Source organism: Pseudoalteromonas sp. BSi20439 (assembly GCF_000241165.1).
GTDB lineage: Bacteria > Pseudomonadota > Gammaproteobacteria > Enterobacterales > Alteromonadaceae > Pseudoalteromonas.
In genome coordinates this window covers 57,672-99,980 of record NZ_BADW01000043.1, presented here as the reverse complement: position 1 = coordinate 99,980, position 42,309 = coordinate 57,672, and the positions used below count along the sequence as shown (strand labels likewise).

36 protein-coding genes, 3 pseudogenes and 1 other annotated feature (1 of these 40 cut by a window edge) are annotated in these 42,309 nt (G+C 40.5%); of the genes and pseudogenes, 11 read left to right on the top strand and 28 right to left on the bottom strand.

All coding sequences use genetic code 11. The features are described 5' to 3' along the window. Nucleotides 1-33 precede the first annotated feature (33 nt). Entirely contained in the window at nt 34-1,224 is a 1,191-nt protein-coding gene (locus P20439_RS03835; protein ID WP_008464755.1) for an amino acid aminotransferase, read from the bottom strand. A 78-nt stretch (nt 1,225-1,302) separates the two neighbouring features. Next, nucleotides 1,303-1,962, bottom strand: a complete 660-nt coding sequence (locus P20439_RS03830) for a GAF domain-containing protein (RefSeq protein WP_008464753.1) — start codon at nt 1,960-1,962, stop codon at nt 1,303-1,305. A gap of 247 nt (nt 1,963-2,209) precedes the next feature. Here P20439_RS03830 and P20439_RS03825 point away from each other — a divergent pair, with 247 nt between their 5' ends. Then, a complete protein-coding gene (locus P20439_RS03825; protein ID WP_008464752.1) occupies nt 2,210-2,539 on the top strand; it encodes a translation initiation factor in 330 nt (109 codons plus the stop codon). Between the two features lie 15 nt (nt 2,540-2,554). On the opposite strand, the gene P20439_RS03820 is transcribed toward P20439_RS03825, so the two are convergent. Beyond that, nucleotides 2,555-5,557, bottom strand: coding sequence for an EAL domain-containing protein (locus P20439_RS03820; RefSeq protein ID WP_036932845.1), 3,003 nt, complete (start codon nt 5,555-5,557; stop codon nt 2,555-2,557). 189 nt (nt 5,558-5,746) lie between these two features. Beyond that, nucleotides 5,747-5,869: a sequence feature (Phe leader region), on the top strand. A gap of 44 nt (nt 5,870-5,913) precedes the next feature. Between P20439_RS03820 and P20439_RS03815 the strand changes: the two genes are divergently transcribed. Then, nucleotides 5,914-7,071, top strand: coding sequence for a chorismate mutase (locus tag P20439_RS03815; RefSeq protein ID WP_008464747.1), 1,158 nt, complete (start codon nt 5,914-5,916; stop codon nt 7,069-7,071). Nucleotides 7,072-7,113: 42 nt separating this feature from the next. Here the strand turns inward: P20439_RS03815 and tyrA are convergent. The 7 genes and pseudogenes from tyrA to ffh form a co-directional block, all read right to left on the bottom strand. Beyond that, a pseudogene (gene tyrA, locus P20439_RS03810) lies at nt 7,114-8,248 on the bottom strand (bifunctional chorismate mutase/prephenate dehydrogenase). A 323-nt stretch (nt 8,249-8,571) separates the two neighbouring features. Beyond that, nucleotides 8,572-9,441: an MYG1 family protein gene (locus tag P20439_RS03805; RefSeq protein WP_008464743.1), complete on the bottom strand. Its 870-nt coding sequence runs from the start codon at nt 9,439-9,441 to the stop codon at nt 8,572-8,574. Between the two features lie 191 nt (nt 9,442-9,632). Beyond that, complete coding sequence (gene rplS / locus P20439_RS03800; RefSeq protein ID WP_008114473.1) at nt 9,633-9,992, bottom strand: 50S ribosomal protein L19; 360 nt, start codon at nt 9,990-9,992, stop codon at nt 9,633-9,635. A 33-nt stretch (nt 9,993-10,025) separates the two neighbouring features. Further along, complete coding sequence (gene trmD, locus P20439_RS03795; RefSeq protein ID WP_008464741.1) at nt 10,026-10,793, bottom strand: tRNA (guanosine(37)-N1)-methyltransferase TrmD; 768 nt, start codon at nt 10,791-10,793, stop codon at nt 10,026-10,028. Beyond that, nucleotides 10,793-11,329, bottom strand: a complete 537-nt coding sequence (gene rimM, locus P20439_RS03790; RefSeq protein WP_008114470.1) for a ribosome maturation factor RimM — start codon at nt 11,327-11,329, stop codon at nt 10,793-10,795. The genes trmD and rimM overlap by 1 nt, the downstream gene beginning before the upstream one ends. Nucleotides 11,330-11,346: 17 nt before the next feature. Next, on the bottom strand, nt 11,347-11,595 hold the full coding sequence (gene rpsP, locus P20439_RS03785) for a 30S ribosomal protein S16 (RefSeq protein WP_008114468.1): 249 nt from the start codon (nt 11,593-11,595) through the stop codon (nt 11,347-11,349). Between the two features lie 261 nt (nt 11,596-11,856). Next, nucleotides 11,857-13,236 carry a signal recognition particle protein gene (ffh, locus tag P20439_RS03780; RefSeq protein WP_008464738.1) on the bottom strand — a complete coding sequence of 460 codons (1,380 nt, stop codon included), beginning with the start codon at nt 13,234-13,236 and terminating at the stop codon, nt 11,857-11,859. Between the two features lie 223 nt (nt 13,237-13,459). Here ffh and P20439_RS03775 point away from each other — a divergent pair, with 223 nt between their 5' ends. Both P20439_RS03775 and P20439_RS03770 read left to right on the top strand, forming a co-directional pair. After that, entirely contained in the window at nt 13,460-14,266 is an 807-nt protein-coding gene (locus tag P20439_RS03775) for an inner membrane protein YpjD (RefSeq protein WP_008464736.1), read from the top strand. Nucleotides 14,267-14,327: 61 nt separating this feature from the next. Beyond that, complete coding sequence (locus P20439_RS03770; RefSeq protein ID WP_138956964.1) at nt 14,328-15,596, top strand: HlyC/CorC family transporter; 1,269 nt, start codon at nt 14,328-14,330, stop codon at nt 15,594-15,596. A gap of 55 nt (nt 15,597-15,651) precedes the next feature. Here the strand turns inward: P20439_RS03770 and P20439_RS03765 are convergent, their stop codons facing one another. Then, entirely contained in the window at nt 15,652-16,335 is a 684-nt protein-coding gene (locus P20439_RS03765) for a hypothetical protein (protein WP_008464733.1), read from the bottom strand. 360 nt (nt 16,336-16,695) lie between these two features. Further along, complete coding sequence (gshA, locus tag P20439_RS03760; protein WP_008464731.1) at nt 16,696-18,273, bottom strand: glutamate--cysteine ligase; 1,578 nt, start codon at nt 18,271-18,273, stop codon at nt 16,696-16,698. Between the two features lie 426 nt (nt 18,274-18,699). On the opposite strand from gshA, the gene P20439_RS03755 reads away from it, so the two are divergent. Further along, nucleotides 18,700-20,247, top strand: coding sequence for a PAS domain-containing methyl-accepting chemotaxis protein (locus tag P20439_RS03755; protein WP_008464730.1), 1,548 nt, complete (start codon nt 18,700-18,702; stop codon nt 20,245-20,247). A 57-nt stretch (nt 20,248-20,304) separates the two neighbouring features. On the opposite strand, the gene clpB is transcribed toward P20439_RS03755, so the two are convergent. The 3 genes from clpB to rluD form a co-directional block, all read right to left on the bottom strand. Then, nucleotides 20,305-22,881 carry an ATP-dependent chaperone ClpB gene (clpB, locus tag P20439_RS03750; protein ID WP_008114452.1) on the bottom strand — a complete coding sequence of 859 codons (2,577 nt, stop codon included), beginning with the start codon at nt 22,879-22,881 and terminating at the stop codon, nt 20,305-20,307. 96 nt (nt 22,882-22,977) lie between these two features. After that, the gene (gene pgeF / locus P20439_RS03745) at nt 22,978-23,709 is read right to left on the bottom strand and encodes a peptidoglycan editing factor PgeF (RefSeq protein WP_008114450.1); all 732 of its coding nucleotides are present in this window, start codon (nt 23,707-23,709) and stop codon (nt 22,978-22,980) included. A gap of 2 nt (nt 23,710-23,711) precedes the next feature. Then, nucleotides 23,712-24,689 carry a 23S rRNA pseudouridine(1911/1915/1917) synthase RluD gene (gene rluD / locus P20439_RS03740; protein WP_008114448.1) on the bottom strand — a complete coding sequence of 326 codons (978 nt, stop codon included), beginning with the start codon at nt 24,687-24,689 and terminating at the stop codon, nt 23,712-23,714. Nucleotides 24,690-24,830: 141 nt separating this feature from the next. Between rluD and P20439_RS03735 the strand changes: the two genes are divergently transcribed. Then, a complete protein-coding gene (locus tag P20439_RS03735; protein ID WP_008114446.1) occupies nt 24,831-25,595 on the top strand; it encodes an outer membrane protein assembly factor BamD in 765 nt (254 codons plus the stop codon). Nucleotides 25,596-25,654: 59 nt separating this feature from the next. On the opposite strand, the pseudogene P20439_RS03730 reads toward P20439_RS03735, so the two are convergent. Further along, nucleotides 25,655-25,994, bottom strand: a pseudogene (locus tag P20439_RS03730) (P-II family nitrogen regulator). 156 nt (nt 25,995-26,150) lie between these two features. On the opposite strand from P20439_RS03730, the pseudogene P20439_RS03725 reads away from it, so the two are divergent. Together P20439_RS03725 and P20439_RS03720 are read left to right on the top strand one after the other, a co-directional pair. Continuing rightward, a pseudogene (locus tag P20439_RS03725) lies at nt 26,151-26,694 on the top strand (GspH/FimT family pseudopilin). 69 nt (nt 26,695-26,763) lie between these two features. Further along, nucleotides 26,764-27,297: a GspH/FimT family protein gene (locus P20439_RS03720; protein ID WP_008114442.1), complete on the top strand. Its 534-nt coding sequence runs from the start codon at nt 26,764-26,766 to the stop codon at nt 27,295-27,297. A gap of 9 nt (nt 27,298-27,306) precedes the next feature. On the opposite strand, the gene P20439_RS03715 is transcribed toward P20439_RS03720, so the two are convergent. The 11 genes from P20439_RS03715 to murJ all read right to left on the bottom strand — a co-directional run bounded on the left by P20439_RS03715 (nt 27,307) and on the right by murJ (nt 40,596). Beyond that, complete coding sequence (locus tag P20439_RS03715) at nt 27,307-27,726, bottom strand: type IV pilin protein (RefSeq protein ID WP_008114440.1); 420 nt, start codon at nt 27,724-27,726, stop codon at nt 27,307-27,309. 9 nt (nt 27,727-27,735) lie between these two features. Beyond that, complete coding sequence (locus P20439_RS03710) at nt 27,736-30,843, bottom strand: PilC/PilY family type IV pilus protein (RefSeq protein WP_008114438.1); 3,108 nt, start codon at nt 30,841-30,843, stop codon at nt 27,736-27,738. 1 nt (nt 30,844) lies between these two features. Continuing rightward, entirely contained in the window at nt 30,845-31,330 is a 486-nt protein-coding gene (locus P20439_RS03705) for a hypothetical protein (RefSeq protein ID WP_008114436.1), read from the bottom strand. Continuing rightward, a complete protein-coding gene (locus P20439_RS03700; protein ID WP_008114434.1) occupies nt 31,318-32,313 on the bottom strand; it encodes a PilW family protein in 996 nt (331 codons plus the stop codon). The genes P20439_RS03705 and P20439_RS03700 overlap by 13 nt, the downstream gene beginning before the upstream one ends. Nucleotide 32,314: 1 nt before the next feature. Further along, the gene (pilV, locus tag P20439_RS03695; protein ID WP_008114431.1) at nt 32,315-32,875 is read right to left on the bottom strand and encodes a type IV pilus modification protein PilV; all 561 of its coding nucleotides are present in this window, start codon (nt 32,873-32,875) and stop codon (nt 32,315-32,317) included. 444 nt (nt 32,876-33,319) lie between these two features. After that, nucleotides 33,320-34,249: a 4-hydroxy-3-methylbut-2-enyl diphosphate reductase gene (gene ispH, locus P20439_RS03690; RefSeq protein WP_008114427.1), complete on the bottom strand. Its 930-nt coding sequence runs from the start codon at nt 34,247-34,249 to the stop codon at nt 33,320-33,322. Then, a complete protein-coding gene (gene fkpB / locus P20439_RS03685; RefSeq protein ID WP_008114425.1) occupies nt 34,249-34,689 on the bottom strand; it encodes an FKBP-type peptidyl-prolyl cis-trans isomerase in 441 nt (146 codons plus the stop codon). The genes ispH and fkpB overlap by 1 nt, the downstream gene beginning before the upstream one ends. Next, on the bottom strand, nt 34,686-35,186 hold the full coding sequence (lspA, locus tag P20439_RS03680) for a signal peptidase II (protein WP_008114424.1): 501 nt from the start codon (nt 35,184-35,186) through the stop codon (nt 34,686-34,688). The genes fkpB and lspA overlap by 4 nt, the downstream gene beginning before the upstream one ends. A 12-nt stretch (nt 35,187-35,198) precedes the next feature. Continuing rightward, on the bottom strand, nt 35,199-38,027 hold the full coding sequence (ileS, locus tag P20439_RS03675; RefSeq protein WP_036932842.1) for an isoleucine--tRNA ligase: 2,829 nt from the start codon (nt 38,025-38,027) through the stop codon (nt 35,199-35,201). A gap of 29 nt (nt 38,028-38,056) precedes the next feature. Beyond that, on the bottom strand, nt 38,057-38,983 hold the full coding sequence (gene ribF / locus P20439_RS03670; protein ID WP_008114422.1) for a bifunctional riboflavin kinase/FAD synthetase: 927 nt from the start codon (nt 38,981-38,983) through the stop codon (nt 38,057-38,059). 74 nt (nt 38,984-39,057) lie between these two features. Continuing rightward, on the bottom strand, nt 39,058-40,596 hold the full coding sequence (gene murJ, locus P20439_RS03665; protein WP_036932848.1) for a murein biosynthesis integral membrane protein MurJ: 1,539 nt from the start codon (nt 40,594-40,596) through the stop codon (nt 39,058-39,060). A 295-nt stretch (nt 40,597-40,891) separates the two neighbouring features. On the opposite strand from murJ, the gene rpsT reads away from it, so the two are divergent. After that, nucleotides 40,892-41,152, top strand: a complete 261-nt coding sequence (gene rpsT / locus P20439_RS03660) for a 30S ribosomal protein S20 (protein ID WP_008114420.1) — start codon at nt 40,892-40,894, stop codon at nt 41,150-41,152. A gap of 66 nt (nt 41,153-41,218) precedes the next feature. Here rpsT and P20439_RS03655 read toward each other — a convergent pair whose 3' ends face one another. Next, nucleotides 41,219-41,602 (bottom strand): response regulator, encoded by a 384-nt coding sequence (locus tag P20439_RS03655; protein ID WP_008114419.1) that lies wholly within the window; start codon nt 41,600-41,602, stop codon nt 41,219-41,221. Nucleotides 41,603-41,703: 101 nt separating this feature from the next. Between P20439_RS03655 and P20439_RS03650 the strand changes: the two genes are divergently transcribed. Together P20439_RS03650 and P20439_RS03645 are read left to right on the top strand one after the other, a co-directional pair. Further along, a complete protein-coding gene (locus tag P20439_RS03650) occupies nt 41,704-42,129 on the top strand; it encodes a hypothetical protein (RefSeq protein WP_008464713.1) in 426 nt (141 codons plus the stop codon). Nucleotides 42,130-42,235: 106 nt separating this feature from the next. Then, on the top strand, nt 42,236-42,309 hold the 5' end (the start) of the coding sequence (locus P20439_RS03645) for a hypothetical protein (protein ID WP_008114416.1). 172 nt of this gene lie beyond the right edge of the window; 74 of the gene's 246 nt are visible here — the first part of the coding sequence; the start codon lies at nt 42,236-42,238; its stop codon lies off the right edge, out of view.

Sequence of the window (42,309 nt, the reverse complement as noted above, 5' to 3'; positions counted from 1 at the left end):
TTTTATTGTTAATAAGCTAAAATTTATTATTGGTTACTTACATACATCAGCAACAGCGTTAGCAAAGTAATCGATGTTTGCTTGACTAATACCCGCTACATTTACACGGCTAGAGCCCACAATATAAATACCATAGTCTTTTTGTAGACGCTCGATTTGCTCTTTATTAATACCTAAGAAAGAGAACATACCGTGTTGGCGGTCTATAAATGAGAAGTCTTGAGCAATATCTTTGGCTGCAAGGCTGTCTTTAATTAAACTACGTAAACCATTAATACGGTTACGCATTTCATCAAGTTCACTGTGCCATAACTGCGTTAATTCTGTGCTGCTTAAAATGGTGTTTACAATGTCTGCACCGTGCGCTGGCGGCATAGAATAAATGCTACGTACCACACTTAATAACACCGAGTTTGAAATATCAGCGGTTGCACTGTCTTTTGCAATAATTGAACACGCACCAATACGCTCACGGTATAAGCCAAAGTTTTTAGAACATGATGAACAAATGATCAACTCTTCAACCGCATTAGCTAAAATACGTAAACCATTGGCATCTTCTTCTAAAGAAGAACCAAAACCTTGGTATGCAATATCAATTAATGGCGTAAAGCCCACATCTTTTGCAAGCTCAGCAATGGTATTCCATTGTGTTTCGTTTAAATCCATACCACTTGGGTTGTGACAACATGCATGTAATAACACAACATCGCCCTTAGGCACCTGTGTTAGTGTTTCAACCATTTCATCAAACAATAAATCTTTGTTTTCGTAGTCGTAGTATGGGTATTCTTTAACAGTTAAGCCTGCGGCTTCAAATAAGCTAATGTGGTTAGCCCACGTTGGGTTAGTAACCCATACAGTAGCGCCTGGGTTACAACGTACAATAAATTCTGCTGCAACACGAAGTGCGCCTGTACCACCAGGTGCTTGTGCTGTGCGTACGCGATTAGCTAATAATGCTGGGTGCTCACCAAGAAGAAGATTTTCCATTTGTTGACAGTAATCTAAATTACCAGCAAGACCAATGTAAGATTTGCTCATTTCATTTTCTAAACGAAACGCTTCTGCTTTTTTTACTGACTTTAATACCGGGGTATTCCCCTGCTCGTCTTTATATACACCAACCCCTAAGTCAATCTTATTTGGGTTAGTATCTTGCTTATAGGCCGCCATAAGGCCAAGAATAGGGTCTGTAGGTAATGGTTTTAATACTGAGAACATTGACTATCTCTTCGTTATTTAGGGGTTAGCTGTTGCGCTAAGCTTAACATAAAAACTCACTCGATTGACCAGTGTTATTTACACTAAAAAGTGAGGAATTTTAATACAGCATGCAATTAATAACGCGAGTGTCGCATTATCAAAAAAATCCGTGCTAAAGGCTTCGCCATCGACAATGCCAATGCACTGCTTTTGCGCATTAAATAGTGGTAAACAGGCCTCTGCTTTTACTTTCGGATCGCAGGTGTAATACTCACCACCCGCGGCTAAATATTGCTCAACATTATTAATGACACGTCCTTTACCACTGAGTGCCACTTGCACATTATTACTGCCGGTTGCAAATTCAGCAGTGAGCGGAAATAAAGGGCGACTCGGTGCACCAAAATAAGCGAGCTTTAATAACTGCTCGCCTTCAGGGGTGGCCGTATTTTGATAGATGCCATACCAATCTAACTGGGTGTTTCCGATTACATAGTCAACAATCAACTGAAGTTGTGCTAACTTTGCCGTTGTTTGCGTATTTTGGCTAACGTAATCGTTTAAATTAAACGGCTCATCTTGCAAGTAGCCGAATAAACTACATGCGCCACCTTCACCGAGTTCTGGAATTTGATACTGCCAACGCACGGCCGGTGCAGCATTGCTATTTAAGTACTGCTCAAGCTTTTCTAGCTCAGCATTAATTAACTGTTGCTCTACATTAAGCTGAGCTTGCTCTAAATAAGAATTTATCATTTGGCCATCCATACATCTATAATGCCGAAATGGTAGCATGGATTTTTTTATAGCGCTAGCCAATTTAAAGCGCTTTTTAAAATCCTTAAGCACTTTTATTCATAAGCATTATTGCGGTACTTAAACAGAAGATGTTTATCTTTGCGGGATTAAAAGGTGTTCAGCTTAGGCGCAAAAATTACGCCTTTGCGTCACAAATTTGTTATTATTTAGCCCAATATTAGATTCAATCTTAGATAGGTTAATTATGAGTGATAATCACTTAGTGTATTCAACAGCAACAGGGCGAATTGACCAGCCAAAGCCAGAAAAAGAACTGGATGTAAAACTATTTAAAGACGGGTCTATTCGCATAGAGCGTCAAACCAAAGGTCGAAAAGGTAAAGGCGTAATGCTAGTTGTAGGATTAGATCCCCAACAGCACGATTTAAAAAAGTTAGCAAAAACAATAAAAAGTAAGATGGGCCAAGGTGGCGCAGTAAAAGAAGGAGTTATTGAAGTACAAGGTGATGATCGCGATAAGTTAAAGGCGATTTTAGAAGGATTAAAGTTTAAGGTAAAAATTGCGGGTGGTTAACCCGCAATTTTTGTTCTATTCAGGGACTTTTAACGCAGCTAATTGATCAAACAACACAGGGATATCGGCTTCGGCTACGGGCTTACTAAAGTAATAGCCTTGCACAATAAAACAATTATTGTTTTGTAAAAATTCAACTTGCTCTATTGTTTCAACCCCTTCAGCAACCACATCAAGCTTGAGCTTTTGTGCCATCGCAATAATCGCAGCGGTGATCTCCATATCATTATCATCTTCAGGGATATCTTTAACAAACGAGCGGTCAATTTTAAGAATATCAACAGGAAAACGTTTAAGGTAACTCAACGAAGAATAGCCTGTACCAAAATCGTCAATTGAAATTGAAATACCCAGCTTTTTCAATTGATGTAACTGATCAATAGCCGCCTCAACATTACCCATTAGCATGCTCTCAGTCAGTTCAACGTGCAGGCTTTTAGCATTAATTTGCGTCTCTATGATTATTTTTTTCAGCATAGGTACTAAGCTTGCGTCTTTAAACTGCCTTGCTGACAGGTTTATCGACATGTTGCTCGCTCTACCTTGTTGCTCTAGTCGTTTAGTGAACTCACAGGCTTGTTGTAATACCCACTTACCAAGTTCCACAATTAAACCCGTTGCCTCAGCAATAGGAATAAATTTGGTAGGTGGAATGAATCCCTGCGTAGGATGGAACCAGCGAAGCAATGCTTCATATCCCACTACACTATTATCGCGACAATCAACTTGTGGCTGATAATGTAGTGTGAGTTGTTTTTCTTTAATTGCATGGCGCAACTCATTTTCAAGGAATAATCGCTCATTGGCGGCTGCATTTAGATCTTGGCTATAAAAGTGGAACGTATTGCGCCCTTTCGCTTTTGCTTCATACATGGCTAAATCGGCATGTTTTAATAACTGATCTTCTTCTAAGCTATCAAATGGCGCCAAAGTAATACCAATACTGGCACTAACAATGACTTCGTTACTACCTAATTTTATTGGCTGATTTAACGTTTTTTGAATGGTGTCAGCGACTTCCGATGCTTCTTTTTGATGCTCAATACCACTGAGTAATACCGCAAACTCATCACCGCCTAAACGGGCTATAGTATCTTCTGCTCGTAAGCGCTGCTTTAAGCGTGTTGCCACTTCAACCAATAGTTGATCGCCTGCATCATGACCTAAAGTATCGTTAATACGCTTAAATTCATCCAGATCAAAATAAAATAAAGCAAACGAGTAACGCCCTCTTTCAGCAAGCGCCATCGACTTTCTAAGCTGCATTCTAAAGAATGTACGATTAGCAAGCCCGGTTAATGTGTCGAAGTAAGCGAGCTGTTCCATTTTGCGTTGGCTTTCTTTTACAAATGAAATATCTTGCGCTGAAGCAACGTAACTGGTGATTTTTCCACCATCTTCACGAATAGGTGACACACTCAGCGATACCCATATGGGTGGCTTGTTTTGCGCTTCAATAAGGGTATCTCCTCGCCAGTAATTACGGTTGCGCAAATCAATGTCAATATCCTCTACCAGCATGGTCATTTCATTAGCAATAATAGTCAGAAGTGGCTGGCGCAGGAAATCACTTTCTGCAAAGTCGGTCATTTCCAGCATTTTTGGATTAACATATTCAATCACAAAGTTTTCATCAGTGATCACCACCCCCGTGCCCGAGAAGGCAACCGCTTTAGACAAGCGATTTGCAGCCTTTTCTGCAATTTCTTTTTCTATTATGCGCTGGTTTAAGCCATCGATGAGTTTGCGGATTTCAATGGTCATATCTTTGAATGAACCATTAAGCGTGCCAATTTCATCTTTATTTTCTTTTGGAAAATCAATTTCTAACTGACCTTTACCAAAGTTAGTAACCGCATAAACCAGTGAATGTAGGCGTCTTAAAACTAGTTGATAAAGTGCTTGGTGTAATAACAAAGCAACTAAAATGGCATAAAGAATAAACAAGCCAAAAAACTTCAGTTTTAAGTCTTTCAGTGCCGATAGTGTAGAAGAGCGCTTTTTATATACGCCCACGTACCAATTTACACCTTCAACTTTATGGATATTTATAATGTAGTCTTCATCATTTAATGAAAACGAGTCGGCATATTCCGGCAATTGTATTTGCCCTGCGTTATCAATAACTCGCTTTAGCTCAGGAGAAATAAAATCGCCAGGTAGCAGCTTTTTACCCGCCTCTCCGTATTGGGTATAACTATCGGCTCCTAAATTAGGGTGCGCTAATAGCTGCCCTTGCTTATCAAACACCACTAAGTGTTTTTCTTTTCCGCCAACGGGCAATTGCGATATGAGAGAGTCGAGAGAAATATCACTACCCGTGACTCCTAAAAACTCATCATTTTTATAAATAGGTACAATTAAACTAACGACCCACTTATTCCAAACGCCATCGTAATACACTCGTGACCACAGCGGCTCGCGTTGTGGGTTTGTTAACGATTTTGCGTAATTAAAACTTTTGCTTTGATTAAAGGTGTAATCTCCGGGAACATTAAGTGCCCAATTTGGTGGCGCAACACGGATAAAATTATCTTTGGTGATCAGGTAAAAATTATAAAAATCTTGAATTAACGTGGGAGAAATCACTTTCCAAAGCGATTCAGAATCTGCAATTAACTGTTTATAAAAAGGAGAATAAGCATTTTCGGGAATGAACGCAGCAGATAAGCCATCGGCAGATGCGCTGCGCACTGAACCATCATTAGTGACTTGCATAGTCGGGGCATTGTTATTCTTAAATGATAATTGCCCCTCAAATAACTGCTCGCTAACAACAATATTAGCTTGCTCAGCTATTTTAACTTTGGTCGCTATCAAATTATTAAACTGGTTTATTAATAATTCATTTGATTGCTTTAATACCTCATGCTCTTCAAATACAAGCTGTTTCTCTTCTGATTTGAGCATTAATGCAGCCGCACAAATACCTGCAACTAAACAAATGCCAGAGATCAACAGTGATAACTTGACACTGAGTGAGTTTATTCCAAATCGAGATGGAGGGCGTCGATACACAAAAGGCCAACCTTATTTATAATTATTATTTTTGTGAGTAGTAGAAATATACCAGATCTCAAATCAGAATTATAAATTATTTGTAAAGTTTTTAAAAAACAATATGTTTTGTATATATATCAGGTAAAAAACCTATTTAATATAAGTGCTTGTTGACATTAGAGGTTACTCTTCATACATTAATGGCATGAATATAAAATACTCACTTACTTTCTTATCTTTTTTTAGCTTCTTTATATAGAAGAGGCTTCCCTGTTTGTGAGATAAAATCAATCGAATAGTAAAGCCTCCCAACTGGGAGGCTTTTTTGTTTACGCTGTTAAATACAGTGACATTTTTGGAATGAGGAAAACCAAATGAGCAATGATGTTTTAGACACGCTTAGGCACGATATAAATGAAATCGATTCTGACCTACTTGTGTTATTAGCGAAGCGACGCCGTATTAGCCATGGTGTTGTTGAATATAAGATAGCGAATAATAAACCAATTCGTGATGAAGCACGTGAATTAGCATTACTCGAAAAATTAATCGGTTATGGTAAATCTCTTGGTTTAGATGCCTACTATGTAAATAATGTTTTTCAAACCATATTAGAAGACTCAGTATTACATCAACAAGCTATGCTGCAAAAAAGCCTCAACCCTGATGCGCTAAGTGAAACCCATCGGGTAACCTATTTAGGCGGACAAGGATCTTACAGTCAACTTGCGTGTCATAAGTATTTTAGTCGCCGACCTGGCAAATTAATTGAAATTGGCTGTAGTTCTTTTGATGAGATCACCGGTAAAGTAGAAAATGGCCAAGCCGACTTTGGCTTGTTACCGATTGAAAATACCAGCTCAGGCAGTATTAATGAAGTATTTGATTTACTCCAGCACGCGCAAGTCTCTATTGTCGGCGAAGTCACTCACAGCGTAGAGCATTGCTTATTAGCAACCCCAGGCACCGAGCTAAGCCAATTAACCAAGGTATTTGCACACCCACAACCCTTTGCCCAATGTAGCCGCTTTTTACAAGGGCTTGGTGAACTTCAGCATGAAACCTGTGACTCGACCTCAAGCGCACTCAAGTCTGCTATGGAAACGCCAAATAGTGCCGCTATTGGCTCAGCGCAAGCAGGGAAAAATGTAGGCCTTGAAGTGATTAAGGCCAATCTTGCCAACCAAAAAGAAAATCACAGCCGCTTCATTGTCGTTGCCCGCAAACCACTGCAAGTATCGACACAAATTCCGACTAAAACCAGCTTAATTATGTCAACCAAGCAACAAGCTGGTTCACTTGCCGATGCGTTAATGATTTTTAAACAGCATAATATTAATTTAGTGAAACTAGAATCTCGACCTACGCCTGGTAACCCATGGGAAGAAGTGTTTTATGTGGACTTGGAGGCTAACTTAATCGATAACCAAGTTAAGCATGCATTAGAAGAGCTTAAACAGCACACTCAATACGTGCGCGTTCTCGGTTGCTACCAAAGCGAGTCTTTGCAAGCTGTTAGCGTAGAAAGCTAACCAAAAAAAGGGCCTATCGGCCCTTTTTTGTTTTCAGTAATTTTAATCGAGTACTTTCGCGTCATTCGCTTTATTTAATAAACTGCGGCTTTGGGTTAAAAAAGTGCGCCGTTGAATCTGAAAAATAAGACTTTGCATCAGCAAAAGCATCAATTAATGCGGGCTTATCCCCTGCTTTTAGCTTTTTAAGCGTCTCTGAAAACAGCGACTGATACTGCGCTAATAAACTTTCTACATTATCAAATTGCGCTAACATAATATCAGTGTATAACTCTGGCGATTGCGCAAATAAACGCCCAACCATCATCAACTCTAATTGATAAATAGGTGATGAACAACTTCTTAACTCGGCGAGTGTGTGCCCCTGTTTTGCTAAAAACTGACCGTACACAAAGGTAGTTAAGTGGCGCATAACCTGGATAATTTGCATTGCTTCGTCATGCTTTTTGGCATCAAGTTCAACCAACTGACAACCCCATATTTGTAGCTGCTTTAGTAACCCTTGCGCCACTTCATGACTGCGCCCTTCGCACACCACCACGGTTTGTTTCACCCAATGAGAAATATCAGGCCCAAACATTGGGTGTAAACCAACAACTGGCCCACTATGTACTTTTTTAAGCACCGTTAATGGGGCTTGTTTAACTGATGTAATATCAACCAGCAAACAATCATCATCCAGTTTCGGTAGTGCATTAACAACGGTTTCAAGGGCATTTATTGGTACACTGATCATCACCAGTTTTGCGCCTTTTAAAATCTCTGCTGCCTGTGATTGCTGGGCTTTATCTAAAATTTTGACTTCGTAACCCGAACGCTGAAATTGTTTTGCAAATAACTGCCCCATTGCTCCCTCACCACCAACAATAACAATTGGCGATAATTGTGGATCGGCACAGGCTAATTTGGCTTGTTGATTTTGATAAGCTTCACGCATCATGCGTCTGAGAATGTCTTCAACTAAATCAGGGTTTACACCTTGATTAATAGCCTCTTGGCGTCGTGCGGCTAATAAATCAGCTTCTCTATCGGGTGCATGTAATGGCGCGCCCGTTTGTTGTTTTATTGCGCCAATTTGCTGAGTAATGCCATTGCGTTTTGCCAGTAAGGCAACCAGTTGCGCATCGCATTCATCTATACCTGTTCTTAGCTGCGCTAAATCACTTATCTCTGCCACGTTCTCATTCCATCCAAAAAAGCAAAATCGTAAATTAACAATTACAAAAAAGTAAACTAATCAATACGATAAATACTAGCAGGATACGTTAGGGGTTAAAAGGCAAATTCTTGAAAAGATCGCTATCTGTCTATCAACTACGACCAAGATGGGGTAAGGCTGTCTGTAAGCTGAACTCTGAATAGTAAATCTATCTCAAGCTGCTATTTTCAACGCTAACTGCATTGCATTTACTTGCAATAGTCTAGGTTCAGGTAAAGTAGGGAATATTAAAAGTGGCTAAAAGCCACTTTTAATATATAACCGGCACGCGGTTAAAGGGACTAGTATTCTAATGCCATAGCCGCAAGCGACATAACGCTCTCAAATGATTCTGCACCGGCGATAAATAAGCCATTGTGACAAAACATAGCGTCATCTATACCAGTTACCGCTTGAAATTCATCATCCGATAACCCTGCCCATGGTGCAGGTAATGACTTTCTGTCTTCAAAAGAGCCTAACTCTGCAGGTACCGTTTGCACTATCCACTTGCCAGAATGAGATGGGTAAACAACAAATAATGCCTCTTCAGATAAACTATGTACGGTTTTTTTCCACGGCGTATAACGCTCCAACACGATTAATCGAGGATCGTCAGCTTGTTTAATTGCTTGAGCAACAATCTTTTTAGCATTTAAACCACCACGCGCTGAGGCCACAAAACGAATCAGCAAAGTGTGTGCAAATTCAACCGCTTGATCAAAAGCAGCATCAAAATCACTTTCCTCTTCCCATGTTGGGTTAAACATAGAAATTGTTTGGCTTAAGCTAATGCCTGTAGCAACCCCTTCAACATGACCACAATCAATGGCATCAATAGTTGATACAAGCCCTGCATCCACCGCATTCGCCACATCTTGGTTATCATCACATATTGCTAAGCCATATTTTTTCCACACCAAGCCAAATGACGAAAAAGGAATACCATTTTCACGAGCGCCAGCACCGCCACGCTGATGATGATCAAACCGGTTAGTTTCTGGGTCATATTGACCACCAACATCAATAACCACATCGGCGTCATTAATAATCGCATTATCGCGTGTGCGGATCAGGGTAAAAGAAGGGAAAATAATTTTAAGTGCAGCGATACTAAAAACATCATCTGCGTGAAAATTGCCGTTGTGTGTAACTATCGTTTTATCATTCATTTTTGTACATCATTTTTGCAAGAAGTGAGAAGATATTGTGATTTGAAGTGAACCACACTTTAACGCATGCAGGTTAAGGTGTGTATTGGTTTTTGAATGTAGCGATATAAAAACCGCAATAGCATTAAAACCAAAACGGGTTGCAACCCAAAGGTTGCAACCCGTTTTTTTGCGTTGATAAACAGCGCGTATTAGTTAAGTTTTTCTCTAATACGTGCAGATTTACCAGAACGCTCACGTAGATAGTAAAGCTTAGCACGACGAACCGCACCGCGACGCTTAACTGTTACGCTATCAATAAGAGGGCTGTGCGTTTGGAATACACGCTCAACACCTTCACCGTTCGAGATTTTACGAACTGTGAATGCTGAGTGAAGACCACGATTACGCTTAGCGATTACAACACCTTCAAAGGCCTGTAGACGCTCTTTAGCACCTTCTTTTACTTTTACCTGTACAACTACTGTATCACCAGCGCCGAATGCAGGTACGTCTGTTTTAAGCTGCTCTTCTTCAAGCGCTTTAATAATATTTTGGTTTACTTTTGCCATTATGTTTCTCACTTTCCTAGGTGTAACTGTCTTCTAGCCACAAGCTTTTTGGTACTCTTGCTGAAATTTCGCGAGTAATACCGCTTGCTCCTCAGTCAGAGCTAGGTTATGCAACAAGTCAGGACGGCGAAGCCAAGTTCTACCTAATGACTGCATAAGCCGCCATTTTGCTATCTCTTGGTGGTTTCCGCTGAGTAATACAGCAGGCACCTGTTTGTCGTCCAATGTTTCTGGCCGTGTATAGTGAGGACAATCTAGCAAGCCATCCGAAAATGAATCTTGCTCTGCTGACTGGTTGTGTCCTAAAACCCCTGGCACTAATCGAGCTACTGCGTCAATTAATGTCATGGCAGGTAGTTCACCTCCACTCAAAATAAAATCACCAATTGACCATTCTTCGTCAACGTACGACTCTATTATTCTCTCGTCTATACCTTCATAGCGACCGGCAATTAAAATCAGTTTTTCAGAGTTTGCGAGTTCGCTAGCCCCTTGCTGATCTAATTTGCGCCCTTGTGGCGACATATAAATTACTTTTGCACCATCACCTGCAGCCTGTTTGGCTTCAAGAATGGCTTGTTTTAATGGTTCAACCATCATTAACATGCCTGGCCCGCCCCCGTAAGGACGATCATCTACGGTTCTATGCTTATCAGATGCATAGTCACGTGGATTCCAGCAGTTAAAATCGATTAAGCCATTTTTAACAGCACGACCGGTTACACCTTGCGTTGTAATTGCATCAAACATATCCGGGAAAAGGCTGATAACCCCTACCCACAACGAATTTGTTTGACTCATTAAAAGCTTGGATCCCAATCTACAGTAATTTCTTTCGCATCATATTTAACTTCTTGAATAACTGAATCAGTTAAAAAAGGAATTAAACGTTCTGCTTGGCCAAATGCATCTTTACTGTTTGCTTTCACAACCAGTACATCATTTGAGCCTGTCTCCATAAGGTCATCAACAATGCCTAAGTTATAACCTTTATCAGTTACAACCGACATGCCGATGAGATCTCGCCAATAGAATTCACCTTGCGGTAATTCTGGTAGCTGCGCTGAATCAACAGAAATTTCTACATTGGTATAAGCCATTGCTTGGTCTCTGTCATTTACTTGCGCAAACTTAGCGATAAAGCCTTTGTTGTGGCGACGCCAGTCGACCACTTCTAAGGATTGCCATTTACCTTGCTGCCCTATCAACCACGGGCTGAAATCGAAGATCCCTTGGGGATCATCAGTAAATGAATGCACCTTAAGCCAGCCCTTTATACCATATGGGGCGCCGAGCTTTCCTACGACAATTATTGATGAGGTGTTCTCTTGACTCATGGTTACACTTACGCCTATTAAGCCGCTTTACGAGCGTCTTTAACTAATTTAGCTACACGATCTGAAAGACCTGCGCCTTGACCTAACCAGTGTTCAACACGTGGTAAATCTAAACGAAGTTTTTCTTCTTGACCTGAAGCAATTGGGTTAAAGAAACCTACTTTCTCGATGAAGCGACCGTCACGCGAGAAACGGCTATCCGCAACCACAATTTGATAGAAAGGGCGTTTTTTAGCGCCACCACGTTGCAAACGAATAGTTACCATACCGTCCTCTAAATAGATTGACTGTTTTCATTAATAAGATTTACTCCCCAGTATGGGGAGCCGGTGAATTGTACGAGTTTTTAGCAACAATGCAAGTAAGAAGTGATGCAAAAAGCCAGTTTAGTAGATTAAACCGTGATCCAAGATGAAAAAGTATATGAATAAGCTATTCTGTGCATAGTTTATTCAACAATAAAGAGGCATTTTACCTCTTTATTGATTACTTTTTATCTCGTATTGAAGGTATTAAAGGTTAAATTATTAAAATTTTGGACCACCGCCACCCATCATGCCAGGTGGTAACATCCCTTTCATGCCACGCATCATTTTTTGCATGCCACCTTTACCTTTCATCTTCTTCATCATTTTTTGCATTTGCGTAAATTGCTTAAGCAGTTTATTGATCTCTTGTACTTGAGTACCAGAGCCGGCAGCAATACGCTTTTTACGCGAACCTTTGATGATTTCTGGGCGTGCACGCTCTTTTTTGGTCATAGAGCTAATAATCGCTTCCATTTGAATAAAGGTTTTATCACCCATTTGCCCTTTAACCGCATCTGGGATGTTTTGCATGCCAGGCAGTTTATCGAGCATCGACATCATGCCACCCATATTTTTCATTTGCTTTAGTTGATCAGCAAAGTCATCCAGCGTAAAGCCATCACCTTTAAATACTTTTTGTGCTACTTTTGCCGCTTGTTCTTTGTCTACTTTCATCTCGACTTCTTCGATTAATGAAAGTACATCACCCATGCCTAAAATACGTGAAGCAATTCGGTCTGGGTGGAAAGGCTCAAGGGCATCAGTGCGCTCACCCACACCCATAAACTTAATTGGTTTACCAGTAATATGACGAATAGATAAAGCAGCACCACCTCGGGCATCACCATCTGTTTTAGTCAGTATCACACCGGTCAGCGGTAAAGCTTCGTCAAATGCTTTTGCTGTATTTGCCGCATCTTGACCTGTCATTGCATCAACAACGAATAGCGTTTCGATTGGATTAATTGCATGATGCAAGGCTTTAATTTCATCCATCATGTCGCTATCAACATGCAAACGACCCGCAGTATCGACTAATACAACATCAATAAATTTCTTTTTCGCATGAGAAATGGCGGCAGTTGCAATATCAACTGGTTTTTGCGAAATATCACTTGGGAAAAATTCTACATCAACTTCTGTTGCTAAGGTTTCTAATTGCTTAATTGCTGCTGGACGATACACATCGGCACTCACCACTAGCACAGACTTCTTCTTGCGCTCTTTTAAAAACTTAGCCAGCTTACCCACACTGGTGGTTTTACCCGCACCTTGAAGACCAGCCATCATCACTACCGCCGGTGGCTGTGCGTTAAGGCTTAGCTCTTCGTTGGCTTCACCCATGGCTTTTTCAAGTTCTTCACGAACAATTTTTATAAATACTTGGCCAGGGCTCAAGCTTTTGGTGACTTCAACACCAACCGCACGCTCTTTAACTTGCTTTACAAACTCGCGAACAACAGGCAACGCCACATCGGCTTCTAAAAATGCCATTCGCACTTCACGAAGTGTATCTTTAATGTTGTCTTCAGTTAAGCGACCACGGCCACTAATATTTTTTAGGGTTTTACCTAATCGTTCTTGGAGGTTCTCAAACATGTAACGGTTCCGAAAAGACGTTTATATCAACTCTATTAATAAGGTCGATGTTATTAAAATTCAATTGAAAATAGTATACCGTAAATGGTGGCATACAATACAGTGCTGAAGTGCTGCTTATTGAGTTTCTTTTTACAGGGTCTATGCATTTGCGTTGCTATAAAATACAATGACCAGATAACGAACACGAATTATTTGACTTCAATTAAGTGGCCAAAGCAAAATGCTGATTATTAGTTTAACTATTATTGCCAGTTTATTTTATGTGTTAGCAACGTCTCACGTGCTTTCGCGATTGTTTCATCATCAGGGGCCGAGCCAAAAAGTTACTATAATACTTAGTACTGTCGCTATTTTGGCGCACATGCTGCTATTAGTAAATTCGGTATTTAGAGCTGATGGGCAAGATTTAAGTATTGTTAATGTGGCATTACTGACTTGCTGGATTATTGTGCTGTGTGTTACCACTGTTTCTTTAAAGTTTCCCGCAACCTTGCTACTACCTGTTGTTTATGGCTTTGCTGCACTGCTAACAATTTCTAGCCTATTTATCCCTCATCATGTTTTATTACAAAGTATAAATGTAGAGCTGGCACTGGTTGCACATATATCACTGTCGTTATTAGCCTACTGTATTTTAATTATTGCCACTTTGTATGGCGTGCAGTTTTACTTTATTGATAAACGCTTAAAGCGAAAAGACTTAGCGATAGTTCACAGTCACTTACCGCCACTCATGGTGGTAGAACGCCAACTTTACCAGTTATTAAACTTAGGTACCGTATTATTAAGTGTGGCGCTCATTACCGGATTTGTATTTCTAGATGGCATGTTTGCCAAAGAGTTTATTCACAAAACAATCTTATCTCTAGTTGCTTGGGCCATTTTTGCTACGATTGCAGTTGGCCATGTAAAACGTGGTTGGCGAGGCAAAGTAGTGGTAGTGAGTATAATGATTGCCGCATTTACACTCACACTTGCTTATTTTGGTAGCCGTTTTATACAAGAAGTGGTCCTAAATAAGTTTTAACTTGACTCTGAAAGCTCACTCTAGCTTAATACGCATTGGTTTATAAAAAAAGGATCCATCGTTGGACGACATATCGACAAGTACCCTGTTTATCATATTAGGTTTATTGGTGCTTTTTTCTGCTTACTTCTCCGGGTCAGAAACCGGAATCATGTCAATCAACCGTATTCGTTTGCGACACCTCGCTAAAGAGAACCATCGTGCTGCGAAACGCGTTAGTAAATTACTGAGTCGACCAGATAGGTTGATAGGTCTGATCCTAATTGGTAATAACCTGGTTAATATTGCTGCAGCGCAGGTAGCCACCATAATAGGTATACGCTTGTATGGCGATTTAGGTATTGCTATAGCAACGGGTGCATTAACACTAGTTGTGCTAATTTTCGCTGAAGTAACGCCAAAAACACTGGCCGCCCTCTATCCTGAGCGAGTCGCTTTTCCTAGCTCTGTGATACTTAAGGGCTTGTTAAAAATACTCTTCCCATTTGTGGTAGTTGTTAACTGGATGACCAACGGCATATTACGCTTATTTGGCATTAGTGCTGCACAAATAGATGAGCACAGCATGAGTAAAGAAGAATTAAAAACCGTGCTAAATGAATCAGGTGCACTGATCCCGGCACGCCACCAAAGTATGCTGACCTCAATTTTAGATTTAGAGCAGGTTACCGTTGAAGATATTATGATACCCCGCAATGAGATTGTGGCGATTGATATCAACGATGACTGGAAAATAATTAGTAAACAGCTAACTCATGCTCAACATACTCGCGTACTTTTATACCGCGATAACATTGATGATGCAGTGGGCTTTATTCACTCTCGTGATGCATTACGTCTTCTTACTAAAGAGCAATTCGACAAACCTTCGCTCCTTCGAGCTGTACGCGAGATATACTTTATTCCTGAGGGAACGTCGCTTAATACTCAACTGCTGAAGTTTCAGTTGTCGAAAGAACGAATTGGCATCGTTGTTGATGAATATGGCGATATACAAGGCTTAGTCACCTTAGAAGATATTCTTGAAGAGGTTGTGGGCGATTTCACCACCACTCAAACCCGTACACCAAGTGAAGAAGTAACCACACAAAGCGATGGTTCTTATATAGTTGATGGTGGTGCCAACGTGCGCGACTTAAATAAAGAAATGGGTTGGGAATTCCCATTAGATGGCCCTAAAACACTCAGTGGCCTTATTGTTGAGTATTTGGAAGATATTCCAGATGCTAACTTAAGTATTCGTATTGCGGGCTATCCGGTTGAAGTACTTGAAGTAAAAGAAAACATGATCAAACAAGTTAAAATTCAACCCAATAAACGTAAAAAATAAACCAATAAAAAGGAGCCAAATGGCTCCTTTTTTGATTAATCTGGGTTTAGGTTAGTTAAAAGAATAAACGCTCAAACCAACCTTTGTCTAAATCATCTTCACAACGTCTTAGCTGCACACCATAACGGCTTGCACGGTGTTTTACTTTATTGGCAACGCTCATTAGCCACTTTTTCTTGCGGTAGGTGCCTCGCTTATAACCGCCCCACCCTTCATGATAATTTAGATACTGTGCGTAAGCATCCCACTTAGACACCCCATTTATTTTATGGGTTTTATAAACAAACCATGCCATAAAGTCGATCGCATCTTCAAATTCGTCTCTATCGGCACCGCTATTACCTGTTTCACGAATATAGTCAGACCAAGTTGGCGTTTTAGCTTGAGAATAACCATAAGCATCGCTTGCACGGCCAGTTGGAATTATCCATAAAAAGTATTCCATAGGCGGTGCAGCATCATGACGAAAAGAGCTTTCTTGATACATCATGCTCATTAACACATGCTTGGGTGAGCCCCACTTATCTTGGGCGTCTTTAGCATCAAAATACCAGTCAGATTTCTCTTCAAAGATTTTACAAATATCTTCGGGTTGCTTGGGTGGCGCAGTGGCACAACCCGCTAAAGTAAGCACTAGAGATAAAGTAATAATATTTTTTTCATTTTTTAAGATCTCACTGAACTTTTTAAAAAAGTGTGGGTCTGAATCTATGAATGCAGTAGTACAGCATTGTTTCATCCCTAAAGAATATTTACGCAGCTACTATGGGCTGCGTTTTTTTTGCCTACTACTTACTTGGGTCTGTTGACCTTTCAAGGTTGAATTTGCAGCAGTTTGTTTGGTATTTAGGCAAGGCAAAGCCTATGTGGTGTGGTTATTCCCCATAAATAGGCGATAACGCAGCATCAATGCCAAACAGGTGCTGCCCTTCGGGTTCTGCCTAGGAGCGATTTACTCTTTGTTGCTCGGTTTTTACTTATTCTTACATGGATGTAAGCCAGTAGAATAACGCAGGAGCAGTTATCGAGCCCACTAGGTTACAAACCTCGCGCCGCGATTAAACCGCTCCTAGTTTGAACAAATTGTAATCCGCAAAGGTCAACAGACCCTGAAATACGTATCTAAAAATGCAGTAAATGATTGATTATCGGCTTGCTCAATTGCTTTTTGAGCCTGGTAAGACTCTGCCGCTTGTTGCGCTAACCACGACTTTGAGAATTCAGTATAACTGGCTGTCTCATGGCTTTGTTTGTACTTTTGAGCAAGTGAAAGTGCGAAGTGCCCATTATCTAGCCCTGATGCTTTTAACTGCTCAACATAACGCCCTGAATAAGTTAATGTCGGATTATGCACCCACATTGCCATGCGCTTAATAGTGTTTGAGTAATAGTCAACACCGTATGCGTTATCCATCCACTTCGCAACGTCAACGAGCTGGTTAAATATTTCATCGCCCCATGACTCAAGACTGCGCGGCTCATTATTAAAATTAAGCATCAGGCCTTTTTCTCGGCCTTGGTTCACCACTGTATCAAGGTTTTCAGTGCTACGTGCTTGCTCTTGCCAATTCATAGGCGCTGAGTCTTTTAATAAACAATAGGTTAAAAATACATCTAAAAAGTGTATTTGCTCTAAATCAATGCCAACCTCACTAAATGGGTTAACATCCAATGCACGAATTTCAATATATTCTATACCCGCTCTTAGTAGTGCATCGGTGGGTGTTTCACCATTTTTAGCATTACGCTTAGGGCGGATTGGCGAGTAAAACTCGTTCTCTATTTGTAGAATATTTTTATTTAGTTGCTTTGGCTCGGCACTCGTATAGTCGTCAATACTGCCATAAATATCTGAAGGCGTATTTATGGCCTTTTTCAACCCTGCAACATACTCATCTAATGAGTTATACATTACACGTAGTGATGACTGAGCACTGTTGGTATAGCCTAGATTACCTAATCGTAGCGCAGTGCCCACTTCTAAATATAAAGTACCTTTGCCTAGCTTTTTAAACGGTAAGTCGCTTTTACGCCCTTGCAAGAATGAACTACACAATGCAGGTGACGCACCAAACATATAGCTAATTAACCACAACTCGCGTTTAAAATTGCGAATTAATGCTAAGTACCCATCAGATATAAAATCTGCAAGTTTTGCGTTGCTTTGCTTTAATGAGTGTAGTGACTGCCATAACGTTTCAGGAAAAGAAATATTAAAGTGCACGCCGGCAATCGCTTGCATCATACTACCATAACGGTTCTTTAAACCTTCACGATATAAGGTTTTCATTTTACCAACGTTAGAATCGCCAAATTGAGCTAAGACAATATCGTCTTGATGATTTATAAAACACGGCATACTAATTGGCCACAGCAGTTCATCGTCCATATGTTCTAGGGTGAACTTTTGTAGATCTTTCAGCTGTTGTAACGTTTGCGTTGATGACTCGCTAACCGGTGTAATAAACTCAAGTAAGGACTCAGAAAAGTCAGTCGTGATATGTCCGTTGGTAAGCGCACAGCCTACGCCTTCGGGGTGAGCTTGCTTAGAAATAGAACCATTGGGTTTAATTCTTAGTGATTCTCTCTCAATACCGCGCATAATACCTTTAATAGCATGCTGATTATCTGCATTAGATAACGCGTTGAGCGTGTTCTTTAAATTATAAGTTGCCAAAAAAAAGTTTCCTCGAGCCAAGTGGCTTAATCATAAGGTTATGGGGTCTAATTACCTTTACTCAAGATTAAATGAAGAAAAAACTACATGAATTTATTAGATATAGTTTTTAATGAATTTTAAACACGCTTTGTTTCACGCTATAAAAGATAATCTTGCCATTGCCACCAGCAATATACAATTTCTTTTACATATTATTTGCCACAATCCTCTACTGCCCCCAACGCATGATTTCCCCAATACGAAAGAGTGAATCCCTTGCTAAAAGTTTGTCATAATTAAAAAATTCAATTACCCTTAAAATTGATAAAGATCATAAAAATATCAAAAAAATGCCTTACTACTGCTATTTAAAACTTATCACTAACGTACGTTAGTTTTAGTAATTACAATAGCCATCCTAATAAAGAATGATAAAGAGTTACTATGCGTCGTAATCAAAGCTTAATAGATGAAGAGGTCACCTTTGAAGAGCACCAAGAGTTGGTTTCAACGACCGATCTTCGGGGTGTTATTACCTATGCCAATCATGAATTTTGCAGTATTGCTGGCTATGAAATGGATGAACTCATCAATAAAAACCACAATATAGTTCGCCACCCTGATATGCCTAAAGCGGCATTTAAAGAAATGTGGGACACCTTAAAGCAAGGCCATTCGTGGCGAGGTGCTGTAAAGAATTTATGTAAAGACGGCCGTTACTATTGGGTCGATGCATTTGTAACACCTATTTTCGAACATGGCCAATTGATTGGTTATCAGTCTGTGCGTGTAAAACTCTCGCAACGCGCAAAACGTAGAGCGCAGAAACTGTATGCCAAAATTAACGCTAATAAGTCACTATTTAGCTGGCGTGAGCGCACCTCACTCAGACAGGGCTTGAGCGTAGCCGGTGTTTTAGTTTGGTTAGCCAGTGTCGCTATTTGGGGTTCTATGGCGATTGCAGCAGTTAACCTGATAGTGTGTATCATCATTTTAGCATTAAATTATGATGAGCTAATAGCGACACCTGGTACCCTAAAACAGCAAAAAATCGAGGCGGATTCAGTATCTCGTTATGTATTTAGTGGCTCACACCCTCACAGTATTAGTGATTACCGAGAGCAAATGCTTTGCGCCAAGTTAAAAACGGTACTAGGGCGTGTTAAAGACTCAACCTTGAGTTTTAATACTATTGCCCAAGGCTTAGATCAGCAATCGACGCTAACCGAGCAAGGAATTTCTTCTCAGGGAACTCAGCTTGAGCAAATAGCCACTGCGATGTCACAAATGAGCACCACGATTGGTGAAATTTCTAATAATACCAATAATACCGCAGATAAAGTGGGGATCACCTATCAAAGCTGCTCTGATATAAAAAATCATATTGCCGATAACAGCAAGATGGTATCTGATTTAGCAGTACAAGTTGAGCAAGCGGCAACCACAGCCACAGGACTTGCCTCTGAGGCCGATAAAATTGGTCAGGTAATGAGTGAAATAGAAGGCATTGCAGAACAAACCAATTTGTTAGCACTTAACGCAGCAATTGAAGCTGCCCGAGCTGGTGAGCATGGTCGAGGTTTTGCGGTGGTCGCTGATGAAGTACGCGCACTGTCTTCACGTACTCAAAACGCCACAGCTCAAATTCACAGCTCAATTAAAGAGATTCAAGATACTTTGTTTAGCTGGTCTAAAATCATGCAGAGCACAAAACAACAAGCCGATGACTGTGTTAACACCACAGGGCAAACACAACAAGAGCTGGATAGTATCTTTACTCAAATTAGTGAAATTTCACAACTTGCTACCGATATTTCAGCCGCCGCAGAGCAACAACAGGTGGTAAGTAGAGATATTGGCAGCAATGTTGAAAAAATTAAAGGTTTGGGGGATGACAATTTACAACTCAGTTATAGCGTAGCGCATGGCGCTGCTGAATTGGTGGAAGGCTCACGAAAAGTAAATGATTTACTGCTTACCTTTAAAGTTTAACAATAAGATTTAAAATCAAACAAGCCGCTGTTAACAGCGGCTTGTTTATTTGTGTAATTAACGACTAGTAAATACTAAGCCTTCTGCATTCGCATCAATAACAATGATAGAACCGGGTTGAAAATCATTATTAAGCAGCTTCTGTGCTAATGGGTTTTCAATGGTCTGTTGTATAGCACGCTTAAGTGGGCGAGCGCCATAAACAGGATCAAAGCCACTGGCTGCAATTCGCTCAAGCGCAGCATCAGTCAATTCCAGTAAATAACCCATCTCTGTTAATCGTTCACGCAGCTTACTTAACTGAATATCAGCAATTTCTTTAATATGACTATGTGCCAACGGATGGAACACTACTGTTTCATCAATACGGTTAATAAATTCAGGCCTAAACTCGTTATGCAGCACACCCATCACTTTATTTTTCAGCTCATCGTAGTCATTATTGCCCGCTTGCTCTTGGATAATATCTGAGCCAAGGTTTGAGGTCATAATAATTACGCTGTTTTTAAAGTCGACAGTACGGCCTTGTCCATCTGTTAAGCGTCCATCATCAAGAACTTGTAATAAAATATTAAACACATCTGGGTGCGCCTTTTCTATTTCATCCAACAAAATAACCGAGTACGGCTTCCGACGAACAGCTTCCGTTAAGTAGCCACCTTCTTCGTAACCTACATAACCGGGAGGCGCACCGACTAAACGCGCAACTGAGTGTTTTTCCATAAACTCAGACATATCAATGCGTACCATGGCACTTTCGGTGTCAAACATATAGCCAGCCAACGCTTTTGTTAACTCTGTTTTACCCACCCCTGTTGGCCCTAAGAATAAAAATGAGCCAATAGGACGATTCGGATCAGCAAGCCCTGCGCGAGAACGACGAATGGCATTAGCCACCGCAACTACCGCTTCATCTTGCCCTATCACTTTATTGTGCAATTGCTCTTCCATTTGCAATAGTTTTTCACGTTCACCTTGAAGCATACGTGCCACCGGAATGCCGGTCCAACGTGATAGGATTTCGGCAATTTCGTCTTCGCCCACTTGGTTTTTAAGTAAGCTCATTTCTTGCATTTCGGCTTGCGATGCTAAATCAAGCTTACGCTCAAGCTCGGGAATACGGCCATATTGCAGCTCTGACATACGCTGTAAATCGCTTGCTCTGCGTGCCACTTCTAAATCAAGTCGTGCCTGTTCAAGCTCTGCTTTAATGACTTGCGTACCTTGCAAAGAGGCTTTTTCAGCATTCCATACTTCATCAAGCTCACGGTATTGCACTTCAAGCTCAGTGATCAGCTCAACCATTTCTGCACGGCGCTTTTGACTGGCCTCGTCTTTTTCTTTAGCCAAGGCGTTATCTTCAATTTTTAACTGAATGATACGACGCTCTAGCTTATCTAAGGCTTCAGGTTTTGAATCAATTTGCAGCCGAATAGATGAGCCCGCTTCATCAATTAAATCAATTGCTTTATCAGGCAATTGGCGATCACTAATATAGCGATGTGATAACTGTGCTGCAGCAACAATTGCCGGATCGGTGATCTCCACTGAATGGTGCAATTCGTAGCGCTCTTTTAGGCCACGTAATATAGCAATAGTGTCTTCAACCGATGGCTCTTCAATTAATACTTTTTGAAAACGACGCTCAAGCGCAGCATCTTTTTCAATGTATTTACGGTATTCATCCAGCGTTGTAGCCCCTACACAATGGAGTTCACCGCGTGCTAGTGCAGGCTTTAACATATTACCCGCATCCATGGCGCCATCACTTTTGCCAGCACCAACAATGGTATGAATTTCATCAATAAACAAAATTACTTGGCCTTCTTCTTTGGCCAACTCATTGAGTACTGATTTTAAACGCTCTTCAAACTCACCGCGGTATTTGGCTCCCGCAACTAATGCACCCAAATCAAGTGAGAGTACGCGTTTATTTTTTAAGCCCTCTGGAACTTCACCATTAATAATACGTTGTGCAAGCCCTTCGGCAATTGCGGTTTTACCCACCCCAGGCTCACCAATTAACACAGGGTTATTTTTGGTGCGACGTTGTAATACTTGGATGGTGCGACGAATTTCATCATCACGGCCAATTACAGGGTCAAGCTTACCTTGCTCTGCCCGCTCAGTTAGATCAATAGTATACTTTTCAAGTGCTTGACGAGTTTCTTCAGCATTAGGGTCATCAACTTTTTGACCACCGCGAATTGCCTCTATAGCAGTTTCAACTTTGTTAGCGGTGATATTAAGTGCTTTAAATACACTGCCAAGCGGTCCTTTATCCTCGCATGCAACTAATACAAACAGTTCGCTTGAGATATATTTATCTTTGCGTTTTTGGGCGTACTTATCACATAAATTAATAAGTGAAACCATGTTGTTTGACAATTGTACATCGCCACCAACACCCTCCACTTTAAATAATTTTTCTATCTCTTGAGAGAGTTTGGTATTGAGCTCGTCAACGCTAATGCCCATTTGTGCAAACAAAGCACGCACACTTGAGCCGCTTTGCTTTAATAAAGCATACATAAGGTGAACGGGTTCAATAAATTGATGATCGCGACCTAGCGCTAATGATTGCGCATCTGAAAGCGCAGACTGAAATTTACTTGTAAATCTATCTAAACGCATGAGGGTTTACCTATAAAAAAACGAATTACTTAATAAATGGGTATGTTAGCGGGTTTGTTCAAGGTATTGAGGGAAAAATAATCACTTAATGGTTATTTACTTGCGCCAGATCAAACTTACCATACGACCGGTTTGGCCATCTCGTCGATAAGAAAAAAACTGATTATCTTGAGAAAAAGTACAGTATTCACCACCACTAATATTCACAACACCCCGTTGGTTTAGCAAAATACGCGCTATATGATAAATATCAGCTAAATATTTATCGTTATTTTGAGGTTTAAACGCGTCGTGCAAAGCAGGATTATTGGCTGTAAATATTGCAACAACCTCTTGGCCGACTTCAAATCGATTAGCCCCTATTGCAGGACCTAACCAAGCATGTAAGTTCGTTGGTGCATGTTTAAAATAGCTAACTGTATTACTAATGATTCCTTGCGCTAACCCTCGCCAACCGGCGTGAATGGCAGCCACTTCTTGGCCATCGCTTGAGGTAAGTAAAATAGGTAAACAGTCAGCGGTCATTATAGCTAAAGGTTGATTGCTTAACTGCGTATAAAGCGCATCCCCCGTCAGAGTTTGTTTAGCGTCAAACCCTTCATCCACTCTAATTACGTCGGCGCTATGAACCTGATTTAACCAAACAGCCGGGTTAGGTAAGTGGGTATTTACATGCGCTCGATTGGTTAATACATCTTGGCGGTTATCACCTACATGCAATCCTAAATTCAAGCTATCAAATGGTGGCTTTGATACGCCTCCATCCCGTGTAGTACTCAATGTGTCTACACCCTGAATAGATTGCCATGTAGCTGATAAGCCAGACATAATTAACTAGCTATGTCTGGATTTGCTTTTGTATCTTCGCGCAATGCTTGAGTCATCTGAACCATATCATCAGGGATAGGTGCTTGCCAGGTCATCATTTCACCGGTAATTGGATGAGCAATGCTTAATTTAACGGCATGCAGCGCTTGACGCTTAAAGCTACGCAGTAACTCAAACAGCTCAGGCGTTGCCCCTTTTGGTGGACGAGGACGGCCGCCATAAGATTGATCGCCAATTAAGGGATGATTTAAGTACGCCATATGCACGCGAATTTGGTGCGTACGTCCGGTTTCAAGGCGTAAACGCAAACGAGTATGAGCACGGAACTTTTCTGCTACACGGTAATGCGTAATCGCAGGTTTACCCATTTCATGAACAGCCATGTGCGTACGCTGAGTTGGATGACGGCCAATCGCTTTTTCAACCATACCACCGGCAGTCATAGTACCATTACATAACGCTTCATATTCACGTGTGAAATTTTCGCGCTTTTGTAAGGCTTTAACCAAATGAGTTTGAGCTTGAATGGTTTTAGCTACAACCATTAAGCCGGTTGTGTCTTTATCAAGACGATGCACTATACCCGCTCGTGGTACGTTAATAATTTCTGGGAAGTGATGAAGTAATGCATTTAACACAGTACCGTCAGGGTTACCTGCACCAGGATGAACCACTAATCCCATTGGTTTATTGATCACTAAAATATCATCGTCTTCATAAACGATGTTTAATTTGATATCTTGTGCTTCGTATTCACGAGGTGCTTCTATTGTTGTTTCAACAGCTACAACTTCACCACCGAGTAATTTTTCACGCGGGGTGTTGAAAATTTCGCCGTCAACGGTGATTTTATCATCTAAAATCCACGTTTTTATCCGTGATCGTGAATAATCAGGGAACAATTGTGCTAATACTTGGTCTAGACGTTTACCACCTAAGTCTGTTGGGACCTCGGCTTGGAGAGATATTTGCTCTGACATTAGTAACTTTACCCAATTTACCAGTGCAAGCTTTGCTTGACTGGGTTAGAATCGCTTTTAATAAAAGCATAACATAATACGCATAGTTTACTCGGTTTTACCCACTTGGCCTAGCCGAAGACATCGAAGGTAACAAATAAAATGATAAATAAAATAGGGAAACGTGCATTCGCCATTGTTTTTTCAGTTTCAGTGCTTAGTTTAGGGGCTTGTTCGTCTGCGCCTGACCAAGAAGACATTCAACGAGTACCAAACAGATCAGCACAAGCACTATACGAAGATGCAAAACAAACGCTTGATTCTGGTTTATACGCACGTGCAATTGAACTGTTAGCGGCAATTGATTCTCGCTACCCGTTTGGCCCGTTTTCAAAGCAAGTACAGATGGATTTAGTGTACGCACATTACCAATCAGGTAATACAGAGCAGGCACTTGCTACCATTGACCGTTTTATTCGCTTAAACCCAAATCACAAAGATTTAGATTACATGTACTACATGCGTGGCTTGGTTAATATTAAAGCGGATAAAAATGCTTTCCAAGAGTACTTTGGTGTAGATAGAGCAGACAGAGACGCTAAACGTACCCGTGTAGCCTATACCGACCTATCAACCTTAGTTAAACGTTTTCCACAAAGTGATTATGCGCCAGAAGCAAAACGTCGTTTAGTTTGGCTATTAAATCGCATGGCACGTTATGAGCTAAAAGTTGCGACTTACTATTATGAACGTGAAGCTTATTTAGCAGCCGCGAATCGCGGTAAGTTTGTGGTAGAGCATTACTCACAAAGTAGCTACTTGGATGCGGCATTAGCCATGATGGAAAAAAGCTACGATAAGCTTGGATTAACTGAATTAAGTGAGAATGCAGCGCAAACGCGTAAATTCAATAGCAGAAATAAATAATACTAAAAAGGCGCTACTTTCAAATAAAAGTAGCGCCTTTTTTTTACTCAAGACTACGATTATATCGCGTCTTCATCCTCTTCTGCGGTACGAATACGCACAACACGCTCTACCTCAGTAACAAATATTTTACCATCACCTATTTTGCCTGTTTGTGCGGTTTTTAACAATCACATCAATAGCGCGTTCCACATCTTCATCACCAAGCACAATATCTAGCTTTACCTTAGGTAAAAAATCAACCATGTACTCTGCGCCACGGTATAGCTCGGTGTGGCCTTTTTGACGTCCAAACCCTTTTACTTCACTTACTGTCATACCCGTAATGCCAACATCAGATAGTGCTTCGCGCACGTCATCAAGCTTAAACGGTTTAATGATTGCTTCTATTTTTTTCATATTAGTTACTTTTGAAAGCCTCAGTTGCCTCGATTTTAGACAATCATGAGGTTCATAGCAAACAAAGTGATTGAATAGCACAGGTGAAAAATAATCATGGTATGATTATCCTCATAAATAATGCTTAGCTTAAAACAACTAATTTTTGAGATTCATATGAAAACTAAACACCGTGGATTTACCTTATTAGAATTAATGGTCACCGTGGCCATTGTTGGCATTATTGCCACTATTGCTTTGTGGAACAGTGGCGATATGCTGGAAGAAAACCGTGGGGAAAACTTTTTATTGGAACTAAAGCGCAATATTAGTTATGCACGTTCACAAGCAGCCAGTACTGACGAAATAGTCATTGTATGTGCAGCCTCAAAAAACAAAAGTAAAAAACAATGACGATACTCTTACATGCGCGGATGGATGGGATGTTGATAAAATAGTAATCACCTTCATCGATGCAAATAATGATGGTCAATATGATAAGGCAACAGATAGCCTTATTAGAGTAATGGAAGAAATTAGTCCCAATGATCGTATTTCATTTGCAGATAACAGTATACGATTTAATTCCAGCGGGCGTATTACCACAACGCCAGGCAATTTCATTTTTTGCCCTAATAATGGCACTGAAAATAATAAGGCTTTAACGCTATCACTATCGGGAACCGCCTTTTATGTTGGCGACACCAAAAGCAGTTGTTAATCGCTATTTTGTAGTTTGCTAATTATTGTCTAAACTTTAATCATGGACGGATAAAGCAAGGCTTCAGGGATGAGGTTAAACACAGGTTATCACCCACATAGTGGCTTTACACTAATTGAGCTCATGGTAGCAATTGTGGTTTTTGTGATCGTAGCGCAAATTTCACTCTGGTTTTTTGCCGACTTTTTAGCGAAAAACCGAGCTGACAATCAAATCTCTTTACTACACCGAAATATTAATTTTGCACGCCTTTACGCTATAGAGCATGACAGCTACGTAACACTGTGCGCTTTAAAAGATAAACAGTGCTCAGAGGGTGAGTGGCACACGGGTGTGTCTCTTTTTATTGATAATGATAGGTCAATATCACTTGATGATGATGAACTGTTAATTAGTACTTTTGAGTATACTCATAACGCCGATACGTTAGAGTATCCTCGTACAGCCATTACTTTTAGGCCTGATGGCTCGTTAAATGGATTTCAGAACGGCACTTTCGTATATTGCCCAAATAGTGATAAAGCAAACCTTGAGGGGCTTGCTTTATCTATTAGTCAAACTGGTCGAATACGAATAAAATCTACCAACAAATGCCAACAATAAGCGCTGTGCCTATCGACCCCAGCAATAGTTAATGTCGGTATTGCCTTTACTACCTGTTGCTCCTTTTAAGCCTACGTCATTAATCGTTAATGACGTACAATCAGCATCGCCTTTTACAGCGCCTGAAATCGGCTTAGCGGTAACTGTAAATGCATTATTATCAACCACTTTAATTGTTAGTTCAAAACTACCATTTTCAGTTTTGTTATTTATCCCTAAGTCATCAAACGAGGCTGTATAAGCACGGTTATCAACAAAATACTGTTCTTGCTTGTTTGCCGCATCTAAAAGCGCTGCTGCGGCTTCTGCACGTGATGCCCTTTTTACATACTCACTGTAATTAGGCACTGCAATAGCTGCGATGATGCCAACAATGGCCACGGCTATCATTAATTCAATTAAGGTAAATCCTTGTTGTTTTTTATTCATTAATAATCCCTAGTTACCCTCGTCATTTTCTTCACGCTTATAAATATAAGTCTGCTGTGTTTTAAAACCAAAACCAACAGATTTATCGTTTACCAACTGTATTTTTTTATCGACAATTTTTAAGCCTGGCCCCGTTATTTCTAGCGGCTTTAACGGGTTCGCTGTTTCACTGCCACTGATACCTGGACCAATCAAGTAGAACTGACTTTTTACATTTTCATTGGTATTGTCATCACACTTACCGTCGCCATTGCCATCAGCACAGCTACCACCAAAATAAAGCTGAGGCGTATCAGGCATCTCGTAACTTGTTTTAAATTTTAAGTTATCATACACCTTAGTGCCGTAATGTAAGTGAAACGCATAGAGCGAGCCGCCACCAGCACCTAATGAACATTGATTACTCGAAGCTCCTGTAGAACCAGGTGTAAACGAAGTGAAATAAGCCACACCGCCAACAACAGTTGCCGCTGCGAGTGATTTTTCGCCGCCGCTTAGTTTATATCGCCATCCTTTAAAATTATTAGATAGCTGGGCTTCTAATGCGTTAAAATCGCCCACATTATCTAATGCTTTGCCAAATAAGTCTTCGTTCATTAACATTAAATTATTCGGCACAATTGCAGCGGGTGCATTATTTTTGAATGATTTAGTGATGGTATTCTCATCCCTAATCATAAATAACTGATCAGCACTGTTACTCTTTAAAGGATTTGAGCGATTACCACTACCAATAAGTACCGCATCATAGGGTGTATCTAACCGTGAAGTCACTCCCTTACTTATAGTCACCTTACTAAACACGGTTCTTGCCACTACCGGCTTATAAAAGAAACGCCTGTCGGTATCAGCACCTAACTCAGCGAGTTTGTAATGACTAAATGCATTAGTGCTGATTCCAGGCATATCGATACGCCACACCCCGCCACCAGTATCGGCAGCATAAATTCTGTCAATATAACCATCATAATCTGAATCGAGTAAACTAACGTCAGCAGCAATACTGTGCTTGCCTTTAAAAGCATTATCACTTCTAAGTGACCATACTTTCTCGCCGGTTTTAGCTTTTACAATATAAACATCGCGACCCATTGTATCGGCATCTCGAGTATTGTCTTTACTGGTATCGTAGCCTGCGCCAAATACCAGTAAAGGCTCATCACCCCATGCTTTAATGTAAGCTATTTGTGGTTTAGACCATGTTTGCCCTAATTCCTCAAAACCTTTATCGCCACCTTTAATTGGACTCTTCCACAGTTTTTTAGGGGTATCTGGATTAGAAATATCAAAAGCATAATAATTACGACCACCACGGCGCATACCGGCTATAGCCCACACTTCATCTCCGCTGCTGGCATTGATAATGCCATCATTTAGGCCTTCACTATTTAAACTTTTATTGTTGAAATAAACACTAATAGGTCCGTCCATGCCATATTCTTTGCCTTTTTCCTTTGAACGCAAAGGGTTAAGAATTGAGTACAGCGCGGAGGGGATAAATGCCCAACTTTCTTCTACCTTATTATTTTTGCTATCGTCTTTGAACATATGCAAAAACCCTGCATTTGTCCCTATTAGAATGCGTACATCATTATTACCATAATCGATAGCCAACGGTTTAGAATGTAACGGATCGCCAAATATGTCGTTGCGTTTGTCCTGTGAAGAGCCATCGCCATCTTCATCGTCAACATCAATACCACGAGCCCAATTTATTGTGCTTTCAAGCTGAACATCACTAACAAGCAAATCATCTACTGATGGCTTATTCTTTTGCTTATTAACAATGTTGAAGACTTCACTTATCGTATCGTAATCAAAATTAATTAGCTGTCCTGATGGACCATCAGAAAATAATTTTCGCTCTTTGCTGCTGCTAGCAAGCGCGGCATTCACGCCCCCTTGTTTTACAGCATTACCATCTGGTGCACTATCAGCATCTGGCCAAAAGGTATGCGCGTTTTTATCGATTAGACCGTTGCTATCAAGTGCTTTTACGCCTTTGGTATCGACTATTTTATTACCTGATACTTCTAGCTTTTTCAAGTTACCTTGCCAACGAGTACCAATTTCGGGATAAAACATTGTGAAGTAAATTGCGTTTTTACTGCGTGTTTGGTCAACGTTATTACTGGCAAACGACGGTGAAGTAAATGAGCTGTTTTCTTCTCGTATTTGTGAAATTGTTTGATTTAACGCCTTAGAAAGTTCATCGGCTGTATCAGCATGAAGGTACTTACCTCCACCCACTCTGGCTGTCATATCGAGGAGATCTTTACCACCTTGACTCATGCCCGTACCAAAACCAATGGTATATACTCTCGCGGTATCAACTATGTCTGGCGTTTCAGAGAACAAATCAACTTGCGTTTGTTTGGTACCGTGTAAAATTTTTGCTAGGGCAACTAAGTAACTATTTTTGTACTCACCTGACTCAAAAGGAATAGCATCAATAAAAATTGAGTTATGTAGCTTTTTTATATTACTGTTTCTGTCGCTATCGTTACTTGGGTCGCCGTCAGTCATTAAGATCACATTAATCGAGTTATCACAACGCAGCAATTCTTTGTTGCCTTTGTCATCTTTTCGAAATGGTGATTTGTAGTACTTGTTGTTATCTACTGCTTTGTCACGATCCTGAATACCGTCTGCGAAGTCTATTTTTTGGCCTGTCATGTAGAGATAGGCTTCCCATAATGTTTCCGTAATTGGTGTCGCACCATCAGCGGGCAAATCATCAACTGCTTTTAATATTTTTGTATTGTTACTGTGAATACGCGACAACACATAGCCGCCATCACTGCCTGCAAATCGCATCAAACCAAAATCAACATCCTTGTTACTGTTAACTAAATTCTTCACTGCATTTTGGGCAACATTTAAGCGATTATCATCACACAATATCCATCGTCTATTGTAGTTGTCATAACCACAATCATTACCAGTCAAAGTAGAAAAAGCCATACTGCCGGAAGTATCAAACACAATCAAAACACGTGCATTTTCATCTGTTTGAACATTATGGTTAACGTATAACTCTATATCTTCGGCTACTGCAGGTGCGCTCGCAACTAAGCCAAGTAATACAGGTAACATATTCTTTAATTTAAATTTCATCTTAAATACCTTTACTTATACTAGCCATCTCTTGAGCGACACCGGTTACTATAGTGATTTGGTGTTTACTTTTAGAGCCATAGTCTATGGTTGTTGATACCTGAACCATATTGCAGGAAATCCCCGTCGTAAAATTAAAGCGTCTAGGACACTTTAAATCAAGCATGCCGTTATTTAAGTTAACCATATTGCTTGTCATATCATTACGGTTTGCAATTTCGATACCGCTATCTGTGACTTCATCGGGGGTCAAAAAGAACTGATTAGCAGCCCCTTTACTTACCTCATCAGCAATGATCCGCTGTACTTCACCAATTAATTGATTTTCAGCGACTTCACGTTCCTGTGCGGCATTAGTGATCTTAATATCAATACTACTGCTGCTCATTAAGGTTACCGCAATCCCCGTCACAGCTATCACCATAATAAGTGCCGTAATAAGCACAACACCCTGTTGCTTACTCCTCGTAGGGCTTAAATGCGCCATAAATTCGATCCTGCATTGTTTAAACGTATTGTTGTAGTAAAAACAGTACGTCTGAAATTGTCTGAAAACGTTAAAGTTCGGCTGTTAGCATCTTCACCAAGAATATAGGTTTGGTTTTTTATAGAAATCCCAGGATCTGGCTGTAATGCTCTGATCAATAAAAAAACTTGAACGGTTAAAACACCTTTTTGATTTTCCCACTGTGCAATACTCATATCATCAATGCTTCTGTATGTATCTACACGGCTATCACTAGTGGTATCTAAACCAAACACAAAGCGCATATTCTCGACGCCTTCCATAATGGTTTCCGTTGTCATCGAATCTCCGACTAAGCGTTTTCGCATTAATGCAGGAACCGTAATGCTTTTATTGTTTACTGTATAAGTTTGCTCTGAAATATAGTAACTATGATGGCTATACGGCCAAATACTGGCATTAAGATTCACAGTAGCCGGGTCAATAACACCGCGAACAAAACGGGCGCTTTCTTGCTCAGCAATAAAATAGTTTTCATCACTTTGGGTTTGATTGGCACCCGCTTCTACCTGTAGTTGACGACCTTGCAAAAACTTTACTTGTAAAATGTCAGTTCCTGCTAGCGGATTATTAATACAGCTAAGCTCACTTGAATCTACTGCTACTTTGGCAAATAGACCTTTAAAGTTGCTGCTACTCGCTAAATTAGGGAAGCTACCATTGTTATCACCTTCAGAGCAATCACCTGTTGGGCTTGCTAATGTGGTGGTATTTATAGCGGTAAATGAATCATCATAAAAAGTCCCCCAAAAACCAACTTGTTCAATATCTCGTTGCATAATGTTAATGGCTAAGCGACCTGATTCTTGTAACTCGCCTATGGTCATAGTGTCTTTGGTGGTCACTTTCATGCCAATATAAGTAAACATCACACCACCGAGGATCAAGCCACCAATAAAAAGTGAAATCATCATTTCAACTAGGGTAAATCCGGCTTGCTTCATTTTAACTCCTGACATAAACATAACTGTTTAACACCACCAAACGGCGTTTTTTATCTGCTACGCCACAGCTAATATTTCCAGTAGCCTCACTCGCTTTAAATTCTTGGCGCCCCTGCCAGGTTACAATTACTTCAACATTAAATGCATTACCTGCAGCACTGGCAACAGCTGTAGGGTTAATACATACCGAGGCATCATCTAATGAGCCTGTATTTTCGCGAGCACGAATAGCACGCTTCCACTGCTCAATATCTAAGGCAGCAATTTGTGCATTAGTGCAAGAGTTTGTAAAACACGTATTTGATGAGTTCTTGCCAGTATCACTATTAAAGTCAACATCATAAAGAGTCGCTAGTTGCGGTGTGTCATTAGCGCGTATTCGTTGAATAATATCATTGCCAAGTGCCACGGCTGCTGCACGTTGCATTGAGTCAAAGCTCGCTTGCTTTGCTTTAGCTTGTAAGGCAACTGCTCCTAATAAACCAAAACTGAGAATAATAAAGGCGATGAGCACTTCTATAAGTGTAAAGCCTTTTGAAAATTTAATCTGGTGTGCAAACATAAGGTAGCCAAAAAATGTTGATTGGTGCAATTGTATACATTTACGAAACATATTCAATATACAACCGCTCGCACAATGAAATAGTTGGCTATTACGATAATCAGCGTTTAAGTACTGTATTTTGGGATACTTGGCTGTTTTTCCATCTGTAAAATATTTTGAAAAACAGTAAAAAGCGTTTAAGCCTCAAAGAGATAAAAATAAGTAAGGATGGAATCCGGTTATAGACTTGTTTAATGAAATAGTGAATGGCGCTTTTATTTAGTTCAAAGCCATAAACCAAACAGAAGCACATATTGAAATGGAAGTGGTTTATTTTATTGCTATTTTTAGGAATATTAAAAATAACAAAAAAATATTAAAAAAATGATTAAAAAGGCTGAATGAAAGTAATCCACTGCATGTCAGTTACTAATTCATTCAGCTTTTTCATCATTTAAAAAATTAACGCAGCTCTACTGGTACAGCAAAAACGATGTTTTCTTCTTCACCTGGATTCTCGATTACTTGCTTGCCACCTAGCTCTTTTAAGCGAGTAATCACTTGCTGAACTAATACCTCAGGAGCTGAGGCGCCGGCAGTCACACCTACACTATTGATGCGATCAAACCATGATGCTTCAACATTACTAGCATCATCAATTAAATAGGCTTGCGTACCCATTTTATCAGCAAGTTCCCGTAAACGATTAGAGTTGGAACTATTTTTAGCACCCACAACCAATAACACATCCACTTTATCAGCTAAATCACGAACCGCATCTTGACGGTTTTGCGTTGCATAACAAATATCGTCTTTACGTGGGCCATCAATTGCAGGAAATTTACTACGTAAAGCATCAATCACATCGGCAGTATCATCTACAGATAGAGTTGTTTGGCTGCAGTAAAAAAGATTATCCGCATTTTTTACATCAAGCTTTAATACATCATCAACCGTTTCAACAAGGTAAATACCACCTTGCTCGTTATCGTATTGACCCATGGTACCCTCAACCTCAGGGTGTCCGTGGTGGCCAATTAAGATGCATTCAATACCTTTTTTACTAGCACGCGTTACTTCCATATGCACCTTAGTCACTAACGGACAGGTTGCATCAAATACTTTTAACTCTCTGCGTTTAGCCTCTGAGCGAACAGCCTGAGATACACCATGAGCGCTGAAAATAACAATGCTATCATCAGGAACCTGATCTAGTTCTTCAACAAACACGGCACCGCGATTTTTTAAACCATCAACCACATAACGGTTATGCACCACTTCGTGTCGCACATAGATTGGTTTTTCAAAAATATCTAAAGCGCGCTCAACAATACTGATTGCGCGGTCAACACCAGCGCAAAAGCCTCGTGGATTAGCTAATAATATTTCCATTAACCCTGCACCTCAATAATATCAACTTCAAACGTTAAACGCTGACCCGCTAATGGGTGGTTAAAATCGATAGTAACTGACTCACCTTGCACTTCACGCACCAAACCAGGAAGCTCAGTACCATCAGGTTGAGTAAAAGCAATAATCGCACCTACTTTAGCCGGTGTTTCTGCACCAAACTTACTACGATCTACATAATAAATATTATCTGGGTTTGGTTGACCAAAAGCATCTTCCGGCTCAAGTTCAAATGTTTTGCTTTCACCCGCCGTTAAGCCAAGTAAACATTTTTCAAAGTTAGCGGTTAAGCTGCCATCACCCATAGTCAGTTTTGCTGGCTTGTTATGCACTTTTGTTGAATCAGCGGCAGAGCCATCTTCCAGTTTAATAGAAAAATGAAAAATAACGTTTGAGTTTTCACCAATTACAGCTTGGCTCATGCTTTATGCTCCTTTGGTTCTTCGCCTGTAAAGGCGTCAAATAGTAATAATGCAGCGCCAATACAAATAGCACAGTCAGCAATATTAAATACGGGAAAATGTGAGTCTTCGTAAAACACATGTAAAAAGTCAATCACGTAGCCATAAGCAACACGGTCGTATAAGTTACCAATAGCACCTGCTAGCACTAACGAATATGCACCGCACAATACTTTATTAGACGCAGGAAGGCGTTTTAACCACCATACCAACAAACAACTAATCGCGATTGCTATTGCACTTAAAAACCAACGCTGCCAGCCACCCGCTTCGCTTAAAAAGCTATAGGCTGCACCGTAGTTATGGACATAAGTGATGCTAAAAACAGGCAATAAATTAATTGACTCACCATAAGCCATGGTGTTTACAACCAGTGTTTTACTGGCAAAGTCTATTACAAGCAGTAATAGACTCAACCAAAGCCACACTAAACCACTTTTTTGGGTTAGTTTGCTCACTAAAAACAACTCCTAAGCGAATTGACGCTTTTCACCTTCACCGTCAACGTTACTTACACAACGACCACAAATTTCAGGATGAGCAGGCTCAACACCTACATCTTCACTGTAATGCCAACAACGCTCACACTTTTTAGCATCTGTTGCTGATACGCTAATGTATAAACCTTCAATTTCAGTTGCTTGTGAGTCCACTGGCTGGCTATCCACCTCAGTAACATTTACAGCTGAAGTTAGTAAAACAAAGCGCAGTTCATCGCCCAATGCCGCCAGCTTAGCTGCAAGTTTTTTGCTTGCAAACAAGTTAACCGTTGCTTGTAATGTAGCGCCAATCACTTCTTCTTTACGCGCAGCTTCTAGCAGACGGTTCACTTCGTCACGCACATTTAAAATAGCTTGCCAGTCTTCATTGCTAAACTTGGTCGTTGTTGGTGCTTGTAAGCCCTCATACCAAGTTGAAGTAAATACATAATCACTGCGCTCACCTGGAAGTGCTTCCCAAATTTCTTGTGCTGTAAAGCTCATGATTGGTGCCATCCAACGCGTCATTGCTTCAGCAATGTGGTATAGCGCGGTTTGACAAGAACGGCGTGCATGGCTGTCGCTTTTTGCCGTGTACTGACGATCTTTTATAACGTCTAAGTAGAATGAACCTAACTCACCAGTACAGAAGTTCATTAGCTTTTGCGTCACTAATAGCATTTGATAGCTGTCGTACGCCGCTAAAATATCATCTTGTAACTGTGCAGCACGCCCTACAATCCACTTATCAAGCTCAACCATATCATCCACAGCAACTTGATCTGTTTTTGGATCAAAACCACTAAGGTTAGCAAGTAAGTAACGGCTGGTGTTACGAATACGGCGGTAGCGATCTGCTGAACGTTTGAATATTTCATCTGATACCGTCATTTCTGCCGTGTAATCAGTTGATGCTACCCATAAACGTAAAATATCAGCGCCTAGTTTATTCATCACATTTTGTGGTGAAATAACATTGCCTAATGACTTAGACATTTTGCGGCCGTTTTCATCAACCGTAAAGCCATGCGTAAGCACTTGCTTGTAAGGTGCATGACCATTAATTGCCACTGAGGTCATCATTGATGACATAAACCAGCCACGGTGTTGATCTGAACCTTCTAGGTATAAATCAGCAGGACCGGTTAAATCTTCACGCGCATCAACAACACAGGCATGCGTTACACCTGAGTCAAACCACACGTCCAGTGTGTCTTGCACTTTCATGTATTGTTGTGCGTCTTCTTCACCTAGTAAAGTAGCTGGCTCTAAGTCATACCATGCTTGAATACCTGACTTTTCAACAAGCGCTGCTGCTTGTTCAATCAGCTCTTGAGTATTTGGGTGTAATGCACCCGTGTCTTTATCAACAAACAACGCAATAGGTACACCCCAAGTACGTTGACGTGAAATACACCAATCAGGGCGGCCTTCAACCATGTTGGCAATACGGCTTTCGCCCCATTCAGGTAACCACTGAGTATTTTTAATTTCAGCCAGTGAGTCTTGGCGCAAGTTAGCCTGATCCATGCTAACAAACCATTGTGGTGTGGCACGGAAAATAATAGGCGTTTTATGACGCCAACAATGTGGATAGCTGTGAGTTAATGCATGGTGATGCATTAGGGCATTATTTTCTTTTAATACCTCAATTACACTCGCATTGGCTTTAAACACATGTTGACCGGCAAATAATTCAGTATCAGGTAAGTAAACACCGTTTGCGCCAACAGGGTTAGCTACTTCAAGGTTGTACTCAAGACCAGCCACGAAATCTTCTTGACCATGACCTGGTGCAGTATGCACGATGCCCGTACCTGAATCAGTTGTTACGTGCTCTGCAACAATAACAGGAACATTAAAGTCATAAAAAGGGTGTGCTACGGTTAAGTTTTCAAGTGCTGCGCCTTTAACATAGCCAAGGATATGGAAATGGTTAAAGCCAAAACGATCCATCGCATCTTTAACCAGCTCAGAGCCAATAATAAGACGTTGCTGAACGCCTTCATCTTCTACTTGTACTAGCGCGTATTCTAAATCAGCATGCACAGCTACCGCACGGTTCGCAGGTAAAGTCCATGGTGTCGTAGTCCAAATAACGGTTCCTACGCTACCAGTTCCTGTATGGCCAGCCGCTAAATCAAATGCGTTAACTACCGCATCTTGATCTGTAAAAGTAAAACGCACATCAATAGCTGGAGACTGTTTATCTTGGTATTCAACTTCTGCCTCAGCTAATGCTGAGCCACAATCTGTACACCAATGCACAGGCTTAGCGCCTTTATGAAGGTGACCATTTTTTATAATGCGGCCCAATACACGAATGGCATTAGCTTCAAAGTCGAAGTTCATGGTTAGGTAAGGTTTATCCCAATCACCAAAAACGCCTAAACGTTTAAAGTCTACTTTTTGGCCTTCCACTTGCTTTTTAGCATAAGCACGACATTTCTCACGAAACTCTGCCGCAGTTACCTTAACACCGGGTTTACCGACTTTTTTCTCAACCATTAACTCGATTGGTAAACCATGACAGTCCCAACCTGGTACGTATGGCGCATCAAAGTCTGATAAGGTTTTAGACTTAACAATAATATCTTTTAGTATTTTATTTACTGAGTGGCCTAAATGGATATCGCCGTTTGCATACGGAGGGCCGTCATGCAAAATGAAAGTTTTTTTACCTTTCTTCGCGCTGCGAATTTGACCGTATAGGTCGTCTTCATACCATGCTTTAAGCATTTTTGGTTCACGTTGTGCCAAATTGCCACGCATTGGAAACATTGTTTCCGGTAAATTCAAAGTATGTTTGTAGTCGCTCATTAATCCTACTTTCCGTTTCTATCGGCTACCTAATTTAAACCAAAACACTGCTTAGCGGCGGCAACATCGGTTGCTATTTGTGCCGTCAGTTGTGTTAATGTCTCGAATTTTTTCTCATTGCGGAGTTTTTCAACTAGCTCCACATGCATAAATTGTCCATAAATATCTTGTGCAAAATCAAAAAGATGAACTTCTAATAAGGCACGAGTTCCATTAAACGTGGGTTTGTTTCCAATGTTAGCCACCCCAAAAACTTGCTTTCCTGCGAACATCACTTGAACCGCAAATACACCATTGACCGGACAAACTTGACGTTTTAGCGCAATATTTGCCGTTCTAAAACCCAGTTCGCGGCCTTTCTTCCAGCCATGAATAACACGTCCAGATATTGCATAATTATGCCCAAGCATAACTTTTGCACTAACTAGGTCACCTTCAGCAAGCGCTTCTCGTATCAAGGTGCTGCTTACTCTAGCATTTAATTGCCTAAAGCTGGCAGTGCTTTTAACACTCATTCCCGCTTGGGTGCCCATAGTTGCCAATAGACTAAAGTTACCTTGGCGCTGTTTACCAAACCTAAAATCATCACCAACCGTTAATGCTTTAACGCCCAGCTTTTTAATTAAAATATCGCTAACAAACTGCTCGGCATGCATGTTTGCAAAAGCCTGATTAAAGCTAATACAAATAACGCGTTCAATTCCTAAGTTACTCAATAGGCGTAGTTTATCACGCAGTCGAGTCAGCCTAGCCGGAGCGTTATTTTTTGCAAAAAACTCTTGTGGCTGAGGCTCAAATAACATTACGGTGCTGGGTAAATTATTTTCTTTTGCATCAGCTAAAAGCCCTTTTAATACGGCAGCATGACCCAAATGAACACCATCAAAATTACCAATGGTCAGCACACAACCAAAGTGTTGTGGGCGTATATTGTGTATACCTCTAATTAACTCCATGCCACCTAATGCCTTTTTCAGCGAGCGATAAAATGCGACCTTAAGCCGCAGAGTGTCCGATTATAATCTTTTTTTTAATTTGATTCAGTAATTGCTACACTTTTTATCGTATTTAGTCTAACACCCATCAAAAACAACATAAAAAAGTAACTAACCATCGCAATAATTAATAACACAACCAATAACATAACTTGTTCGCTAAAGTGCCAACTAACCCAGTCATATTGTCTACTGGTAAACCAAACCAATGCACCCATCGTTATACTTGCCAACAAGCACTTCAAAGTGAAGTAGCCACTCATGCTGGAAAACTGATAAACATTCTCTTTTTTTAGTTGTCGGTAAAGTAAATAAGCATTACAGCTGGCTGACATTGAGGTTGCCAGTGCCAAGCCTAAATAGCCAATAAATGGCGCTAACATAATGTTAAACACCATATTTAGTACCAAAGTAATAATACCAATGCGTACCGGTGTTTTAGTATCTTGGCGAGAATAAAACCCTGGCGCGAGCACTTTAATTAACATAAAGCTGACTAATCCCACTGAGTAAGCAACAACCCCCAAGCTCACCGCCTTAACATGATCAATACCCGCTTCTTTGAAAGCGCCATGATCAAACAGCACGGTAATAATAAGTGGGCTTATAATCATCAACCCTATCATTGCTGGAAGCCCTAAAAAAATCACAAACCTCACTCCCCAATCTAGGGTATGTTGAAAGTCGCTACTTTTTTTACTGCTGTGTAATTTTGACAGCGCAGGTAAAATAACCGTCGCAATACCAATGCCAAATAAACCAAGTGGGAATTCAATCAGTCTATCTGAGTAATACAGCCAAGCGATAGAGCCTGTCATCAATAATGAAGCTATTACCGTATCGAGTAATAAGTTAATTTGACTAATTGATACACCAAATAAGGCTGGGAGCATTAACTTGCGTACTTTTTTCACATTTTCATCTTGCCAACCCCAGCGCGGGCGCGCTAGCATTTTTGCTTTATACAAAAACGGCAATTGAAATAATAGCTGTACCACGCCTCCTAAAAACACGCCAAAAGCTAACGCATAAGCGCCTACAGAAAACTGATCATGTAATAAAATGGCACAACTAATAATAGATACATTGAGTAAAACCGGGGTAAAAGCCGCCACGGCAAAACGATTATAAACGTTCATCACAGCGCCACTGAGCGCCACAAGGCTTACAAAAAACAAATAAGGAAAAGTCAGTTTTAATAGCGAACTGGCAAGCTCAAACTTTTCTGCGTCAGGCCCCCCTTGCCACCAATCAATAAACCAACCAGTGCCGAATAAAGCAGCAATAACAGGTGACGCTATCACACCAAAGAGCGTCACTATCAGTAAAATAGTGCCTAACGTGCCGGCGGCTTGGGCTACAAATATCCTGACCTTCTCATCGCCCTGCTGCTGTTTAATTTCACTTAATACCGGTACAAATGCTTGCGCAAAAGCCCCTTCGGCAAATAAACGACGTAAAAAATTAGGAATACGGTTAGCAAATAAAAATACATCGGCTGCAGCGCCCGCGCCCAACAAGTTAGCCACGACGGCATCTCGTACTAGCCCTAAAATACGCGAGATCATTGTCATTGCACTTACAATCATCCCAGAACGAAACAAACCTTTTGACACTATGAATCCATATTAAAAATCAGCAATTAAGTTAATTATGCCATAGTCTTTTTTATAAATCGCTTTAAAGCACTAGGCTGGAACCCCTTGCTTTGTTACAATAGCGCTATTAACTGCTAAAGCGGCAAATTGATGTTCGTTATAAGGAGCAGTTTTTCTTGGATTGTTAAAATTAAATTGACATTCATGATAAAAACAGGCATATTCCACGGCCTTTAATTTAAGCTTTATTTAAGATTGTTAGGAGCAAACCTTGGCTAACATCAAGTCTGCAAAAAAACGCGCTATCACAAGCGAAAAAAACCGTCAGCACAACGCAAGCCGTCGTTCAATGATGCGTACTTACTTCAAAAAAGTAATCGTAGCTATTGAAGCTGGCGATAAAGAAGCTGCACAGCAAGCTTTTTCTGTTGCTACACCTATCCTAGACCGTTACGCAACTAAGGGTCTAATCCACAAAAACAAAGCTGCTCGTCATAAGAGCCGTTTAGCTGCTAAAATTAAAGCGCTATAATTTGTTTTTGCAAGATTAAAAAAACCGGCTTTTGCCGGTTTTTTTTGCCCAAAATAAATGCGCCTATTAAACGTTATCAAGCTCTGGGTAAAACTTTTTCAACATCGCCGCAATTTTCTTTGGAGAAAATGGCTTAACTACAAATCCTTTAGCCCCTCTATCTATCGCATCCTTCACATTTTCAACGCCTGAATGAGCCGACACCATCACCACGTTTGTCTCTGGTGATAACTCATTAATTTGCGCAATAAGCTCTTTACCGTCGCCATCAGGTAGTTCTATATCTAAAAATATAATATTAAAATTGGCTGCACGACACTCGCTAATGCACTGCGCGGCCGTTGACGCCTCTTTTACATTCTCTATCCCTAAATGCATCAGGGTTTGACTCAAAAAGCTACGCACCGTACTAACATCATCAACTATTAAAATAGATAGCTGCGTATTCATATATAATCCTTATAGGCTAAAGCCATGTCTGCAAAATTGGTGATTTGCTTAAAATACAAATATTTACTTTATTATAGAGAGCTAAGCTAAAAAGGCCAGATTTGCTTTATGTCGAAAACCACAAAAAAGAGTCGCCGCAAAAAAATAAAACGATTACTGTTAAACCTACACCCACTAATAAGCTTGCAAACCTTGGCCCACAATTAAAGCCGCAATCAAAGAACACTAAGCGTGGTATCAAGCTGACCCTGTTTTTTATTTTCACGATATTATTACTTATACTTGTTTTAGTGCCAAAGCCAAGCTTACTTACTTATAAAAAATCATCTATGGTGAGCCAAAGTGTGTATTGGCCTGGGTTGTTTTCAAGCGAACCAAAACTACTGGACTCAACCCTCCACCCGCGACTGGATAAGGAGCATAGAACCCTTTACCTATGTATTGATTTACAGCAACCGCAGAGCTGCCAAAAATATCGAATTATTGCTGAGGAAGGAATATTTCCAGTATTGCTTACTTACTTTTAACATTAAAAAAACTAATCTGAAAATTTAAAATTACTTGGTTGAAAGCTGTGCAAAAGATCAACATAATGGCGCTCCTTTTTTCAACAACTGAACTATTGAAACGACCATGCTAAACGAGCTAGATTGGCTTTTAAATACATTACTACTTGCACTAGGTTTAGGTGCATTCTTTATTAACCA

Excerpts from the sequence above, each read along its gene's own strand:
- P20439_RS03835 (WP_008464755.1), bottom strand. The coding sequence starts at position 1,224 with ATGTTCTCAGTATTAAAACCATTACCTACAGACCCTATTCTTGGCCTT.
- P20439_RS03830 (WP_008464753.1), bottom strand. The coding sequence starts at position 1,962 with ATGATAAATTCTTATTTAGAGCAAGCTCAGCTTAATGTAGAGCAACAG.
- P20439_RS03825 (WP_008464752.1), top strand. The coding sequence starts at position 2,210 with ATGAGTGATAATCACTTAGTGTATTCAACAGCAACAGGGCGAATTGAC.
- P20439_RS03815 (WP_008464747.1), top strand. The coding sequence starts at position 5,914 with ATGAGCAATGATGTTTTAGACACGCTTAGGCACGATATAAATGAAATC.
- P20439_RS03805 (WP_008464743.1), bottom strand. The coding sequence starts at position 9,441 with ATGAATGATAAAACGATAGTTACACACAACGGCAATTTTCACGCAGAT.
- rplS (WP_008114473.1), bottom strand. The coding sequence starts at position 9,992 with ATGGCAAAAGTAAACCAAAATATTATTAAAGCGCTTGAAGAAGAGCAG.
- trmD (WP_008464741.1), bottom strand. The coding sequence starts at position 10,793 with ATGAGTCAAACAAATTCGTTGTGGGTAGGGGTTATCAGCCTTTTCCCG.
- rimM (WP_008114470.1), bottom strand. The coding sequence starts at position 11,329 with ATGAGTCAAGAGAACACCTCATCAATAATTGTCGTAGGAAAGCTCGGC.
- rpsP (WP_008114468.1), bottom strand. The coding sequence starts at position 11,595 with ATGGTAACTATTCGTTTGCAACGTGGTGGCGCTAAAAAACGCCCTTTC.
- ffh (WP_008464738.1), bottom strand. The coding sequence starts at position 13,236 with ATGTTTGAGAACCTCCAAGAACGATTAGGTAAAACCCTAAAAAATATT.
- P20439_RS03775 (WP_008464736.1), top strand. The coding sequence starts at position 13,460 with ATGCTGATTATTAGTTTAACTATTATTGCCAGTTTATTTTATGTGTTA.
- P20439_RS03765 (WP_008464733.1), bottom strand. The coding sequence starts at position 16,335 with ATGAAACAATGCTGTACTACTGCATTCATAGATTCAGACCCACACTTT.
- P20439_RS03755 (WP_008464730.1), top strand. The coding sequence starts at position 18,700 with ATGCGTCGTAATCAAAGCTTAATAGATGAAGAGGTCACCTTTGAAGAG.
- clpB (WP_008114452.1), bottom strand. The coding sequence starts at position 22,881 with ATGCGTTTAGATAGATTTACAAGTAAATTTCAGTCTGCGCTTTCAGAT.
- pgeF (WP_008114450.1), bottom strand. The coding sequence starts at position 23,709 with ATGTCTGGCTTATCAGCTACATGGCAATCTATTCAGGGTGTAGACACA.
- rluD (WP_008114448.1), bottom strand. The coding sequence starts at position 24,689 with ATGTCAGAGCAAATATCTCTCCAAGCCGAGGTCCCAACAGACTTAGGT.
- P20439_RS03735 (WP_008114446.1), top strand. The coding sequence starts at position 24,831 with ATGATAAATAAAATAGGGAAACGTGCATTCGCCATTGTTTTTTCAGTT.
- P20439_RS03720 (WP_008114442.1), top strand. The coding sequence starts at position 26,764 with ATGAGGTTAAACACAGGTTATCACCCACATAGTGGCTTTACACTAATT.
- P20439_RS03715 (WP_008114440.1), bottom strand. The coding sequence starts at position 27,726 with ATGAATAAAAAACAACAAGGATTTACCTTAATTGAATTAATGATAGCC.
- P20439_RS03710 (WP_008114438.1), bottom strand. The coding sequence starts at position 30,843 with ATGAAATTTAAATTAAAGAATATGTTACCTGTATTACTTGGCTTAGTT.
- P20439_RS03705 (WP_008114436.1), bottom strand. The coding sequence starts at position 31,330 with ATGGCGCATTTAAGCCCTACGAGGAGTAAGCAACAGGGTGTTGTGCTT.
- P20439_RS03700 (WP_008114434.1), bottom strand. The coding sequence starts at position 32,313 with ATGAAGCAAGCCGGATTTACCCTAGTTGAAATGATGATTTCACTTTTT.
- pilV (WP_008114431.1), bottom strand. The coding sequence starts at position 32,875 with ATGTTTGCACACCAGATTAAATTTTCAAAAGGCTTTACACTTATAGAA.
- ispH (WP_008114427.1), bottom strand. The coding sequence starts at position 34,249 with ATGGAAATATTATTAGCTAATCCACGAGGCTTTTGCGCTGGTGTTGAC.
- fkpB (WP_008114425.1), bottom strand. The coding sequence starts at position 34,689 with ATGAGCCAAGCTGTAATTGGTGAAAACTCAAACGTTATTTTTCATTTT.
- ileS (WP_036932842.1), bottom strand. The coding sequence starts at position 38,027 with ATGAGCGACTACAAACATACTTTGAATTTACCGGAAACAATGTTTCCA.
- ribF (WP_008114422.1), bottom strand. The coding sequence starts at position 38,983 with ATGGAGTTAATTAGAGGTATACACAATATACGCCCACAACACTTTGGT.
- murJ (WP_036932848.1), bottom strand. The coding sequence starts at position 40,596 with ATGACAATGATCTCGCGTATTTTAGGGCTAGTACGAGATGCCGTCGTG.
- P20439_RS03655 (WP_008114419.1), bottom strand. The coding sequence starts at position 41,602 with ATGAATACGCAGCTATCTATTTTAATAGTTGATGATGTTAGTACGGTG.